Annotated in this window: 58 protein-coding genes (1 of these 58 running past the window's edge); 22 read left to right on the plus strand and 36 right to left on the minus strand. The window is 60.0% G+C overall.

The annotated features are described in order from the left end of the window. The first annotated feature begins 94 nt into the window (after nt 1–94). Nucleotides 95–846 (plus strand): IS1 family transposase gene (locus CKO42_RS08650; RefSeq protein ID WP_420844281.1). Its coding sequence is split into 2 segments (ribosomal slippage): nt 95–341 and nt 341–846, totalling 753 coding nucleotides; the frame shifts between segments, so codons are not numbered across the junction. Here CKO42_RS08650 and CKO42_RS08655 read toward each other — a convergent pair. The 8 genes from CKO42_RS08655 to fur form a co-directional block, all read right to left on the minus strand. Beyond that, complete coding sequence (locus tag CKO42_RS08655) at nt 812–1333, minus strand: MTAP family purine nucleoside phosphorylase (RefSeq protein WP_200242196.1); 522 nt, start codon at nt 1331–1333, stop codon at nt 812–814. The genes CKO42_RS08650 and CKO42_RS08655 overlap by 35 nt on opposite strands. A gap of 213 nt (nt 1334–1546) precedes the next feature. Then, nucleotides 1547–1990, minus strand: a complete 444-nt coding sequence (locus CKO42_RS08660; RefSeq protein ID WP_200242198.1) for a hemerythrin domain-containing protein — start codon at nt 1988–1990, stop codon at nt 1547–1549. 130 nt (nt 1991–2120) lie between these two features. Continuing rightward, nucleotides 2121–2681, minus strand: a complete 561-nt coding sequence (locus CKO42_RS08665) for a hypoxanthine-guanine phosphoribosyltransferase (RefSeq protein ID WP_200242202.1) — start codon at nt 2679–2681, stop codon at nt 2121–2123. Nucleotides 2682–2848: 167 nt separating this feature from the next. Continuing rightward, nucleotides 2849–3898, minus strand: coding sequence for a beta-N-acetylhexosaminidase (gene nagZ / locus CKO42_RS08670; protein WP_200242205.1), 1050 nt, complete (start codon nt 3896–3898; stop codon nt 2849–2851). 369 nt (nt 3899–4267) lie between these two features. Next, nucleotides 4268–5065, minus strand: coding sequence for an ABC transporter permease (locus CKO42_RS08675; protein WP_200242208.1), 798 nt, complete (start codon nt 5063–5065; stop codon nt 4268–4270). Between the two features lie 3 nt (nt 5066–5068). Further along, on the minus strand, nt 5069–5989 hold the full coding sequence (nikB, locus tag CKO42_RS08680) for a nickel ABC transporter permease (protein ID WP_200242212.1): 921 nt from the start codon (nt 5987–5989) through the stop codon (nt 5069–5071). 18 nt (nt 5990–6007) lie between these two features. Next, complete coding sequence (locus CKO42_RS08685) at nt 6008–6469, minus strand: L,D-transpeptidase family protein (protein ID WP_420844282.1); 462 nt, start codon at nt 6467–6469, stop codon at nt 6008–6010. 12 nt (nt 6470–6481) lie between these two features. Further along, nucleotides 6482–6928 (minus strand): ferric iron uptake transcriptional regulator, encoded by a 447-nt coding sequence (gene fur / locus CKO42_RS08690; protein ID WP_200242508.1) that lies wholly within the window; start codon nt 6926–6928, stop codon nt 6482–6484. Nucleotides 6929–7151: 223 nt separating this feature from the next. Here fur and CKO42_RS08695 point away from each other — a divergent pair, with 223 nt between their 5' ends. After that, the gene (locus CKO42_RS08695) at nt 7152–7547 is read left to right on the plus strand and encodes an outer membrane protein assembly factor BamE (protein WP_200242215.1); all 396 of its coding nucleotides are present in this window, start codon (nt 7152–7154) and stop codon (nt 7545–7547) included. A gap of 203 nt (nt 7548–7750) precedes the next feature. On the opposite strand, the gene CKO42_RS08700 is transcribed toward CKO42_RS08695, so the two are convergent. The 11 genes from CKO42_RS08700 to CKO42_RS08750 form a co-directional block, all read right to left on the minus strand. Beyond that, nucleotides 7751–8095, minus strand: coding sequence for an RnfH family protein (locus CKO42_RS08700; protein ID WP_200242217.1), 345 nt, complete (start codon nt 8093–8095; stop codon nt 7751–7753). Further along, nucleotides 8085–8519 (minus strand): SRPBCC family protein, encoded by a 435-nt coding sequence (locus tag CKO42_RS08705; protein ID WP_200242221.1) that lies wholly within the window; start codon nt 8517–8519, stop codon nt 8085–8087. The genes CKO42_RS08700 and CKO42_RS08705 overlap by 11 nt, the downstream gene beginning before the upstream one ends. A gap of 1 nt (nt 8520) precedes the next feature. Then, nucleotides 8521–9888, minus strand: a complete 1368-nt coding sequence (locus tag CKO42_RS08710) for a sodium-dependent transporter (RefSeq protein ID WP_200242223.1) — start codon at nt 9886–9888, stop codon at nt 8521–8523. A gap of 5 nt (nt 9889–9893) precedes the next feature. Next, nucleotides 9894–11234, minus strand: a complete 1341-nt coding sequence (gene glmM / locus CKO42_RS08715) for a phosphoglucosamine mutase (protein ID WP_200242226.1) — start codon at nt 11232–11234, stop codon at nt 9894–9896. Nucleotides 11235–11348: 114 nt separating this feature from the next. Then, entirely contained in the window at nt 11349–12146 is a 798-nt protein-coding gene (gene folP / locus CKO42_RS08720; protein WP_242479239.1) for a dihydropteroate synthase, read from the minus strand. An 88-nt stretch (nt 12147–12234) separates the two neighbouring features. Next, nucleotides 12235–14157: an ATP-dependent zinc metalloprotease FtsH gene (gene ftsH / locus CKO42_RS08725; RefSeq protein ID WP_200242232.1), complete on the minus strand. Its 1923-nt coding sequence runs from the start codon at nt 14155–14157 to the stop codon at nt 12235–12237. 89 nt (nt 14158–14246) lie between these two features. Further along, complete coding sequence (rlmE, locus tag CKO42_RS08730) at nt 14247–14870, minus strand: 23S rRNA (uridine(2552)-2'-O)-methyltransferase RlmE (RefSeq protein ID WP_200242243.1); 624 nt, start codon at nt 14868–14870, stop codon at nt 14247–14249. A gap of 45 nt (nt 14871–14915) precedes the next feature. Beyond that, nucleotides 14916–15692: a hypothetical protein gene (locus CKO42_RS08735; protein ID WP_200242245.1), complete on the minus strand. Its 777-nt coding sequence runs from the start codon at nt 15690–15692 to the stop codon at nt 14916–14918. 351 nt (nt 15693–16043) lie between these two features. Beyond that, the gene (locus tag CKO42_RS08740) at nt 16044–16400 is read right to left on the minus strand and encodes a high-potential iron-sulfur protein (RefSeq protein WP_200242247.1); all 357 of its coding nucleotides are present in this window, start codon (nt 16398–16400) and stop codon (nt 16044–16046) included. A 386-nt stretch (nt 16401–16786) separates the two neighbouring features. Next, nucleotides 16787–17287, minus strand: a complete 501-nt coding sequence (locus tag CKO42_RS08745) for a C40 family peptidase (protein WP_242479240.1) — start codon at nt 17285–17287, stop codon at nt 16787–16789. Between the two features lie 276 nt (nt 17288–17563). Continuing rightward, nucleotides 17564–19033: an ABC transporter substrate-binding protein gene (locus CKO42_RS08750; RefSeq protein WP_200242253.1), complete on the minus strand. Its 1470-nt coding sequence runs from the start codon at nt 19031–19033 to the stop codon at nt 17564–17566. Between CKO42_RS08750 and CKO42_RS27935 the strand changes: the two genes are divergently transcribed. Continuing rightward, nucleotides 19026–19151, plus strand: a complete 126-nt coding sequence (locus CKO42_RS27935; protein WP_274608899.1) for a hypothetical protein — start codon at nt 19026–19028, stop codon at nt 19149–19151. The two genes, CKO42_RS08750 and CKO42_RS27935, sit on opposite strands and share 8 nt — an antisense overlap. Nucleotides 19152–19354: 203 nt before the next feature. On the opposite strand, the gene CKO42_RS08755 is transcribed toward CKO42_RS27935, so the two are convergent. The 5 genes from CKO42_RS08755 to lptG form a co-directional block, all read right to left on the minus strand. Continuing rightward, nucleotides 19355–19822 (minus strand): CYTH domain-containing protein, encoded by a 468-nt coding sequence (locus tag CKO42_RS08755; RefSeq protein ID WP_200242256.1) that lies wholly within the window; start codon nt 19820–19822, stop codon nt 19355–19357. Between the two features lie 193 nt (nt 19823–20015). Beyond that, complete coding sequence (gene rlmD / locus CKO42_RS08760) at nt 20016–21464, minus strand: 23S rRNA (uracil(1939)-C(5))-methyltransferase RlmD (protein ID WP_200242258.1); 1449 nt, start codon at nt 21462–21464, stop codon at nt 20016–20018. A gap of 34 nt (nt 21465–21498) precedes the next feature. After that, nucleotides 21499–21981, minus strand: coding sequence for a coiled-coil domain-containing protein (locus tag CKO42_RS08765; protein ID WP_200242261.1), 483 nt, complete (start codon nt 21979–21981; stop codon nt 21499–21501). Between the two features lie 102 nt (nt 21982–22083). After that, nucleotides 22084–22977: a cysteine synthase CysM gene (gene cysM / locus CKO42_RS08770; protein WP_200242264.1), complete on the minus strand. Its 894-nt coding sequence runs from the start codon at nt 22975–22977 to the stop codon at nt 22084–22086. Between the two features lie 209 nt (nt 22978–23186). Next, on the minus strand, nt 23187–24248 hold the full coding sequence (gene lptG, locus CKO42_RS08775) for an LPS export ABC transporter permease LptG (protein WP_200242266.1): 1062 nt from the start codon (nt 24246–24248) through the stop codon (nt 23187–23189). A 406-nt stretch (nt 24249–24654) separates the two neighbouring features. On the opposite strand from lptG, the gene CKO42_RS08780 reads away from it, so the two are divergent. Next, nucleotides 24655–26154 (plus strand): leucyl aminopeptidase, encoded by a 1500-nt coding sequence (locus CKO42_RS08780; RefSeq protein WP_200242268.1) that lies wholly within the window; start codon nt 24655–24657, stop codon nt 26152–26154. Nucleotides 26155–26281: 127 nt separating this feature from the next. Beyond that, nucleotides 26282–26734 (plus strand): DNA polymerase III subunit chi, encoded by a 453-nt coding sequence (locus tag CKO42_RS08785; protein ID WP_200242270.1) that lies wholly within the window; start codon nt 26282–26284, stop codon nt 26732–26734. A gap of 48 nt (nt 26735–26782) precedes the next feature. On the opposite strand, the gene CKO42_RS08790 is transcribed toward CKO42_RS08785, so the two are convergent. Together CKO42_RS08790 and CKO42_RS08795 are read right to left on the minus strand one after the other, a co-directional pair. After that, nucleotides 26783–27520, minus strand: a complete 738-nt coding sequence (locus tag CKO42_RS08790) for a competence/damage-inducible protein A (protein WP_200242511.1) — start codon at nt 27518–27520, stop codon at nt 26783–26785. Between the two features lie 471 nt (nt 27521–27991). Beyond that, nucleotides 27992–28855 (minus strand): amidohydrolase family protein, encoded by an 864-nt coding sequence (locus CKO42_RS08795; RefSeq protein ID WP_200242272.1) that lies wholly within the window; start codon nt 28853–28855, stop codon nt 27992–27994. Nucleotides 28856–29150: 295 nt separating this feature from the next. Between CKO42_RS08795 and manA the strand changes: the two genes are divergently transcribed. Continuing rightward, entirely contained in the window at nt 29151–30542 is a 1392-nt protein-coding gene (gene manA, locus CKO42_RS08800; RefSeq protein WP_200242274.1) for a mannose-6-phosphate isomerase, class I, read from the plus strand. A 79-nt stretch (nt 30543–30621) separates the two neighbouring features. Here manA and CKO42_RS08805 read toward each other — a convergent pair whose 3' ends face one another. Further along, nucleotides 30622–33060 (minus strand): penicillin-binding protein 1A, encoded by a 2439-nt coding sequence (locus CKO42_RS08805; RefSeq protein WP_338034881.1) that lies wholly within the window; start codon nt 33058–33060, stop codon nt 30622–30624. A 404-nt stretch (nt 33061–33464) separates the two neighbouring features. On the opposite strand from CKO42_RS08805, the gene CKO42_RS08810 reads away from it, so the two are divergent. The 4 genes from CKO42_RS08810 (at nt 33465) to CKO42_RS08825 (ending at nt 35877) form a co-directional block, all read left to right on the plus strand. Then, entirely contained in the window at nt 33465–34157 is a 693-nt protein-coding gene (locus CKO42_RS08810) for a TetR/AcrR family transcriptional regulator (protein WP_200242276.1), read from the plus strand. Between the two features lie 381 nt (nt 34158–34538). After that, entirely contained in the window at nt 34539–35018 is a 480-nt protein-coding gene (locus tag CKO42_RS08815) for an Hsp20 family protein (RefSeq protein WP_200242278.1), read from the plus strand. Between the two features lie 210 nt (nt 35019–35228). Next, complete coding sequence (locus CKO42_RS08820; protein WP_200242281.1) at nt 35229–35450, plus strand: hypothetical protein; 222 nt, start codon at nt 35229–35231, stop codon at nt 35448–35450. Then, a complete protein-coding gene (locus CKO42_RS08825) occupies nt 35440–35877 on the plus strand; it encodes a PIN domain-containing protein (RefSeq protein WP_200242284.1) in 438 nt (145 codons plus the stop codon). The genes CKO42_RS08820 and CKO42_RS08825 overlap by 11 nt, the downstream gene beginning before the upstream one ends. A gap of 158 nt (nt 35878–36035) precedes the next feature. Here CKO42_RS08825 and hemW read toward each other — a convergent pair whose 3' ends face one another. Genes hemW through uvrD form a run of 3 tightly spaced genes read right to left on the minus strand, consistent with a single transcriptional unit; the run spans nt 36036 to nt 40740 of the window. Beyond that, nucleotides 36036–37325 (minus strand): radical SAM family heme chaperone HemW, encoded by a 1290-nt coding sequence (gene hemW, locus CKO42_RS08830; protein WP_200242295.1) that lies wholly within the window; start codon nt 37323–37325, stop codon nt 36036–36038. Nucleotides 37326–37363: 38 nt separating this feature from the next. After that, complete coding sequence (locus tag CKO42_RS08835) at nt 37364–38446, minus strand: TRAP transporter substrate-binding protein (protein WP_200242300.1); 1083 nt, start codon at nt 38444–38446, stop codon at nt 37364–37366. Between the two features lie 44 nt (nt 38447–38490). Then, the gene (gene uvrD, locus CKO42_RS08840) at nt 38491–40740 is read right to left on the minus strand and encodes a DNA helicase II (protein WP_200242311.1); all 2250 of its coding nucleotides are present in this window, start codon (nt 40738–40740) and stop codon (nt 38491–38493) included. Between the two features lie 175 nt (nt 40741–40915). On the opposite strand from uvrD, the gene hemE reads away from it, so the two are divergent. The 3 genes from hemE (at nt 40916) to CKO42_RS08855 (ending at nt 43545) form a co-directional block, all read left to right on the plus strand. Further along, nucleotides 40916–41983: a uroporphyrinogen decarboxylase gene (hemE, locus tag CKO42_RS08845; RefSeq protein WP_200242312.1), complete on the plus strand. Its 1068-nt coding sequence runs from the start codon at nt 40916–40918 to the stop codon at nt 41981–41983. 431 nt (nt 41984–42414) lie between these two features. Next, a complete protein-coding gene (locus CKO42_RS08850; RefSeq protein WP_200242328.1) occupies nt 42415–42648 on the plus strand; it encodes a phage major tail tube protein in 234 nt (77 codons plus the stop codon). Between the two features lie 399 nt (nt 42649–43047). Next, complete coding sequence (locus tag CKO42_RS08855; protein WP_200242333.1) at nt 43048–43545, plus strand: DUF2442 domain-containing protein; 498 nt, start codon at nt 43048–43050, stop codon at nt 43543–43545. Between the two features lie 29 nt (nt 43546–43574). Here the strand turns inward: CKO42_RS08855 and CKO42_RS08860 are convergent, their stop codons facing one another. The 4 genes from CKO42_RS08860 to CKO42_RS08875 form a co-directional block, all read right to left on the minus strand. After that, on the minus strand, nt 43575–43859 hold the full coding sequence (locus tag CKO42_RS08860; protein WP_200242339.1) for a cupin domain-containing protein: 285 nt from the start codon (nt 43857–43859) through the stop codon (nt 43575–43577). A 173-nt stretch (nt 43860–44032) separates the two neighbouring features. Beyond that, nucleotides 44033–44140: a ribbon-helix-helix domain-containing protein gene (locus CKO42_RS27250; protein ID WP_242479241.1), complete on the minus strand. Its 108-nt coding sequence runs from the start codon at nt 44138–44140 to the stop codon at nt 44033–44035. A 40-nt stretch (nt 44141–44180) separates the two neighbouring features. Further along, complete coding sequence (locus tag CKO42_RS08870; RefSeq protein ID WP_200242341.1) at nt 44181–44453, minus strand: hypothetical protein; 273 nt, start codon at nt 44451–44453, stop codon at nt 44181–44183. Nucleotides 44454–44498: 45 nt separating this feature from the next. Continuing rightward, complete coding sequence (locus CKO42_RS08875) at nt 44499–44783, minus strand: hypothetical protein (RefSeq protein WP_200242345.1); 285 nt, start codon at nt 44781–44783, stop codon at nt 44499–44501. Between the two features lie 341 nt (nt 44784–45124). On the opposite strand from CKO42_RS08875, the gene CKO42_RS08880 reads away from it, so the two are divergent. Continuing rightward, the gene (locus CKO42_RS08880) at nt 45125–46294 is read left to right on the plus strand and encodes a hypothetical protein (RefSeq protein ID WP_200242348.1); all 1170 of its coding nucleotides are present in this window, start codon (nt 45125–45127) and stop codon (nt 46292–46294) included. Nucleotides 46295–46332: 38 nt separating this feature from the next. Here the strand turns inward: CKO42_RS08880 and CKO42_RS08885 are convergent, their stop codons facing one another. After that, the gene (locus CKO42_RS08885; protein ID WP_200242351.1) at nt 46333–47433 is read right to left on the minus strand and encodes a glycosyltransferase; all 1101 of its coding nucleotides are present in this window, start codon (nt 47431–47433) and stop codon (nt 46333–46335) included. A 101-nt stretch (nt 47434–47534) separates the two neighbouring features. After that, nucleotides 47535–48518, minus strand: coding sequence for a hypothetical protein (locus tag CKO42_RS08890; RefSeq protein WP_200242354.1), 984 nt, complete (start codon nt 48516–48518; stop codon nt 47535–47537). A 405-nt stretch (nt 48519–48923) separates the two neighbouring features. Between CKO42_RS08890 and CKO42_RS08895 the strand changes: the two genes are divergently transcribed. The 8 genes from CKO42_RS08895 to CKO42_RS08930 form a co-directional block, all read left to right on the plus strand. Then, on the plus strand, nt 48924–50519 hold the full coding sequence (locus CKO42_RS08895; protein ID WP_200242357.1) for a glycosyltransferase family 2 protein: 1596 nt from the start codon (nt 48924–48926) through the stop codon (nt 50517–50519). Next, entirely contained in the window at nt 50510–51982 is a 1473-nt protein-coding gene (locus CKO42_RS08900; protein WP_200242360.1) for a sulfotransferase, read from the plus strand. Before CKO42_RS08895 ends, CKO42_RS08900 begins: the two co-directional genes overlap by 10 nt. Nucleotides 51983–52035: 53 nt before the next feature. After that, the gene (locus tag CKO42_RS08905) at nt 52036–52806 is read left to right on the plus strand and encodes an ABC transporter permease (protein WP_200242362.1); all 771 of its coding nucleotides are present in this window, start codon (nt 52036–52038) and stop codon (nt 52804–52806) included. A gap of 5 nt (nt 52807–52811) precedes the next feature. Further along, the gene (locus CKO42_RS08910) at nt 52812–53522 is read left to right on the plus strand and encodes an ABC transporter ATP-binding protein (RefSeq protein WP_200242364.1); all 711 of its coding nucleotides are present in this window, start codon (nt 52812–52814) and stop codon (nt 53520–53522) included. A gap of 108 nt (nt 53523–53630) precedes the next feature. After that, the gene (locus tag CKO42_RS08915; protein ID WP_207148691.1) at nt 53631–54506 is read left to right on the plus strand and encodes a hypothetical protein; all 876 of its coding nucleotides are present in this window, start codon (nt 53631–53633) and stop codon (nt 54504–54506) included. 56 nt (nt 54507–54562) lie between these two features. After that, nucleotides 54563–55750: a class I SAM-dependent methyltransferase gene (locus CKO42_RS08920; RefSeq protein WP_200242368.1), complete on the plus strand. Its 1188-nt coding sequence runs from the start codon at nt 54563–54565 to the stop codon at nt 55748–55750. Beyond that, a complete protein-coding gene (locus CKO42_RS08925) occupies nt 55747–56727 on the plus strand; it encodes a sulfotransferase (protein ID WP_242479242.1) in 981 nt (326 codons plus the stop codon). Before CKO42_RS08920 ends, CKO42_RS08925 begins: the two co-directional genes overlap by 4 nt. A gap of 283 nt (nt 56728–57010) precedes the next feature. Then, a protein-coding gene (locus CKO42_RS08930) for a glycosyltransferase (protein WP_200242370.1) crosses the window boundary here: on the plus strand, nt 57011–57284 show its start. 644 nt of this gene lie beyond the right edge of the window; 274 of the gene's 918 nt are visible here — the first part of the coding sequence; it begins with the start codon at nt 57011–57013; its stop codon lies beyond the right edge, outside the window.

Genomic DNA, 57284 nt, shown 5'->3' on the forward strand with positions numbered 1-57284 from the left:
GGTAGTGTTCTTGATCTGTACCGGTGATATTTTTTGATCAAAGAAAATTATATACTATTCTACTGTTAACGGTAAACTTTCGGGATCTTTAGTTATGGTACTTGAACCTGTTTGCTGCCCCCATTGCGATACTGATGATGTGAGTAAACATGGAGAAAGCAAGGAGGGGAAAAAGCGTTACTTCTGTAATAATGATGACTGCCCCCATAAAACATTTATTAGTAATTATACATATCAAGGATGCAAGCCTGAAACGAAACGAAAAATTACCGACATGGCGCTCAATGGAAGCGGCATTCGCGATACAGCTCGGGTTTTGAAAATTAGCCCTTCCACAGTTATAGAAAATTTAAAAAAAAAGAACCCCAGCTTCAATCAGTTAACCAAAATTATCTTAAAAACATAAAAAATCCACATGAAATACAAGTGGTTGTAAAGCGGTGCGATGAAGCTGAACTCGATGAAATGTGGAGTTTTGTGCGCATCAAGTCTAACCAAAGGTGGCTTTGGCACGCGATTGATCACAATACAGGAGAAGTGCTAGCCTATGTCTTTGGAAAACGCCAAGATGTTGTGTTTCAGCAGCTCGAGGATCTTCTAAAGCCATTCGGAATTAGACGCTACTACACAGACGACTGGGGTGCTTACGAACGACACCTTGATGAGCACGAGCATCATGTCGGCAAGCGCAACACACAGAAAATCGAACGAAAGCATTTAACTCTTAGGACACGAATCAAACGATTGGCAAGAAAGACAATCTGTTTCTCTAAACTTGAAAAGATGCATGACATTGTCATCGGCCTATTCATCAATCGCTACGAGTTTGGGCTAATAATTCAGTAGGCAGCAGGTACATATCTATAACACTACCACGCAGCGCAATCCCAGCGGCGGCAGCCGCGGCTAGAAGCCGCTGCCGCAGTACTTGGCTATAGGGCTCGGTAAAATCGACGTGGCGAACGCCATCGGCTTCATCGTCGAAGAAGCTGTGCGCCCGGCCATAGGTGTAATCGACAAGCTGGTCTGGCACGCAAAGCGTCCCAGGAGAGCAGGCCGGATGGATACCGCCGACAGCGCCCAACGCCACCACCGACGAACAGCCGGCATCGGCAAGCGCCTGGATGTTCGCCCGATAATTGATGCGATGAGGTGGCAGCCGATGCTCCGAACCATGGCGCGCCAGGAAGCAAACAGGCTGCCCGCCAATGCGCCCGTGGACCAGCGGTGCCGAGGTCGTCCCATAAGGGGTTTTGATCGGCTGGCGATCGCGCACCTCAAGGCCCGGAAAGGCGCTGAAGCCAGAACCACCAATAATCGCCAACACAGACATGAATGCCACTCCTAGAACATAGGAGGGACATTGTACTGGACCAGGGCAATGCTTGAACACTTGCGCCACAGGCTGCGGCGACTAAAGCGGCGATCTTCAGAGTCGCCCCAACAGACCAAACCGGCAGATGGAAACAGGTCTTGGCGATTGCCGAAGCGTTTCACACAGACCTGTCTCGGCTTCTCCTTCCCTTAGGCAGATCAGATAGGCAGATCAGACCCGCCGCTCAGCAAAGATCCCGATCTCAAGTAATTTCGGAAATAGCACCTGCTCCTCCCGGTCGATTCGGTAAGCGAGCATATCGAAGATCTCGTGCGTCTCTTGCAAGAACTCGTCGCTAAAGTTGAAGTCGCAGTTCTTCAGCCAACGCTTGTAATATTCGTCGAAGGAACGACGCAGTGGCTTCTCACCGCTGATAAATCCCCAAGCGATCGACTTGACCTTAGGATCTTCGTGGATCAGCAGGTTGGGATAGAGCTGCTTGTCTTCCTCAGCGAGGTGAAGTTTGACCTTCTTTGCAAGATCGCAGAGCAGCTGATAAGCGGTCTTGGCGTTGGGCCTGATCTTAAGCTGCTCGGGCGCTGTGAGCTGCCTGAGATCATCGATCATCTGGCGCAGCTCAGAATGACTGCTTCGGTAGCCGTCGAGTGTTTGCATCACCATCCTCCTGTTATTGAACGCTTCAGGATGGGTTTAGCGCATCGACGGACAATTGTCAAAAAGCCCTTAATTATATTAGCTTTTTATAGACTTCACTAAAGTAGTTCGACAGCACCCACGGCCGTACTCAGATGTCCGTAGGGTCGGCCGCCAGGATGCGATCCGCATTACGAAAATAGCTCTTGTAGTCGAGTCCAAAGCCCATCACGTACCGATCCGGCACCTGCAGACCGACAATGTCAGGCCGATAGTCACAGTCCCGCACCCGCTCCTTCTCGACCAGCACCGCACTGATCACAGACGCCGCGCCATCTTCATGGCAGGCCTTGACGATCGTTTCCATCGTCAGTCCTTCATCAAAGATGTCGTCGATCACCAGGACATGCTCGCCGCGCACCGCATCCACAGGTCGATGGCGCCACTCGATCTCGCCGCCCCGAGTACCGCCGCGATAACGCGTTGCATGCACATAGTCGAGCCGCAGCGCAAAATCGAGCCGCGGCAGCAGCAAGCCGGTTGCGACGATGCCACCGGTCATCACCGCGAGCACCACAGGATCTTTGTCACCGAGCCTGGAGTCAATGGCATCGCACATCCGCTGCAGCGCCGCATCAACATCCGTTGGTGATACCAAACACTCAGCGCGGCCGGCGATCGCCTGATATTGCTCAGCCGTCATCTTGTTCATCGCTTATCTCCTGTACGGGAGGGGTAATTGTCTCATCGAGGCCCGCCCGATGATTCTGCGGCGGGATGATCGGTGTCGCATCGGCACCAGCTCAGTGGCTGTCGATTGCTATTGCGAGTTCCCGATGATCCTAGAAATCGCAGTTGCACAGCGTTTGGGCGCATGACTCAGACCGGCAATTGGTCGATGGCCGTTAACGCAGCCTGCCGGCGTTCTGCGTTGTGCAGATCGAAACCGGATCGGGCTCGCAAGCGCTGCAAACGCGCCGCTGACTCCGGCATCCAGCAGTCCGCCAGAGCCTCGACCACGGCGATCGCGCCCTCACGATTGTTACAGATCAAGGCCAGATCACAGCCGGCCTGCAGTGCCGCGAGCGCCCGCGCCGCGGGGCTCCCGGCAACACCTGCCCCAGCCATGTTGAGATCATCGCTGATAATCGCGCCATCGAAGCGCAGACGGATACGAAGCAGCTCACGGAGCCAGAACGCCGAAAAGCCTGCCGGCTCTGGGTCGATGGCGGCATAACGCACATGCGCCGGCATCACCGCCTCGAGCCCTTGTGCAATCAGCCGACGAAACGGTAACAGATCAGCCTGTTCAAGCGCACTGAGCGGCCGATGATCCTCGGGCAGTTCGAGGTGCGAATCCGCGACGACGCCGCCGTGACCAGGGTAATGCTTGCCACAGCCAGCCATGCCCGCACTGTGGACGCCATCCAGCCAAGCCGATGCCAGCATCGCGACCGCCTCCGGCGTCGTGGCAAAGGCGCGGTCGCCAATCACCCGGCTGACACCTTGCTCGACGTCGAGCACCGGGGCGAAGCTAAAATCGACACCCAACTGACGCAGCTCGACCGCCATCAGCCAGCCAACCGCACGGACCGCCTCGAGTGCGGAACGCGCATCACGCTCATAAAGGTCGCCGAACCGCGACGCCGCTGGTAAGCGGGTGAGTCCATCACAGAATCGTTGAACCCGCCCGCCCTCTTGATCAACTGCGATCAGCAGACGTCGCTCGTCGGCCTCGAGGATGGCCTTGGTCAGCACTGCAAGCTGTTCGGGGCTGACAAAATTGCGCCTAAACAGGATCACACCACCAACCGCCGGATGGCGCAGCAACTCACGCTCCTCGGCACTCAGCTCAGTGCCTTCGAGATCGAGCATCACCGGCCCGAGGGGCCGCGGGCCAGGCCGCTGCCGTAGGTCTTCACTCAGCATGAACCGACTCCGCATCTCCGCACTGGCGTTTCATCATTAACCCACAAACTGAAGATGACGTTGACAGACACCGATTAAATCCTGTCGAAACACAGCCTTACCGAAAAAGGCTTGCTGAAAAAGGCTCGCCAAAAAACCTTGCCAAAACAGAGCCTAGGCGATACCAGCAAGTGTACCGACCAGCCAAGGCGGGGATTGCTCGACGCATCACCAAACCTCTGCGCTCACCTATGACATCCGCGGTTCAACAACGCTGTTGGGAATTCATCAGCGAATCATACCGCTAGCACTCACTCTTTGTTGCCCTAGCAACAAAACATCCCTCACCACTCACCACTCACTACTCACCACTCGCCACTCACCACTTCCTCAGCTCCGCGAAGCACGCACATCGAGCCAATCACGAAGGCCATCACCGGCGAGGTTGACCGCAAGCACGACCAGCAGCAAGGCGAGGCCCGGCGCGAGAACCAGGTGCGGAGAGACCAGCATGTAGGCGACGCCATCGCGGATCATGCTACCCCAGGACGCCGCCGGCGGCTGGATACCGAGGCCGAGGAACGATAGCCCAGCCTCGGCGACCACCACCGAGGCGATACCGAAGGTCGCCTCGACGACCAAGGGTGCGGCCGCTAGCGGCAGCAGATGGCGGATGAGGATACGGTGCGGCGGCACGGCCAGCGCGCGCGCCGCGAGCACATGATCGCGGCCACGTAACGACAGGATCTGCGCCCGCGTCAGACGCGCGAAACCGACCCAGCCGACGGCTGACAAGGCGATGATCAGGTTGCCAAGCCCTGGCCCCAGCACCGCCGCGAGCGCAATCGCCAGCAGGATACCGGGAAAGGCGAGGAAGACATCGATCAGCCGAACCGTCACCATATCCAGCCAACCGCCCGCATAGCCGGCGATGCCGCCGACAGCCACCCCAAGCACCAGCGACAACGCTACGACACCAGTCGCGACCAGGAACGAGGTCCGCGAGCCGACGATCAGACGATCGAGCACCGGGCGCCCGAGATCATCGGTTCCCAACGGCTGCAGCAACGTCGGGCCTTCGAGGATCTGCGGCAGATCGATCTGATTCGGTGCCAACGGCAGCGAAGGGCCAAGCAGCGCCGCGACGGCCCAGACCACGAGGATACCGATCGGTAGGATCAGACGCATCGCTCAGCGGAGACTCACCCGCGGATCGATTGCGGCGTAGGCGAGATCCGTCGCCGTATTCACTAGCACATAGAGCGCGGCGATCAGCAACACCGTACCTTGGACCACCGGGAAGTCGCGCGCCTGGATGGCCTCGACCATCAGGCTCCCGACGCCCGGCCAGGCGAACACGGTTTCGGTAATCACCGCACCCGAGAGGAGCGCGCCGAGCTGCAGTCCAACCAGGGTCAGCACCGGCAGCCAGGCGTTACGCAAGGCGTGACGGCGCACCACGGCGCCCTCGGACAAGCCCTTGGCGCGCGCGGTGCGAATATAATCATCGCCCAAGACCTCGAGCACGCTATTGCGCACCATCCGCGCCAAGACGGCGGCCAGCGAGGTGCCAAGCGTGATGGCTGGCAGGATCAGGCTCGTGGGCTGCTGCATGCCGCTGACCGGGGTCCAGCCGAGCCAGAGCGAAAAGACCAGGATCAGCAGCGGCCCGAGCCAGAAGTTCGGCACCGCCACGCCAAGCAGCGAAAAGCCCATCGCCAATCGGTCGAGCAGCCGATGCTGATGCCGCGCTGCAAGCACACCGAGCGGGATCGCAATCGTCAGCGCCAGCATCAATGAGGCAGCCGCAAGCAGTAAGGTCGGCGGCAAGCGCTCGGCGAGGATGCTCGCCACCGGGCGCTGCTCGCGCAGCGAGTCGCCGAGGTCGAGCTGCGTCAGACCACCCAGGTAGTCAAGATACTGCTGCCAGAGCGGCGCATCGAGCCCCATGGCGGCACGCAGTGCCGCTCGATCCGCGGCACGAGCGGTCTCGCCGAGCATGGCGTCGACCGGATCACCGGGCACCAGGTGGATCAACAGGAAGACCAGGGTGCAGGCGCCGAGCATCACCAACAGCATCGCACTCAGGCGAACAGCGACAAGACGCAGCATCAGAGCATCCCAGCGCGGTCAGTCGATCAATACCGGGCAACCCACCGGCACGCAGTCGCAGAGTCTGATCACGTCGGCATTGCGCATGCGAATACAGCCGTGCGAGCGCGGCACGCCCATCGGCTCGCTATCGGGGCAGCCGTGGATGTAGATATAGCGACTAAGCGTGTCAACCATCCCACCGCGATTTAGCCCAGGCTCACAGCCGGTGAGCCAGAGGATACGACTGAGAATCCAGTCTCGCTCCGGCGCAGCGGCACCCAGCGCTGCAGAGTAGACCTCACCGGTCCAACGACGCCCGCGAAACACCGCGCCCGTCGGACAGCCGACACCAATCTTGAGGCGAATCCGATGGCGGCCACGCGGCGTACAGCCGCTCCCGTTCAGCTCACCAGGACCCTGCAGCGCGGTGGAGACAGCGACGGACTCGACCGCCTCATGACCGCGATAGAGCACCAACTGTTGCTGCGCAATGCTGATATGAATCTTCAGTCACGAGCCCCGTTTGAGCGCCGCTCGCCGCGGGCAGTCTTCGCCCTGCAGGCAATCGCCATAGATGACCAGCGCATGCTCAACGATCTTAAACCCATTCTGCTCGGCGATCGCCCGCTGCCGGTCTTCGATCACTTCATCGAAGAACTCGACCACGGCCCCGCATTTGACGCAGACCAGATGATCGTGATGCCCCCCCCGATTCAGCTCGAACACCGACTGGCCACCTTCGAAATGATGGCGGACGACCAAACCGGCGCCCTCGAACTGGGTCAACACCCGGTAGACTGTCGCTAGCCCAATCTCCTCGTCAGCTGCAAGAAGCTCCTTGTAGACCTCCTCAGCGCTCAGATGACGCTGCTCGCTGGTCTCGAGGATGTGCAGGATCTTCAGCCGCGGCACGGTGACCTTGAGGCCTGCCTGCTTGATCTGGCGCTGGTTCTCCATTGGCTTGTTATCCATACGACCTACTTCGCGCTCAACGGCTGTTCGAGAAACTGATGTCGTTCGCTCATGTGCGGTACCATCTGCGTTTGCCCCACTCCACATTCTTTATACCAGATTGATGCGAAGGCTTGTCATTCTTAGCTCGATCCTGATCCTCGCGGCGACCCTCGCGACAAGCGGCTGTGCTCGCGGCAAGCGACAAGACGATCGACCGAGCGGCTCCATGCTGTCGAACCTGCCATTCGTCTACAAGATGACGGTGCAGCAAGGCAATATCATTACTGAACCGATGGTGAATCAGGTCCAGCTTGGTATGAATCGGGAACAGGTGCGCTACCTGCTCGGGACACCACTGCTAACCGACATGTTTCACACCAACCGCTGGGATTACATCTACACCATCCGACGCGGACATCAGCCGATGGAAAGCAAGCGGCTCACGCTCTGGTTCGAAGAGGACCAGCTTGTGAGCATCGAGGGCTTTGCACAACCAGATCCGGCCGCGGCACTCGCCGCACTCGAACAGGAGACGGTCGTGGTCGAGGTTCCGGATTGGCGCGATGACCGCGGCATTATTTCCCGAACGCTGAACGCCGTCGGCGTCGAGACCGCCGAATAAGCTCAAAACGCGTCAGACGCCGTTGAAATGCTCAGCACCCAATGTCGTAACCGACCAGCTTGAGTAGCGATCAACTCTCCCGACTTCTGTCCCTCCCTCCGCCAAACGTCGCGCCAGGCCCAGAGGCGGCGCGGTCGCTTAGCCTGAACCTTAACGTCAATCTCACGCGATTCATTGTCCGGGGTGGCGCCGCGCCATGATCGTTAGGCGCTCGCCGCAGAGACCTTAGCTTCCTCTGCTACGCCTTTGCCGTCGTCGGCTTTAGCGCCAGTCGCGCGCTGCTTGCGCGCTTGCTTTGGATCAGCGATCAGCGGCGGATAGATCTCCACCCGATCACCGCTCGCAAGCACCTGATCAAGCTTGGCGACCTTGCCGAAGATGCCAACCTTGTTGACATCCAGGTCGATCTCGGGAAAGCGCGCTAGGATGCCAGAGCGTTCAATGGCCTCCGCTAGGGTTATACCGGCCTGCCCCTTGACTGGTATCAGCGCCTGCGCGCGTTCGCGGGCATAAACCACTTCGACGTTAACGCTCTGCTCAGTCACCATAGACCTCATCTGCTCGTTTACAAAAGGCATCGACCATCGAATTCGCGATCTGACCGAACACACTGCCGAAGGCCTTGTCGATCAGGCGGCCGGAAAACTCGAAATCCAGCTGCAGCTCAACCTTACAGGCATCCTCACGCAGACGCGTAAAGGTCCAAACGCCACTCAGTTTACGGAATGGTCCATCCTTCAGCCGAAGGTACATGCGCTCAGGCGGCTCGAGCTTGTTGCAGGTGGAGAACACCTGCCGCACGCCAAGCCTGGCGACCTCGATGCGCCCACAGAGCTCATGCTCGTCGCGCGACAGCAAGGCCGCTGAGTGACACCACGGCAGAAAGCGCGGATAGCCCTCGACATCCGCCACCAAATCAAACATCTGTTGCGCCGAATGACGCACCAACGCACTTTTCTTTACCAGCGGCACGTCAAATCAATCCAACTGCGTTCAAGAAGACCAGGACGACGCAGACGGGCGCGAGCCAGCGAATCAGCCCGCGCCAGATGCGGTAAAGCACAGCGCCATTAGTCGCGCTGAGCTCATCCCGTGAGACCGTCTCATCGAGCACCCAGCCCGCGAAGATGGCGATAAAGATTCCACCGAGCGGCAACAGCACGTTCGCGGTGAGGTAATCGAAGAGGTCGAGGATACCTTTACCAAAGACGGTAAAGCCCGCCCATGCGTTCAACGAGAGTAGACAGGTGATACCCAGCAACCAGACCGCAACCCCAGCCAGCAGAGCGGCGCGCACCCGACTAAAGCCTTTGTTTTCGACCAGATAAGCAACCATCGGCTCGAGCAAGGAGATCGCCGAGGTCCAGGCCGCAAACGCGAGTAACAGGAAAAACAGCACGCCGAAGAAGGCCCCAAACGGCATCTGGCCGAAGGCGACCGGCAGGGTCTGGAAGATCAGGCCCGGCCCAGAGCTCGGCTCGAGTCCTTGCGCAAAGACGATCGGAAAGATCGCCAGCCCAGCAAGCAGGGCCACGAGGGTATCCATGCCGGCGATAATGGCCACGTTACCGCCAATCGAGGCATGGCTGCTGAGGTAAGAGCCGTAGATCATGATCGCGCCCATGCCAAGACTCAGGCTGAAGAAGGCTTGCCCCATCGCGCTCAAGATGGCGTCGCCGGCGTTGGCCCTGAGTTCGCCAAAATCAGGGGTGAATAGGTACGAGAGGCCAGCGGCGAAGTCTCCAGCCTGTGAGGCGTAGAGCACCATAACGACCAGCAACAGGAACAGGGTCGGCATCAGCACGCGCACGGCCATTTCCAGACCGCTGGCGACGCCACGCGCGACGACCATCACCACCAGCACCATAAAGACGGTATGCCAGGCCAAGAGCCGCTCAGGGTCGGCGACCAGCGCACTAAAGATCGCCTCCGAGGCCGCGCCGTCGATACCCTCGAATAGCCCGGCCCCAGCCCGAAACACATAGGCCAGGGTCCAGCCAGCAATCACGCTGTAGAACGAGAGGATCAGAAAGCCAGACAGGATACCCATCCAGCCAAGAAGCTGCCAGGCCCGGCTCGCGCCCGCTTGCTCAGCCAGCGCACGCATGCTGTTGATCGGACTCTGCCGCCCGCGTCGCCCCAGCATGATCTCGGCGATCATGATCGGCACGCCGATGGCAGCGACACAGAGCAGGTAGACGATGACAAAGGCACCGCCGCCGTATTCGCCTGCGGTGTAGGGAAAGCGCCAGATATTACCCAGCCCCACAGCGGAGCCGGTCGCCGCGAAGATGAACGCGAGGCGCGATGACCACATGCCATGCATCGAGGTCGTCTGCATCGACCTTAGGCCCCCAACTCCTCGCGCACCAATCCTGCAAGCTCCTCAGCAAGCGTCTGCACGCTGACAGCATCGAAACCTTCTACCATCACGCGCACCAGAGGCTCGGTACCGGAGTGGCGCAGCAGGATGCGTCCCTGGTCACCAAGGCTAGCCTCCGCCGCTCGCACTGCATCTTGGATGCGCGGGCGTGACATCACGTCGGTGCGCTGCTCCAAACGGACATTGATCAGGACTTGAGGATAGCGCTCGACCGGTCGCACGGCATCGGCCAAGCTGGTATCGGCATCGATCAATGCCTGCAGAACCTGCAGCGCCGCGATGATGCCGTCGCCAGTGGTGGTCCGATCCCGACAGATGATGTGTCCTGAAGGCTCGCCACCCAGCATGCCGCCATCGAGCTTGAGTCGCTCCATGATGTAGCGATCGCCGACCTGGGTGCGGGTGAAATCGATGCCCAGCCGGCGCAACGCCAGCTCGAGCCCAAGGTTGCTCATCAAGGTGCCCACCACAGCACCACGCAGCTCATTCGCAGCATGGCGCGAATTGGCGATCAGGTAGATCAAGGCGTCACCGTCGACCACCTGGCCAGCGGCATCGACCATCATCAGCCGATCGCCATCGCCGTCGAAGGCGATACCAAGCGCAGCGCCCTCAGCGACCACTGCCTCCGTCAAGGCCCCGGGTTTGGTTGAGCCGACCTCGCGATTGATGTTGAACCCATCCGGTCGCGTGCCGATCGTCACCACCTCGGCACCGAGTTCTTCGAAGACGAAGGGCGCGACGTTGTAGGTGGCGCCGTTGGCACAATCCACGACCAGTTTCAGCCCCTTCAACGAGGTCGACGCTGGGACACTGCTCTTGCAGAACTCGATATAACGCCCAGCCGCATCATCAACCCGTCGCACCTTGCCGAGATCGGCCGAGGCGACCGTGCGCAGGGGCTGATCAATGGCCGCTTCGATCGCGCATTCGACCTCATCAGGCAGCTTGTCACCGTCGCTCGAGAAGAACTTGATGCCGTTGTCGTCGTACGGGTTGTGCGACGCGGTGATGACGATGCCGGCGGCGGCGCGGAAGGTGCGCGTCAAATAAGCCACACCCGGGGTTGGCATTGGCCCCAGCAGACGGATATCGACGCCAGCAGCCACCAAGCCAGCCTCGAGGGCCGACTCGAACATATAGCCAGAAATACGCGTGTCCTTGCCGATCAGCACCGTACTGCCGTCGCCTTGACCAAGCACGCGACCAGCCGCCCAGCCGAGCTTGACCACGAAGTCAGGGCTGACGCTCGGATCACCGACGCGCCCCCGAATCCCATCGGTACCGAAATACTTGCGCTTCAACTGTTCACCTAACGTTCTTCGCGCGCCGCCACCCCGGACGATCAAGCGCTTGTTTCACGGCAATCTTCTGACTAAACGGTCGCCCGGTACCAAGAGACTGGCAGCGGCCGATGCCTAGCCTGACATCTCGCAATGCTCAACGGCTGCAACAGCAGTGTAGACGCGGATCGCATCGTAGGCAGCCGCAACATCATGGGTTCGGATGATGGCGACGCCTCGTGCAAGCGCCAGCGTGGTCGCAGCAACCCCGGCCGAGAGCCGCGCGTCGACCTTCCTCCCGGTCAGCGCACCGAGCATCGACTTGCGCGATAGACCAACCAGTAGCGGCAGCCCGAGCCCAGCGAACTGTTCCAGCCGCGCCAACAGGGTGAGATTATGCGCGAGCGTCTTACCAAAGCCAAAACCGGGATCGACCAGCAACCGATGGCGCGGGATACCAACCTGCTCGCAGGCATCGACGCGCGACTGCAGAAACGCGATCACATCAGCAACTACCTCCGCGTATTGCGGCTGCTGCTGCATCGTACGCGGCTCTCCCTGCATGTGCATCAAACAGACGGGCAAGCCGGTCTCAGCCGCTGCTGCAAGCGCCTGCGGCGCCCTTAGGGCAAACACATCGTTGATCAACCCGGCGCCAACACGAGCCGCGGCGCGCATCACTCCAGGCTTCCAGGTATCAATCGAGATCGGCACCTCGAGCCGCGACGCTAACGCCTCGATCACCGGCACAACGCGCTCAATCTCAAGCGCTTCGGACACCGGCTCAGCGCCTGGCCGCGTCGACTCGCCGCCGACGTCAATGATCGCCGCACCCTCGGCAACCATCTGCTCGGCGCGCTCGAGCGCGCGGGTAACGGAAACGAAATCACCCCCGTCCGAGAAGGAGTCAGGGGTGACGTTTAAGATGCCCATCACGCGGGGCTCGGTCAAATCAATCGACCGCGCCCCGCACTGCAGTATCGTCATCGCCAAGGACTAAGGTTTAGCCGGACCCAACCCATCAATGCTCGCCGGCAGGACCACCAATCGGGCCCGACGCGGGTCGCCCATCCGCCGATGGCGTGACCGGCGCATCCGCACCGCCACCCGGGCGCTTGGTCTCGTCATTACTCCAGTCCTTAGGTGGCCGAGGCTCCCGACCTTCCATGATGTCATTGATTTGCTGAGCATCAATGGTCTCGTACTTCATCAAGGCCGCGGCCATTGCATGGAGTTGCTCCATGTGCTCGACGAGGATGGTCTTCGCCCGCTGATAGTTACGATCGATGAAGCTGCGCACCTCCTTGTCGATCAGATGCGTGGTCTCATCCGACACCGACTTGTGCTGTGTCACCGAATGGCCGAGGAAGACCTCTTGCTCATCCTCGCTATAGGTCAATGGGCCGAGCTTATCCGACAGCCCCCACTTGGTGACCATGTTGTGCGCGATGTCGGTCGCACGCTGGATGTCGTTCGAGGCCCCCGTAGTGACCATCTCCGGGCCGAAGATCAGCTCTTCCGCCAATCGACCGCCAAATAGGCTGGAGATCTGACTCTCGAGACGCTGCTTGCTGTAGCTGAAGCGGTCATCCTCCGGCAGGAACAGGGTCACGCCCAGGGCCCGTCCGCGCGGGATGATGCTGACCTTATGCACCGGGTCGTGCTGCGGCACCAGACGACCAACGATGGCATGGCCGGACTCATGGTAGGCGGTGAGTTTCTTCTCGTCCTCTGACATCACCATCGACCGGCGCTCGGCACCCATCATGATCTTGTCTTTGGCCTTCTCGAGGTCCTCCATGTCGACCAGACGCTTGTTAGCACGCGCAGCAAACAGTGCGGCCTCGTTGACCAGATTCGCCAAGTCCGCGCCGGAGAAACCTGGTGTGCCGCGCGCGATCAACGACGGCGTCACATCCTCGGCAGTCGGGATCTTGCGCATGTGCACCTTGAGCACCTGCTCGCGGCCACGCACATCCGGCAGCGGCACCACCACCTGGCGGTCGAAGCGACCTGGGCGCAGCAAGGCTGGATCGAGCACGTCGGGGCGGTTGGTCGCGGCGATCACGATCACACCCTCGTTACCCTCGAAGCCATCCATCTCGACCAACAATTGGTTGAGCGTCTGCTCACGCTCGTCATGCCCACCGCCAAGGCCTGCACCACGGTGGCGACCCACCGCATCGATCTCATCAATGAAGATGATGCAAGGCGCGTGCTTCTTTGCCTGCTCGAACATATCGCGAACACGCGAGGCGCCAACGCCGACGAACATCTCGACGAAGTCCGAGCCCGAGATGGTAAAGAACGGCACCTTGGCCTCACCGGCGATGGCGCGGGCGAGCAGCGTCTTACCAGTGCCGGGAGGGCCGACCATCAGCACGCCCTTCGGAATCTTGCCGCCCAGTTTCTGGAACTTGGACGGGTCCCTGAGGAAATCGACAACCTCGACCACCTCGTCCTTCGCTTCCTCAGCACCGGCCATGTCGGCGAAGGTGACCTTGACCTGATCCTCGCTCAGCATCCGCGCTTTGCTCTTGCCGAACGACATGGCGCCACGGCCACCGCCGCCGCCCTGCATCTGCCGCATGAAGAAGATCCACAGACCGATCAGGATGAACAGCGGGAACCAGTTGATCAGGATCTGCATCAGCACGGAGGGCTTTTCAGGCGGTGCGGCCCGGATCTCGACATTATTGTTGAGCAGATCGCCGACCAGGCCGTCATCACCCGGGCTAAAGGTCGTAAAGCGCTGACCGTTCTGGTTGACGCCATCGATGGTACGCCCTTGCACCGTCACCTCTTTCACCTGCCCTTGCTGGACCTGTGCGATGAAATCGGAGTAGGCCAGTGTCTGCGGGCTCGACTGCGTGGCCGTGAAGTTGTTGAACACGGACATCAGCACGATCGCGATGACCACCCAGAGAATCAGATTTTTCGCCATGTCGCTCACGGCATCAGCCTCTTTAGCATTGCAACACTTGAGCGGAGCGGCCCAAGGATCGCGAAAGTTGATACGGGTTTAGTTGGACGTTACCGGACTTGGCGCCCTTTCGCCACCAGGTAGACCTCTCGGCTTGCCGCCCGAGATGCGTCCGGCTTTCGGATTTTGACCTGCTGATAGCGCTGCCTGAGTTCTTTCAGTACAACATCGAACCCTTCACCCTGGAAGGCTTTGACTACCAGGCTACTGCCCGGTTTCGACTGCTGCATCGCGAAATCTAAGGCCAATTCGACCAGATACATCATCCGCGGCTGATCGACCGCCGTCATGCCAGAAACGTTTGGGGCCATATCGGAAAGCACAAGATCGACACCGCTGTCGCCAATCCGTTCGATCAGCCGCGCTAAATCCTCTGCTTCACGAAAGTCACCCCGGATGATCTCAACGCCAGCAATGGGCTCCATCTCGAGCAGATCGATCGCCACCACCGTGCCTTTCGGCCCGATGCGCTTTGCTAGCACCTGAGACCAGCCGCCAGGCGCTGCACCGAGGTCAACCACGCACTGAGCGGGACGCAAGAAACGGTCACGCTGATCCAGCTCGATCAGTTTGTAAGCCGCCCGCGAGCGATAACCCTCACGCTGCGCCCGTTGCACATACGGATCATTGAGATGCCGCTGCATCCAGCGGCGATCGCCCTTACGAGCTGCCATCAAGACGCACCGCAACAAGACAGGGCCAGGCTCGCTCAGGTGCAATCACAGATCATCAACCCAGGCAAAATCAAACAGCTCTAGCATTGCACCGGTCACACTACCGGCAGCCATACCTGCCGCCACCGCAAGCGGCAAGGCCGCCGAGGTGCCCTCGACCACATCAAGGAAGAACCCTGGCCGGTCATAGCCAGACAGCATGCTCGCGAAGGCCCAAAAGCTACCACCAACGATGATCGCGACGACCCCGATCACGAGCCCCTCAGCTACCGGACACCAGCGCCGCGGCAGGCCGCCAGCAGTCGTCGCGACCCTGCGCACCGAGGCGACATAGATGACGCCATTCACCGAGACCAGAAAGGCAACCGCCACCACAGGGGACAGACCAAAACCGAGCGCCGCCGCCAGCGTGAGCATGGCACCTGACAGCGTTCCGCTCAATGCACCAACCAGGGCCTTCGCGGGCACGTTCGCCGTACAACGGCTTGGGAACTCGATCAGCAGCCCCGTTGCCAGGCCCAGCGTCCCACAGAGCAGCGCAGCGTGCCAGAACGCCGCCTGCTCATAAAACACGATCAACACGAACAATGTCGACACAACGCCAACCAGACTCGCCGCCAAGGCCGCTTGCCGCGCACTGTAGTAGGAGGCACCAATGGCACCAGCACCAGTGGCTGCTGCCACAAAGGACAGCGACCCAAGATAGGGCTCGAGCAGCGCTTCGAGCACAATAAACAGCGGCGCATAGATGGCGCCAATCAGCGCCCAGAGCAGCATGCGAATCAGCAGTTGGCGGGTGACTGGCAGCAGCGCGAGACTCATGACTCAGATCCAAGCGAAGACAAAGCAGAAGGAAGCCGCGCGCGAGCAGACAAGACGGCGCTGCGCACAGGAATGAAGCTCGGATGTTGTCACTGCAGGCTTAACAGCTCAACATCAGAAACGCTAGGGGGAAACGATCGGAAGCGAGGTGCGCTGACTGCGGAAACCGACATCCAGGGCAGAAGCTGAGGTCGCGAAGCACGCTGTAAGTCGACGCTTGAGGAAGACTAGCTGGGCAGGGAACGTCTGGGAGATACCCTTAGCGTAAGTTAAAGACAGTGCTTAGCTAAGGGAAGCGGGGCGCTAGGCGCCCCACGCCGGGCTTGGAAGCCGCGGCAGGACGATCAAGCCTTAACCGGCCTTCAGGGTCCAAGATGCACACCAGCCCGTCTCATGCACGGCCTTACCCGGGAACAGGCTGCAGGGGCGCCACTCGCCGGAATCAGCCAGCACGAACTGGCAGTTGTTGCAGAACTGCTCTTCCGGTGGCTTGCCCGGACGAGCCGCAGCGGCACGGTCAGCCTGAGTAGCATCTTCCGAGTACTTCAGCGCCTGTGCGGTCGGATCGGTTCCCGGATCAACGTGCGGCAGATCTTGGGCTTGAGCGGCCGCGATACCGACCAGGTTGACCAGCGGCACCGAAGCGAGACCACCAAGCATCATCTTGACGGCGTCACGACGGCTCTTGTTCATTGGCTTATCGGACATTCTGACGTCTCCTACAGAGCGTGGACTGAGATTGCTCGAACGGCCCGGTGTCACCACGCAGGCCCGGACCGCCGGCCATTTTGCACGAACGATCTGGAAAAGGCGAGAACGACGGCCAATTAAATCGTCGACGGCTCAGGTCTCACCTCGTCCGGTCTACTAGACAACCAACCCTCAAGCGTGTTCCTAGCCGGCGCCAATCCGATCGCCCGCTAGCGCTGAATCCTTGCCCTGAAGCAATCGTAATCGCTCCAAGTTCACCAATCGCTTGTAGATCACCAATCGCTTGTAGATCACAAATCGCCTCATGCCTCGGAGTGACGAGGCGCCCTGAACGTTACCCTACAACAGTGCTCCATCGTCCGCGGCGGCAATGCCCCTAAACGCTAGAGGTAGCTGCCTGCGCCGAGGTACCGCTCCCGCCAGTAGTTGCTGCCAAGATTGGCGAGTCGGACATGGCGCTTTGAGGTTGATGCATGCACAAAGCGCTGCTCGTCGACCATGATGCCGACGTGGTACTGGCTCGGGCCGGTCTTGAAGAAGACCAGATCACCCGGCTTGGGATGGCCGCGCAGCGGGGTTGCCGCAGCCTGTTGCTGCGTCGAGACGCGCGGAATGCTCATGCCTGCCGCCTGATGGGCAACCAAGGTCAAACCACTGCAATCGAGCGCCCGATGCGGCGTAGCCCCGCCATAGACATAGGGGGTGCCAATCTGCGCTAGCGCCGCCTTGACGACGTCTGCTCGTGTCGGCTCGAGACTGCTGAGATCGAAGGTCTCGCCGGCAACCTGGACGCTGCGATTCGGAGAGGACGGAGTACTAGCACAGCCAAGCAGAACCAGGGCTGATCCCAGAAAGGCCCCTAAAAGCAGCGGCCTGTACAGCAAACGGGCTGGGCTGGCGGAACAGGATGGCACGATCGCTATTGACATTTTACCCGATAAACACTTTATAACCCCATGTAAAAACGAAGTTTAGTCTCCCACGAGTTATTGTCAAGCAAGGCCGTCGTCCCGCCTATCCGAACAGACGGGCCGGACCAACCAGCAAGGGCTCAGCTGTGAACTGTGAGATGCACCCATGCACAATCGCTGCTGCCAACAGGCGCGAAAGCCCGACGTCGCAAGACGCGCTAGTGCGGCACGCCAGCTACGGCACAGGAGCTAGCGCGGGCTAGTCCGCTCAATCTCGGCCAACCCGTCATAGTTCCCGTCCGGCGCCAACCGATAGCCCGTTAGCCCTTCGCGCAGCACCGCAATCTGATCCTCGTACCAGAGCGGCACAGACGGCAGATCCTGATGCAGCAAAGACTGAAGCGCCTGATAGAGGCTGGCCTGACGCTCCAAATCAGGCTCGCGGCGGGCGGCGTCGATCAGCCGATCCGCCTCCGAGCTGAGGTAGCGGCCGCGGTTGGCCCCACTCGGCGGCGTCGAGGCGCTATGAAATGCGTAGCGAAAGATGTCGGGCAATCGAATCCCAACCCAGGTGAGACCAAACAGCTGAAAGCGCCCGGCCTTGATGTCACCAAAGAAGGTGCCCCAATCGTAGCTCTCGATCTTGAGATCGATACCGACCTCGGCCAGCTGTGCCTGCAGCACGCTGGCTAGTCGCAAGCGAAACGGATCGCTCGATGTCTTGTACGAGAGCCGCAGACGCTCGCCACCGGCATAACCCGCCTCGCCTAACAGCCGCCTTGCCAGCGCTTGATCCTGGGCATAGGCCGACAGCCCAATCGCCCCAGCCCAGTGTTCCGGCGGCAGTAGGGCCTCAGCGGTTCGCCCTTGATCCCGAAACAGCCAGCGCAGGATCGCCTCACGATCGATAGCGTGCGCGATCGCCCGCCGCACCCGCGGGTCACCAGTCACCGGATCAGCCAGGTTGAAGCCCAGATAAGAGAAGTTGATCCCAGGCGACGTCAGTACCTGAACGCCCGGGCGTTCGCGCAAGAGGCCGATCAGCTCCGGCGGCAGATCGTTCTGCAGCAGATCGACCTCGCCGCGCAGCAGCTTCATCACGCGCACGTTGGGATCTTTGACGCGGGTCAAGATCAACAACTGCCCGTCGCGACGACGCTCGAGCAGGAGCCGATCAGCGCTCGGCCAAGCCGCGAAGCGCAGTGCGCCGCTGCCAATCGGTTGGCGCTGAAAGGCGTGCCCAGCGGCAATCTGCTCAGCCGGCAGGATGCCAAGGCTGAGGTAGGCCGGAAACAACGGATCGGGCTCAGACAGGTGGAAGTCGAGTCGACGCTCATCGAGCACCTCGATGCGCTCAATCAGCGCCAGCGGCGCCCGGTGCGGTGACGCAAGCCCCTCGTCCAGGATCGATCGGTAGGTCGCGGCGACGTCCGCAGTGCGAAGCGGTTGGCCATCGCTAAAAGGCAGGCGATCAGCCTGGAGCTCGAAGCGGTAATGTAGCTGCGCCAGCTGCTCCCAGCGCGCGATGCCAGGCGTTGGCCGCCCGGCATCATCCAGCTCGACCAGACGCGCGTACAACAGCCGATTGACCCGCTCAGAGGTGGCATCGGTTGCCAGACGCGGGTCAAGATTCGCCGGGGCCTGGGAGACGGCAAGCACGATGGCATCGGCATCGTCGCGCTCAGCACAACCAGCAACCATGAGCGCAGCGATGAACATCACCGAAAGCGCCACCAGGCGCAAAAACGCAGGCGTAAACGGCGACGGCGACGGCGACGGCGACGGAATCAAGCTCAGCGCAGTGGTGGCTGCCCCATGCAATCGAAGACACTCATGATCCTTCAAACTGCAGAGGCGCAGGCGGACGCAGATAAAAACCTTATAAAAAATGTCTCGCCGAGAATCGCAAGTCTCAAGGTCACCCAAAAGGTGAAGCAGAAATTGTCCGGAGTGGCTTAAAATATTTACGTTTATCTGCAAAATCCGAGGTTCAACTGCTCTGTTGGGACGATGCCACCTGTCGTCAGCAGCACCATCACCTCACCAGTCCTTGAACGGATGACGCGCCAGGTTGGCGTTGTAATAGCGCGGATCATCGCTGACCTCGGCACCGAGCCAGGCCGGCCGCTCGAAGGACTCATTCTCGGCGCCCAGCTCGATCTCGGCCAACACCAAGCCCGCATTGTCACCGGCGAACCGATCCACCTCCCAAACATGCTCGCCGCAGCGCACGCGATGGCGAATTTTATCGATGATCGCGGTCTCGGCCAGCTCGCCCAGCATGGCCTGAGCGTCCTCAGCGGGGATCGGATACTCGTATTCGCTGCGACTGATCCCTCGCGTCGCGCCCTTGATCGTCAGTCGGCCCTGTCCGCCGTCGAGTCGGACCCGCACCGTCAAAGCCGCTGTCGAGGCCAGATAGCCCTGCATCAGATGCGTCTCAGACAGCACCTGCTCGCGCCAATCGTCGTTGCAAACCAGGAATTTGCGCTCGATCTCCATCGCCATTCGTCATGCCTCTGTCTACTGTAGGCCCCCAATGAAGGCTCCTAACGAAGGACCCTAACTCTCATGGCGCCGCGCCACTCCGGCAAATGAATCGCGCGAAATTCCCGTTAACGCATATAGCGCGTCGCCACCCTAGAAGATAAAGCGCCAGCTTCAACACCAGCTGTCGCCAGGACAAATCGCGAGTCTATCGCTAGCGCCGTTCGAACAGCGCCATCGCCTCCAGATGCGCGGTGTGCGGAAACATGTCCATCGCGCCAGCGGCCTCAAGGCGAAAACCGAGTTCACCGACCAGCTTGGCGGCATCGCGCGCCAGTGTCGCTGGATAGCAGGATACATAGAGGATGCGTTGAACGCCCGAACTGGCGAGCCAGTCGAGCACCTCGAGCGCGCCGCTTCGCGGCGGGTCCAGCAGTGCCTTATCGAACGGATGATCGAGCCAGGGCATTGCCGTCAAGGGCAGCGATGATGGGTGCGGCCCAGCCTGTGCGCCCGTTTGGACACCTGCTTGATGGACCGTTCGCGCACCCGAGTGAGCACCCGCTGCAGCACCCGTCTGCGGCAAAGCCTGAGCGTAGAGATCCGCAGTATAGAAGCGCACATTCTCGATCCCATTGCGCACCGCATTGGCCTGCGCACGCGCCACCAGACCCGCATCCCCCTCGACACCCACCAGCTCGCGCGCCTGGCGAGCGAGCGGCAGCGTGAAATTGCCGAGCCCGCAGAACAGATCGAGCAGACGCTCATCGGGCTGTGGATCGAGCAGCGCCAGCGCCTGATCGATCATCTGCCGATTCAGCTCTAGGTTCACCTGTGTAAAGTCGTTCGGCTCAAAGGCGAGCGTCAGCCCTTGATTCGGCAGGCGATAGCTGAGTTCGATCTCCTGGCCCGGTAGCGGGCGAACCGTCTCGACACCGCCCTCCTGCAGATACACATGAAATCCGCTCTGAGCAGCGAAGCTCAACAGCCGATCGCAATCGGCCGCCGATGGCGGGTCGAGCACACGGAACACCAGCACCACCGGCCCATCGCCCTGGGCCACCTCGATCTGTGGCAGGCGCTCGCGGATGCTCAACCCCTCGATCAACCGCGCCAACGCCTCGAGGTGCTCGCCGACGGCCGGGTGCAGCACCTCACAGCGCTGCACGTCGGCAATGAAGCTCGAGCCGCGCTCGCGAAAGCCGACCAGCACGCGGCCCTTCTTCGGTACCCAGCGCACCCCGAGCCGCGCCTTGCGCCGATAGCCCCAATGCGCCTCAGCATCCGCAGCGGCCAGCGGCGGCAGCCAGCGCGCCGGCGCCAGCCCGCCGATCCGTTGCAGCACATCGGCCAGGATCGCCTGCTTGTTCTCGATCTGCGCCGCCGGGTCCATATGCTGCAGCGCACAGCCGCCACAGACGCCAAAGTGCGCACAACGCGGCTCGACCCGCTGCGCCGAGGGCTCCAGCACCTCAGTCACCACCGCCTCGTCATGGCGCCGCAACCGCCGCGTCAGCCGAAACCGCACCCGTTCTCCGGTTAAGGCACCGTGCACGAACACGGTCTTGCCCTCGACCCGTGCGATCCCGCGCCCATCATGGGCGAGCGATTCGATCACGGCCTCGATGGGCTCACTCGGCAGGGGTTTACGTTTCTTGCTCATCGCATGCCACACAGCGGGTTTGAAGCGACGCAAATCACAGCAGCTTCACCAGTGCCGCGATCGCGATCACCTGTCCTACCATCACCGGCAACAGCCACTTCAACAGCTCAAACTTGACCCGCTCGACCTCGGTGCGCAGTTTCTCGATATCGCGCGTTAGATCGGTGCGTAGTTGCTCAATATCGAGTGATAGCTCGGCACGTAGCTTCTCGGTATCGCTCGTTAGATCGGCACGTAGCTTCTCGGTATCGCCAGTTAGATCGGCACGTAGCTTCTCGATATCGCGTGTCAGGTCTGCACGCACCTGCTCGATCTCGCGCGCCAAATCCACGCGCAGCTGCTCGATCTCGTGCCGCAGTCTTAACTCGCTCTCACGCACATCAGCCTGGGTCGCCAGATCCGGCAACTGCGGATAGCGCTCTTCAAGCCGCTCGAACGCCTCAGCAATCAGCCGCGCGCGCGACCGCTCATCTGAGGCGTTGGTGAGGGCTTCGTAGAGGGCAACACTTGAAGTCATGTCAGACAATGTGCCAGCTGAGGGTTGTTACAGCAAGGTGAATTGAGCATTGCGCCCTGCCCTTGACGGCCTTAAGGGCCAAGGCCGATGCCAAAGCGCTGATCAACCGCTCGGATAAACACCAGTGGAAAGATACCGATCACCGCGATCGCAGATGATGGCGACGATGACCGCATCCTGAACCTCATGCGCAAGCCTGAGCGCCGCGGCAATCGAGCCACCGGAGGAGACACCGGCGAAGATACCCTCACGGGTGGCCAGCGCGCGCATCGTCTCCTCGGCCTCGGCCTGCGAGACGTCGATGATGCGGTCGACGCGCGAGGCGTCATAGATCTTCGGCAGATAGGCTTGGGGCCAACGCCTGATGCCGGGAATGCTCGAGCCCTGCTCGGGCTGCACGCCGACAATCTGCACGGCCGAATTCTGCGCCTTCAGATACTGGCTGGTGCCCATGATGGTGCCGGTGGTGCCCATGGCACTGACGAAGTGCGTCACAGTACCCTCGGTATCACGCCAGATCTCGGGGCCGGTGCCCTCGTAATGGGCCAGCGGATTGTCCTGATTCGAAAACTGATCGAGACGCACACCAACGCCCTGCGCCTCGAGCTCGGCCGCGAGATCGATCGCCGCCTCCATGCTGCCTTGCTTGGGCGTGAGCCGGATCTCGGCCCCGAACGCTGCCATCGCCTGACGACGCTCCACGCTCATGTTCTCGGGCATGATCAGCAGCATCCGGTAACCCTTGATCGCCGCCGCCATCGCCAACGCGATGCCAGTGTTGCCACTGGTCGCCTCGATCAGGGTATCGCCAGGCTGGATCAGGCCGCGCTGCTCAGCGTGACAAATCATGCTCAGCGCAGCGCGGTCTTTGACCGAGCCGGCCGGATTGTTGCCCTCGAGCTTGGCCAGGATGAGATTACTGGTCTCACCTGGCAACCGCTGCAGCCGCACCAGCGGGGTGTTGCCGACTTGACCTTCGATGGTCGGATAGCGCATGGCGTGACCTCAAACCGATTCGGTGCGTTGCAAGACTTTAGCGACCGCATTGCCGCATTGTGCCGCAGCTGATCGCGCACATCGAGTGCTCAGCGACGGCGGTGTCGCCTAGGGGCTCGCGCCGTCCACGTTCGCGTCTTTGCGCGCTATACGCGCTTTGCGCGACAGATTGGGCAGACCTGTAGACGCAGCACGCGAGCAAGCGGCTCTCAGCCAACTCGCCGCAGCAGCATGACGGCACCGAACGTCAATAATGCCAGCGGCACAAAGGCCGCAAGGGCCGGGTTCAGACCATACAGCAGCGCCAAGTAGGTGAAGGTGCGACTGACCAGATAGAACAGGATGCCGAGTGCAATGCCGATGAACAACTTGATCCCCGTTCCAGTGCTGCGTGCAGAGCCCAGCAAAACCGGGATCGCAACAAAGATCATTACCAGGATCAACAACGGCTGCACCACCTTCGACCAAAACACCACCTCATGCGCGCCAGCGTCCTGCTCAGTCTCCTGCATGTAGCGCAGATAGCGATACAGCCCCCAGATCGGGAGTGCGTGCGGCTCGACGACGATCACCTCGAGCAAGCGCGGATTGAGCAGAGAATCCCAACGCGCCTGATCGAGCCGCTCGACATCGACTCGATCGAGACCGATTTGGCTGCGCTCGATATCGGATAACACCCAATGCCCGTCGCGATAACGCGCCTCGCGCGCATGCGTCGCAGAGGTCAGGCGATGATCCTCGATCACGAAGATATCGATGTCGGACAGCTTGGCCCCGGGCTCGATCTGGCGCACATTGATGAAGGCATTGCCATCCCGCGCCCAAAAGCCGCTGCCACTGATCTTCACCGCATCGCCGCTGGTCGCGGTTGCTCGCACTGCCAATGCACGCTGTTCCGCGGCTGGCGCGACCACCTCGCCAACACTGGTCGCCAGCAGTGCCAGCAGGAGACCGCCGAGCATCGCCCCCTGCACAATCCGCGCAATGGATAACCCCGCCGCGCGCATCGCCACCAATTCAGAGCGCGCGGCGAGCTGCCCCAAGCCGATCAGCGCGCCGATCAGCGTCGCGATCGGGAACACCTGGTACAGATAACGCGGCATCGTCAGCGTCACGAACAGGAGCGCGTCGGTCAGCTCATAGCCATCCGAGCCAACCCGCCCCATCTCATCGGTCAGCACGAAGACTGCTAGCAAGGGCAGCAGCACCGCTAGGGTCAACAGCGTACCGCCAATCACGGCGCCAGCGAGATATCGGTCGAGGATGCGCAACGGATTTCTGGCTTTCCTGGTTCCGAGTTTCGAGTTTCGAGTTTCGAGTTTCGAGTTTCGAGCAAATGATCCCAATCAGCGGCGCTCACGGGTCGTCGCCAAGGCTGAAAGCGACCCTATGACAGCGCTCCCTGACAGCGACTCCTGCAACCGCAGCCACTGCGGCAGCTGCAGCGATTCCTGTAGACTGCGCGCACCAGACACACCGATCGCGTCTTCGCCATCGTTCACAGCGAGCCGCCGCCCTGACGAAGAAACGTCTGCCTCAGGGTTGTGAGGACCAAGACGCTGGCGACGATAGGCCCATTGCGACGCGCCTAGTGACACGCACAGTAATGCGCCTAATAACGCGCCTAGTCATGTGCATAGTAACGCAAGCCCTCGGCAAACAGCTCCAGGAGCACCGATGCAATCCAAGATCATCCATGGCGACCTCAGCCAGCTCGCGACCCCTTGCCTCATCCTCGGCGTCTTCAGCGAGCGCCAGCTCTCAGAAGCGGCGAAGACCATCGATAGCGCCAGCAACGGAGCACTCACCGCCGTGCTCGAGAAGGGTGATCTCGACGGCAAGACCGGCAGCACACTGATGCTCTACGGCGTCAACAACGTCAGCGCCGAGCGCCTGCTGCTGGTGAACTGCGGCAAGCACGAGGAGTTTGATCGTAGCGCCTACGAAAAGGCGATGAAGGCGGCACTGGCGCGGCTCGATAGCGCTCGGCTCGACAGTGCGCTCTGCGCCCTGACCGCGCTCGAGCCGAACGGCATGGACAGCTACCAATGCGTGCGCCATACGCTGCTGCTCGCTGCCCAGAGCGCCTATCGCTATACCCAGACCAAGAAACCAGCGACGGAAGCCCCTGCGCCGCTCGCCACGCTCGACTGCTGGATCGAGGATGCCAGCCAAACCGAACTTGCCGAGCGTGGTGTCGCGCACGGCCTAGCCATCGCCGCGGGCGTCGCACTGGCGCGCGATCTCGGCAATCTGCCTGGCAACATCTGCACGCCCAGCTATTTGGCCGATCAGGCCGTCGCCGTCGGCGAGCAGTCCGACAAGCTCAAGGTCGAGGTGTTGGATGAAGACGCCATGGCCGAGATCGGCATGGGCGCCCTGCTCTCGGTCAGCCACGGCAGCCGACAGCCAGCCAAGCTCATCGTTATGCACTACCGCGGTGGCAGCGATGAGGACAAGCCGATCGTCCTGGTCGGCAAAGGGCTCACCTTCGACGCCGGCGGCATCTCGATCAAGCCCTCCGAGGCGATGGACGAGATGAAATACGACATGTGCGGCGGCGCTAGCGTCATCGGCACCCTCCGGGCACTCTGCGCACTCGACCTGCCGATCAACGTCATCGGCGTGGTACCGGCCTCTGAGAACCTACCTGACGGCGCCGCCAACAAGCCCGGCGACATCGTCACTAGCCTCTCCGGGCAGACCATCGAGATCCTCAACACCGACGCCGAGGGGCGGCTGATCCTCTGTGACGCCCTGACCTACGTCGAGCGGTTCGAACCGGCCCTGGTGGTCGACATGGCAACCCTGACTGGCGCCTGTATCGTCGGGCTCGGACGACATCCCTCCGGGCTGTTCTCGAACGACGACGGGCTCGCCGACGCCCTGACGCAAGCCGGCGAGGCCAGCGCCGATCGCGTCTGGCGCATGCCGCTCTGGGACGACTACCAGCAACAGCTCGACAGCAACTTCGCCGACATGGCCAACATCGGCGGCCGCGACGGTGGCGCCATCACTGCCGCCTGCTTCCTCTCGCGCTACACCAAGGCCTACACCTGGGCGCATCTGGACATCGCCGGTACTGCCTGGCTCACCGGCAAGGAGAAGGGCGCCACCGGACGGCCGGTGCCACTGTTGAGCCAATTCCTGCTCGATCGTGCTGATCGCGGGACTTAAGCATCCGTTGGCGGGGCTGTTCAACAGCCAAGCGCGGGGTCGCCGCTGATGACCAGGATTGACTTCTACGTGCTCAAGGACGGCAGTCGCGGCGACTGGCGTCCGCTTGGCAGCTGAGTGAGAGGTCATGACGCGCATCGATTTCTATGTACTGAAAGACGGTAGCCGCAGCGACCGCTTTGGGCTCAGCTGCCGCTTAGTCGAGCGCGTATACCAGAGCGCACCTCCCGGCGAACAGCCGCCGCGGATCTTGATCTATTGCCCGGAACCTCAGCAGGCACGCCATCTCGACCGCCTGCTCTGGAGCTTCCGCGAAGACAGCTTCTTGCCGCATGGGCTGATCGGCGAGACCGATCTAGCACTGACCCCAATCCTGATCAGCACCGACGGACAACCGGAGGCCGAAGACCAGGTCCTGATCAACCTCAGCCCGAACCCCGAGGCGCCGCGCTTTTTCAGCCGCTTCGAGCGCCTGTGCGAGCCGCTCGATCATGAGCCCGAGATCCGCCAAGCGGGCCGCAAGCGCTACCTCTATTATCGCGGCTGCGGTTATCCGCTGGAACATCACAACGTCAACTGAGCCAAGCCGCCTGAGCGTCATCGCTGTAAGCCGCGCAAGTCGTCAACGTCAGGCGCGCGGGTGGTACTCAACTTGTTGGGCATCGAGGCCTGCGCGCAAGGCCGCCATCGCCGCGTCGAGGTCGCCGCGACCACGAAAGCCGAGCAGGATGTAGCGGTCGGCCTCGGTCTCACCGAGGTGCGGCAGGCTGAAGAGCTTCAGCGCCGGAAATTGCGGCCCAAGCGCCTCCATCAACGGAATCAAGCGGCTCTCAGGCGCGCCGCGTACCTCCAAGGTGGCCTCACGCAATGGCTCGGCGCGGCCATAATGCCGATCCAGCACCCATTCTGCCATCGGCCAAGCCATCTGCGGAAAGCCCGGCAGGAACCAATGCTGATTGAGCCCGAACCCAGGCACTTGGTTGACGGGATTGGGGATCAGCGAGGCGCCCGCAGGAAGCTCGGCCATCCGAATGCGTTGTGGATGGGCATCGGCACCAAAGCGTCCTTCGATCAGCTTCACCGCCTCTGCATGCTGCTCCAGCGCGACCCCAGCGGCGGCCGCGACACAGGCGCGGGTATGATCATCCGGGGTTGCGCCGATCCCGCCACAGCAAAAGACAGGACTGCCCTCGGCCATCGAGGCCCGAAGCTGCCGCACCAAGCGCTCAGGCTCGTCAGGCAAGATCCAGCACCAGCCGAGCTGATGCCCACGCGCGCTGATCATGCCCTTGAAAGCGGCAAGATGCCGATCTTGCCGATTGCCGTTCAAGATCTCATCGCCGATGACGATGAGGCCGAAGGCCATTGGCATATCACTGCCAACCTGATGGTTGTTGGACTGGTCGGATTCCAGCCCGGGATCGCGAGAAATCATCAGCAGCAAACTCTCCTCTGCACTGCAATCAGGACCTAAGGCGATTGCCGGAAAAGCGCGTACCGAATTGCGCAGGATTTTCGTTTGCCTTCAAGGAGCTTCGTCGGGAGCATAGCCGGACTATATGATTGACGACGCAACGCAGAAGACGAGCGAAAAGACCAGCAAGGCGGTATGAGCTTAGACAGAAATCGCCTCAGTCACGATGTAATCGTTACCTGCACAAGTAGGGTTGAACAAGCGCAGCGTTTCGGCTAATCGCGCCAACCACCTATTCTGGTTGTTCAACCACCTATTCTGGTTGTTTTGAACCGCTTCTAATATTCGTGGCACGCATACATAGCGCATATTCATGGCGCGTCGCCACCCCCCCGAACATGGAGCACCTGTCTCGTGGACACCCTACTCCGAGCTAGCAAGGCCAAACAGCCGCGCCGCGTTGCCGTAGGCCAAGCGCGCCGCCACCTCCGGTGGCAACTGATCCAGCCAGCCCCGGATGCGAGCCGTGACCTCTGAGAATCGGCGCCAACGCGGCGTCCAAAAGGTGTCGACGCCGACCAGCACCTGCGCTTGATGGGCGATGAAGAACTTGCGCCACTGCGCCCAAAGTCGCCCCTGGTCATCGACGAAACGCTCATCGCGGACCGAGGTATCGACGAACAGGCGCGGATAGCGCGCCAACAGCGGTGCTAACACCTGAGGCCGCGGATCAGTACCCAGGTGCGCCCAGAGCACCGTCACCTCCGGTGCCTGGGCAAAAATCTCCTCGATCACCGCCGCATCGCCGTGAACCTGGAGCATCAGATCCTGCTCTGCAGCGATAGCAACCAGCGCCGCGAGCACCGGACTCTGACGATCCTCAGCAAAGAGGTGGATCTCGCCAATGCCGCGGTAGATGCCGCTGCGCAGCGCTTCAGCCACCCGTCTCGGCAGATCCGGGTCATGCATCCAACCGGACTTATCGGCCGGTCCGCGGTACACACTCAAGAATGGCAGGATGCGATCTGGCGCCGCACGATACAACGCCTCCACGGCCCATTGCGGCTGTCCGGAGACCACGGCAGCCTGGATACGCTTGCGATCGAAGAGCGCGATGACCTGCGCTGGCGGCAGCTCAGCAGCATCAACACCGCTGTAATGCAGATGAGCATCGACCAACGGCTGTGCCGCTGCCGCCAAAGGCCAGGGATTTAACCCCATGGCCAGCATGAGCACGAGCCCTACAAGGCGAACATCAACCAAGAGACCGCCTGATCTCAACATCATCGTTTCCCCCGAGCCACGCCGTCAACCTAAGCGCTTAACCTGACGGCAAAGCATCGTCTCCGCAACACGCAATCAGTTTGAACATTAAGCAGCGCTGCATCGCCGAGGTCGCGACGCGCGCTCCTGTCGGTTACCGATGACCGAAACAGTCGCTTCATCTCCCAGGGTGGCGAAGCGCCTTATCCGTCAGACCAGCCATCTCAATGGCGATCGGATACTGGAACCACATCCTGGAACCCGCTATCTTCGGTCCCAACCTGTGAGGACAAGCCCTGCCGCTTGGAGTGCCGTTGCGATGAGCCCTGTCCAAACGGACAGCCCGGTCGGAAACCGCGCTTTTATCCCGTCTGTACCGGCGGCGGAGGAGATTCAGGCCGCCATCAGCGCCTTCGAGGCAGCGCCACAGCCACTGGTCCTGCACTGCGGTGTTCAGCACTACAGCTGGGGTGATCCGGACTTCATCCCAGCGCTCATGGAGATCCACAACCCGCGCCGGCTGCCCTTCGCCGAACTCTGGATCGGCGCCCATCCTGACCTGCTCTCGACGGTTCAGCTCAACGGCTGGCGGTTATCGCTCGCCGAGCTCATCAGCGCCGCCCCAACGACCATGCTCGGCGCCGAGTCGGCCGCCCGCTTCGACCATCAATTGCCGTTCTTGCTCAAGGTCATCGCAGCGCGCGAGCCCTTGTCGATCCAGGCCCATCCGACGCGCGAGCAGGCCATCGCAGGCTATCAGCGAGAAGACGCGATCGGGCTACGGTTGACCGATCCGCGCCGCAGCTACCGAGATCGCAACCACAAACCGGAGCTGCTGGTTGCGCTAACCGACTTCTACGCACTGCGCGGCTTCCGGCCGCTTACGGAGGTAAGCGCAGAGCTGGCCGCGGCCCCCGAACTCGGCGCGCTGAAAACGCAGTTCGAGCCCAGTGTCAGCGGGCTGTTCGAGCTGTACCAATGGATCATGCAGCTTGAGCAGCCGCAGGTTGACGCCCTGCTTTCGCCGCTGATCAAGCGCCTGCAACAAGAGCGGGCTGGCATCGAGTTCGACCCCACGGATCGCCACGCTTGGCTGCTCGAAGCCGATCGGCTGTTTTCCAGCAACGGCCACCGCGACCGCGGCCTGTTTTCCTTGCTGTTGCTGAACCTCATCGCGTTGCATCCCGGTGAAGCCCTTTTCCTGCCCGCGGGCGAACTGCATGCCTACCTGCGCGGCGCCGCAATCGAGCTGATGGCCAATTCAAACAACGTACTGCGCGGGGGACTGACGCAGAAGCATATCGACGTGCCGGCCTTGCTGAACACTCTCAGCGTCGATCCGGCACCCGGCGCGGTGCGCCAGATCCAGCCGCCGGCTGGGCCTGCGCTGCCAGAGACCTGGCCAACCCCAGCGACCGAATTCCTGCTCGAACGGCACAGTCTCAGTGCCGGCGAGCGCCGCCTGATCGGCCATTGCACTGGGGCTGGAAGCATCCAAGACAGCTGCGCGATCGGTAGCGCGGTCGATAGCGCGGTCAATGGGCCCAGGCTACGTCTCGGGCTGGTGATGGATGGACAACTGAGCTTGCACAGTCCAGGGCAGGCGCCGCTCAGGCTAAAGCCTGGCGCAGCCATCGTGATTCCTGCCGCCTGCACCGTAGAACTGCACAGCGAGCAACACTCGGTGCTGTTCACGGCGCGGGCGCCTTAAGCAGGTCGAACGTCTCCAGCACTCACCTAACGCGCATCGCGTCGAACCACCCCAGCAGATGAATCGCCCGAGCTTCAGGTTAAAACAGCTCATCCAGCATCCGGGGTGCCGTCCGCCTTGGCGCCGTCTTGCGCGCCACCGGCGCCGCGTATTTGACCGGGTCCGGCCCCAAGGTCATGAGCTGATACTCATCCCGAATGAACTCGATCCGGCTATCGCTCTTCGAGTTCGTCTTTTCGCCACTGCGCAGACTGATGCGGACCGGCACCATGCCCTCCGGCTGCTTGATCGTCGCCACCGGAATGTCCGCGAGCGCCTCTTCCATAAAGTCCATCCAGATGCCGAGCGCCGCCGTTCCGCCCCACTCACCACGGCCGAGCGGCTTGTTATCGTCGCGTCCGACCCAGACCACGGTCACCAGCCTTGGCTGATATCCGGCAAACCAGGAATCCCTCGACTCATTGGTGGTCCCGGTCTTGCCGGCAATATCATCACGCTGCAAGCGTTTCGCGCGCGTCGCCGTGCCGCTCTCGATCACATCCTTGAGCATCGAGTCCATGTTGAAGGCGATCCGCGGATCGATCGCCCGCGGCGCCGGCGGATCATCGGAGGCACCGACTGGCAGCACCCTTGCCTCTTCCTCCTCGGTCTCGATCCAGCAATCCATGCATGCGCGCGGCGGCTGCTCGTCGAACAGCAGGTTACCCTGCGCATCTTCAATGCGGTCGATCAGGTAGGGCAACACGCGATAGCCGCCATTGGCAAAGACCGCGAAGCCACGCGCCAGCTCGATCGGAACCACCGAGCCCGAGCCCAGCGCCATCGACATATCCGGTGGCATGCTGTCGAGCGCAAAGCCGAAATTCTGAATGTATTCGCGCGCGTAATCGACGCTCATGCGATTGATGAGATTCACGATCGCAAGGTTACGCGACTTCGACAACGCAACGCGGATACGGATCGGGCCCATGAACTTGCCATCGGCATTCTTCGGCCGCCACATGCCGTTGGCCGATGGCATCTCAAAGCGCTCATCCTTGACTAGGCTGGCCGGTGTGTAGCCCTTGCTGAGGGCGGCCGCAAAGACGAATGGCTTAAAGGTCGAGCCCGGCTGCCGCTTCGCATCCACGGCGCGGTTGAATTTGCTCCATTCGAAGGCGTAGCCGCCGGAGAGGGCACGGATAGCGCCATCCTCGGGCGCGAGCGCGACCAAGGCCCCGCTGACCTTAGGAACCTGAGCCAAGACCCACTCGCCAGCCTTGGCCTCCCGCAGCCGAATCACATCACCGACCGCCACCGCATCAGTCACTCGACGCGGCGCCTCACCGCGCCAATTCTCGGTCTTGAAGCGTCGCGCCCATTTGACCTGTGACAGGCCCAGGGTGCGCACCTCGCCATCACCCAAATAGACCTCGGCGCTCGAACTCGTGGCACTGGTCACGACCCCGACCGGCAAGCCCGGCACGCGAGGACGCGCGGCAAGGATCGCATCCAGGGCGTCGACGTCTTTGGCAGCGATGTCCTCAACCGTCGCCTCGGGGCCGTGGTAGCCATGGCGCTGGTTGTAGTCCATGAGTCCTTTGCGCAGTGCGGCATCCGCCTCGAGCTGGAGCCGCTCATCGACCGTGGTGTAGACCCTCAGGCCAAGCCGATAGGCATCCTCCTCGCCATAGCGCTGAACGATCTCCTGACGCGCCATCTCGGCCAGATAATCAGCGCGGAGCTCGATGGTTGGAACATAACGCCGAGCGCTCAGAGGCGCGGTGCTCGCAAGCAAGAAATCGGTATCGTCGATATAGCCAAAGCCATGCATGCGCTCGAGGATAAAGTTTCGTCGCTCGAGCGCGCGCTCGGGATTGGAGAGCGGATTGTTCGCCGAGGGTGCCTTTGGCAATCCGGCAAGCATCGCCATCTCGGCCACGGTCAGGTCATTGAGCGTCTTCTGATAATAGAACTCGGCCGCGGCGGCCACGCCATAGGAGCGATGCCCGAAAAAGATCTTGTTCAGATAGAGGCTGAGGATGTCTTCCTTGCTGAGCCGAGCCTCGAGCTGCCAAGCCAGCAGGATCTCCGTCAGCTTGCGCTTGATCGTCTTATCCGGACTGAGGAAAAAGTTGCGCGCCACCTGCATCGTGATCGTGCTACCGCCTTGGGTTGCCTCACCGCTCTTGGCAACGCTGACCGCAGCGCGAGCCAAACCAATCATATCGATCCCAGAATGCTCGAAATAGCGGCTATCCTCAACCGAAACGAAGGCATTGATCAGTAATGGTGGAATCTCTTCAAACGCCACTGCGCGCCGACGTTGTACGCCGAATTCCGCCATTAACGCGCCATGAGCGGTAAAGATACGCAACGGCTCCTCAAACTCGATCTCGGCCAGCGCGTCAACCTGCGGCAGATCGGCCTCGATCGCGCTCAGCACCACAGCAGCACCAAAAGCGCCGATCAGCGCCAAGTCGAACGGAATCGCGAGGCCCTCTGAAACCAGCCGAGCCAGCCAGCCCAGGACGCCCACAAACGGCCGGCTTGAACGCGAAGCCGATCGCCGCCGCGAGCCCGGCGGCTGCTCTGCTTCACTTGAAGCCTTGCCCGAGGAATCAGCGGGACTCCCCGAGTCCCGCTGCTCTTGCGCGCGAGTGTCGTTCTCCAACCGGCTCAACCTCCTGAAAGTGGGCCAATCGATTCGCGGAGGTTGGGCGGCCACCGCCAGCGATCGCGAACTAAAGTTATGGGCACAGAAGTTATAGGCACAGAAGTTATGGGCACAGAAAGTCTACACGAAGCGTCAGTCGGCAATTAAGGCTGTCGACAGCCCAAGCAACAGCATTGATCTACAATGAGCGGGTCAGCAACCTAGCCGGTCAGCAACCTAGCCGGTCAGCAACTTGGCGGGTCAGCAACCACTACAGGAGCAACGTCTTGCCGGACCAGGGGCACAACATCAGTACTCGTGAACGCCTGCTGCAGGCGGCCCTCGAGGTCTTTGCCGAGCACGGTTATCGCGCCGCCACCATTCGCGAGATCTGCCGCCGCGCAGACGCGAACGTCGCCGCCGTACATTACCATTTCGGTGATAAGAGCAAATTGTACGAGGCCATCTATGGCCATCTGTTCGAGACCCTGCACGAGCGGCGTACCGCCTTCTTGCCACCCGATGCCAACCCCGAAGTGCGCTTGCGCGTGCACATTAGAACCCTCTTCGAGGAGATCTTCTGCTGCGAAGGCAACAGCGAACGACAGGTGCAGCTCAGCAGGCTCTATCTCAACGAGATGGTGCGCCCGACCGAGGCACTTGACCGCATCGTCACCGAGCACTTCGAGCCGGACGCCCGCATGCTCTACGAGATCGTTGCCGCGCTCCTTGAAACTACGCCCACCGATCCGCTCACCATTGATTGTGCCGCGAGCGTGATCGGGCAGATCCTTTACTACCATCATGCGATGCCGATCCTCTCCCGGCTGCATCCGGATCGGCCCGCGGTCGCCGAGCGGCTCGACGCGATCATCGAGCAGGTGTGGCTGTTCTCTCTAGGCGGCATCGAGCGCGCCAAGCAGTCACGCGAGATGCTCGGTCAGCCACCGCTGGACGATGCCGCCGACCAGGGTTGCTAGTCAGCCGCTCTGCGCGGCATGCCTGACGCATCACGTTGACTTGCTGGAGCGACCGGGATGGCGTGATCCATCGCGTGATCCATCGCGTGATCCATCGCATCCTCCATCGCGTCCTCCGCAAGTCAACAATCAAGGCTGATCTCGCTATCCTGCGCCGCCAGCATGCCGCTGCCAGACGAAAGCCACAACATAAGACCTTCTAAGAGAGTGACTTAGTCGAGGTCAGCACGAAAACATGACACTTTGTCCATGTTGGCTTGCAAACCGTTTTCCCATGCACTACTTTACATAACGCAGACGGCCAACACGGCGTTTGCGATCAACCGGCGGTTCCTCTGGAACGCCAAACCAACCCATATAGCTCATTTTGAGGATATGCAGATGACAACCATCGACTTCTCACCCCTGTTCCGCTCCATGATCGGCTTCGACCGGATGGCGCCCTCGCTCGAGAATGCCTATCGCACCGAGGCCGGCGGCTATCCGCCCTATAACGTCGAGGTCGAGGACGAGAACAAGTACCGCATCACCATGGCGGTCGCGGGCTTCGCCGAGAGCGATCTCGGTCTCGAGACCAAAGAGAACCTGCTCACGGTCACCGGCTCGCGCCAGCAGGACGACGCAGAAGACGCCCGGCGCTACCTCTATCGAGGCATCGCGACCCGCAGCTTCGAGCGTCGCTTCCAGCTCGCCGACTATGTGAAGGTGGTCGACGCAAGGCTCGAGAACGGGCTCTTGCACATCGACCTGGTGCGTGAGGTGCCAGAGGCCATGAAGCCGCGCAAGATCGAGATCCGCGGCGACAATGGGCGCTACATCGAAGGCACCAGCAACCAAGAGGAGGTGCGCGCTGCTGCCTAAGGGTGAGCAGCCCCTCCCTGCCCTCTTTCTTGTGGGCTAGCCACTGCGGCTAGCCACCAAGAGGGGCACATCCAGCGGTGACACAGACAAGGCCGGGCAATTCAATTGCCCGGCCTTTTTCGTTGGAAGAGCTAAAGCAAGCCCCCTCAGCATCGCCGCACACGAATCTCGTGTACACTACGCACGCAAGATCGCAACTAGGAACACCAAGTGAAGAACATCACCTTCAGCGCCGATGAGCACTTGATCGAGGCAGCACGGGCGCGCGCGCAGACTGAACGTACAACGCTCAACGATCAATTTCGAGCTTGGCTCAGGGAGTATGCGCAGCACACTGAACGACTCACCGACTACGACAGGCTGATGCAGGATCTACGGGGTAAGATGCGCGTAGGACGCAAGCTTAGCCGGGACGAGATGAATGAGCGCTGAGGTCTTTCTCGACACCAACATCTTCATTTACGACCTAGACAACTCGGACAAGATAAAACAAGGGATCGCAACGCAGATCATACGCTCCGCGCTCGAATCCGGAACCGCCTGCATTAGCTATCAAGTGGTGCAGGAATGCCTGAATGTAGCGCTGCGGAAGGCTGAAGTCCGTCTCGACGCGCGCGAGGCAGACGCCTACCTGACCAGGGTACTTACGCCGATGTGGCGCATCATGCCCAGTGAAAAGCTCTACCGTCGCGCAATCACAATTCAAGAGCGCACCCGCTATGCGTTCTATGACTCATTGATCATCGCTGCCGCTCTCGAATCAGGATGCTCTCGGCTTTACAGCGAAGACCTGCAACACGGCCATGAGATCGAGACGTTAAGAATCAAAAATCCGTTTCTCTCAGCCGCTCAACCCTGAGCGATCCTGGTCAACCCGTAACCTGATTAGCAAACTTCTCCAGCCAGCAAAAAATCCGAGGCTTCGGCAATGCCCTACGGAAGCAGCGGCGACGCGGATTGGGCACAAGATATTTGCTCCTTTGCGCGAACCAAATTTGGCCAAGCTGAGGAAGCTTGCTAATCAGGACCCGCAAAGCAGGCGACCAGATCATTCAAGAACGCGAGACCGCGCGCGGTTGGGCGAATCAGGATCTGGTTTCCGGTATCCATTCGCGATGATACCAGCTCGAGTTCAGACGCGGCGCGCAGTCCGGGCTCAAGGGCCGTTGCACGAAGACCGGCCCCAAGCTCAAAATCCGCGCTGGTAAAGCCATCCACCATCCGAAAGGCATTCAACGCAAACTCCTCGATGAGATCCTGCTCTGAGAGGGTCCGCACCGAGCTCGTCGGGTCATTGGCTCCCAGATCGATAGCCTGGCTCGTCGGCGCATTGGCGCTCTGATAAGCGTCCAGATAGGCGCTCCAAGAGACGCCCAAAGCGACGTTCTGACAGGCATTGAGATAGGCATCAGGATGACGGTGCTTTGTCCGACGCTCGACTGTGCCTGGATTCGCAGCGCTCAACTTCCCGTGCGCCCCGGCACCAATCCCAAGATAATCACCAAAGCGCCAATAGTTGAGGTTATGGCGACAGCGATAGCCTGGCTGCGCAAAGGCCGAGATCTCATAACGCTCGAATCCGGCCGCCGCCAGCAGCGCAAACCCCTGCTGCTGGATCGCATCCGCCAGATCCAGATCAGGCAACGTCGGCGGCTGCTGATAGAACGCCGTGTTCGGCTCCAGGGTCAGCTCGTAATACGAGAGATGCGTTGGCTCGAGCGCGATCAGCCGCTCCAGATCATCGCGCGCAGCGGCCAAATCTTGGCCCGGCAGTGCGAACATCAGGTCCAGGTTGATGTTGGTGATCCCGGCCGCGCGCGCCGCTGCAACTGCTCGCCGCGCAGCATCCGGCGTATGGATGCGCCCGAGCCGCTCAAGCGCATCGGCCGAAAGCGACTGCACCCCGATCGACAGCCGGTTAACACCTGCCTCGACATAACCGGCAAAGTGCGCCTGATCGACCGTGCCTGGGTTCGCCTCTAGCGTGATCTCGGCATCAGGCGCGAGCACGAACCGCGCCCTCACGCCATCCAGCAGCCGGCGAATCGCCAATCCCGAAAACAGGCTGGGCGTACCGCCGCCGATGAAGATCGAGATCAGCGGCCTTATTGGTCCAGCCGCGAGCCGTCGGCATTCAGCATCGAGGTCGCTCAACAAGGCATCGATATAGGCAGCCTCGGGGATCTCGCCCTGAACCGCATGCGAGTTGAAGTCGCAGTAAGGGCATTTGCGCACACACCAGGGCATGTGCACATAGAGCGCTAATGGCGGTGGCGCATCAAAGGCACATCCTGAGTCCCGGCTCATCAGACAGGCTGCTGGATCGACCGAATAGCAATAGGCCGTTACCCGGTCAGCTGATCGCGCGCCTGTAGATAGGCCAGCTCTGAAACCGCGCTCCACTCCTTCGAGCTGCTGAGGAACTTCTGATAAGACGCATAGGTCTTGCGCGAGAACGCATCCTTCTCGGCGATCTCGGCGACCACCTCATTCGAGAGCTTGCGCAGCGCCAACAGCACATCGTCCGGGAACTTGCGCAGCTCCACACCGTACTCGCTCAGCAGTGTCTGCAACGCCGTTGGATTGCGCGCGGTGTACTCAGCCAGCACGTCCTGATTGGCAACCTTACAGGCATTCAGCACGATAGCCTGCAGATCACCCGGCAAATCATCGAAGACCTCCTTGTTGATGAAGGCCTCCAACGTCGTGCCCGGCTCGTGCCAACCCGGGTAGTAATAGTATTTGGCAGCCTTGTAGAGCCCGAAGGCCAAGTCGTTATACGGGCCGACCCATTCCGTCGCATCGATATTACCGGACTGCAGCGATGTAAAGATCTCACCACCGGGCAAGCTCACCGGAGTACCACCAGCGCGCCGTAGCACCTCGCCACCCAGCCCTGGGATGCGCATCTTCAGGCCTTTGAGATCCTCAACCGAGTTGATCTCCTTATTGAACCAGCCGCCCATCTGCACGCCGGTGTTCGCCGCCGCGGCTGGCACCAGGTTAAAGCCAGCGTAGAGCTCCTCCCACAGCGCCATGCCACCGCCGTAGTAAAGCCAGCTATTCATCTCCTGCGCCGTCAGCCCAAAGGGTACGCTGGCAAAGAACTGTGCCGCCTCGCTCTTGCCCTTCCAGTAGTAGGCCGCGCCGTGGCCCATCTCGGCGGTACCGCGCGAGACCGCATCGAAGATCTCAAACGCCGGCACCAACTCGCCGGCACCATAGACCTTGACCTCGATGCGGCCACCGCTCATCTGCCCAATCAGCTCGGCAAGCTTGTTGGCGCCGGTGCCCATGCCGGGGAAGTTCTTCGGCCAGGTGGTGACCATCTTCCATCGATGCTCGGCCTTGGCCGCAGCGGGTCTTACGCCAGCGCCCAAGGCGACCGTGGCGGCTCCAGCGCTCGTTAGGAAGGCTCTGCGTTGCATTTTGAACTCCTCAATAAGCGTCGATTTCTTGAGTGCGCTGCTATTCACTCACCATTGCCTTGGTAAGCGTCAGCCGGCTCGAGCCGCGCGTACTCGAGCACCAGCCACTTGGCGCCAGCCGACTCGAAATTGATCTGGATACGGGCGCCGCTGCCGTGGCCTTCGGCGTTCAAGACCACGCCGGGCCCGAACTTCGGATGCCGTACCCGCTGCCCGAGCTGAAAGCCGCCGCCGGCATCGACAGTGGCAGCACCGGCCTTAGACCCTGTTCCTGAGCGCCTAGCCCCAAAGCCCATAGCGCCAAAGCCCGATGCAGCCCGACCTCCATGCGGCCGCGAGACCCCGCCGCCGCGCACCTCTTCGATCAGCTCTGCCGGCACCTCGCGCAGAAAACGCGACGGCATCGCGTAATCCTCGCGCCCGTGCAAGCGGCGACTCTCGGCATGGGTCAGATAGAGCAGCCGTTTGGCGCGCGTCATGCCGACATAGCAGAGCCGCCGCTCCTCCTCGAGCCGATTCGGATCAGTCGCCGACATGCTGTGCGGGAACAACCCCTCCTCGACCCCAGTGATGAACACCAACGGAAACTCGAGCCCCTTGGCGCTGTGCAGCGTCATCAGCTGCACGCTGTCCTCAAACCCATCGGCTTGGGCATCACCGGCCTCGAGCGCCGCATGGGCGAGAAAGCTGCCGAGGATATCGCCCTCGTCGTTCGGAACCTCGGCAGCAAAACGCCGCGTTGCCTCGACCAACTGCTCCAGGTTCTCCAACCGCTCGATCCCACGCCCGTCTTTGTTCTTCTCGAAGTGCGCCGGCAGTCCGCTGGCCTCCAACACCTCGGCCACCAAGTCCGGCAACTCCTGCTCGGCCTCAGCGCTCGCCGCAAGCCCCTCGATCAGCTCGAGAAAGCCGCGTAGCGCGCCGGTTGCCCGCGCGGGCAGCAGCGGCTGGCTCACCGCAACCCGTGCAGCCTCCCAAAGCGTGCTGCCATCAGCCCGCGCCTGGGTGCGCAGCAGGTCAAGGGTGCGCGGGCCGATCGCGCGTGGCGGTAGGTTGACGATGCGCTCAAACGCCGTCTCATCGCTCGGGTTCGCGACCAGGCGCAGATAGGCCAAGGCATCCTTGATCTCGGCGCGCTCGAAGAAGCGCTGACCGCCATAGACGCGATACGGGAGTCCAGCCTGAATCAGCGCCTCCTCGAAGAGCCGCGACTGCGCCGTGGTGCGATAGAGAATGGCGCAGTCGCTGCGCGCCATGCCCTCATCCTGGCTCGCACGTCGAATGCGCTCGACCACGAAACGCGCCTCATCGATCTCATTGAAGGCCGCGTAGCGCCGGATCGGCTCGCCGGCGCTGTCCTCGGTCCAAAGGTTCTTGCCGAGTCGGCTCGGGTTGTTCGCGATCAGCGCATTGGCCGCGCCGAGGATGTTGCTGGTCGAGCGATAGTTCTGCTCGAGGCGAACAATCTGAGTGTTCGGATAGTCGCGCTGGAAGCTCTGGATATTCTCGACCCGCGCGCCGCGCCAGCCGTAGATCGATTGATCATCATCGCCGACCAGAAACAGATTGTCCCGATCGCCGGCGAGCAACCGCAGCCAGGCATACTGGATGGCGTTTGTGTCTTGAAACTCATCGACCAGGATGTGCGCGAAGCGCTCGCGATAGTGATGCAGGATGTCGGGTCGGTCGCGCAGCAGTTCATGCGCACGCAGTAGCAGTTCCGCGAAGTCGATACTGCCGGCCTTCTCGCAGGCCTCTTGATAGGCCCGATAGATCCGCAGCTGCTGCTCGAGGAAGAAATCACCAGCCGCGTCGATATGCGGTGGTCGCCGGCCCTCATCCTTATGGCTGTTGATGAAACCCTGCGCCTGACGCGGTGGCCAACGCGATTCATCCAGCTCCAGCGCCTTCAAGATGCGCTTGATCAGCCGGAACTGATCATCGGAATCCAGGATCTGGAAATGCTGCGGCAGCCCGGCATCCTGCCAATGCGCACGCAGGAAGCGATGCGCCAGGCCGTGGAAGGTACCGACCCACATGCCTCCGATCGGCTCGTCGAGCATCTCCTCGATGCGGCCCTTCATCTCGCGCGCCGCCTTGTTGGTAAAGGTGACCGCCAAGACATGCCAGGGCCGCACATCTTGGACTTGCAACAGCCAGGCGATGCGATGCACCAGCACCCGAGTCTTGCCGGAGCCGGCGCCGGCTAGCACCAGACGGTTGCCAGTATCAGCGGTCACGGCCTCGCGTTGGGCCGGGTTCAGGGGATCGAGAATATGCGAGATGTCTTCCATCGCGCGATTGTAACCGCAGCCCCCATGGTTTTCGCAGCCAATCGCCGTTCGGGGACAAAACAGCCAGCGAACCGCTTAGCTCATCTGCCACTTACACCCCTGACAGCATCCGAACCGGCGTAGTATCCTGCCCCGGACAAAAACACCCACTCACCACCGCTGCCGGGACCTGCCTGTGACCGAGCTCAAGAACGATACCTTCCTGCGCGCGCTGATGCGCGAGCCCGTCGACTACACCCCCGTTTGGATGATGCGCCAGGCCGGCCGTTACCTCCCCGAATACCGCGAGACCCGCGCCAAGGCCGGCAGCTTCATGGACCTGTGCCGAGCACCGGATCTAGCCTGCGAGGTCACCATCCAGCCGCTCGAGCGCTTCCCCTTGGACGCCGCGATCCTCTTCTCGGATATTCTCACGATCCCAGACGCGATGGGCTTGGGCCTCTCGTTCGCCGAGGGTGAAGGCCCACAATTCGCGCGTCCCGTGCGCACCGCCGCCGACATCGAGGCCATCGCCGTACCCGATCCGGAAGACGAGCTGCGCTATGTGATGGACGCGGTCGCACTGATCCGCAAAGAGCTCGATGGCCGGGTACCCCTGATCGGCTTCTCGGGCGCACCCTGGACCCTGGCCACCTACATGATCGAAGGCGCCAGCGCGAAGAACTTCGCCCACAGCAAGGCGCTGATGTTCGATCAACCCAACCTGATGCACAAGCTGCTCGGCAAGGTCGCCGAATCGGTCACCAGCTACCTCAACGCCCAGATCGCCCGCGGCGCCCAGGCGGTGATGATCTTCGACACCTGGGGCGGCGTGCTCACGCCATCGGATTTCCGTGAATTCTCGCTACGCTACATGGAGCGCATCGTCGAGGGCCTAACCCGCGAGGCCGATGGTCGCCGCGTGCCGGTGGTGCTGTTCGCCAAGGGCGCCGGCCAATGGCTCGACCGCATGGCCGAGACCGGCTGCGACGCGCTCGGCGTCGACTGGACCATGGACCTTGCCGACGCACGCAAGCTGGTCCGCGACAAGGTCGCCCTGCAAGGCAACCTCGACCCCTGCACCCTCTACGCCTCGCCCGAGCGCATCGAGCGCGAGGTCGGGCGCGTACTCGCCAGCTACGGGCGCGGCACCGGGCATGTCTTCAACCTTGGTCACGGCATCCATCCGGACATCAACCCGGACCACGCTGCGGCGATGGTCAAGGCCGTGCATGAGCAGAGCCGGCCGTATCACGCGGGCTAAAAGACGATCCATCCTTCCTCAGCCAGGCGGCGCACATTCGATCTGTGGTCTTCAATAGCAGGGCAAGCCAATTGATCGCGATCACGCGATCAATGACGGTTAAGGCGGCGCGGTAGTGCTCTACACGCCAGGGATCATCCAAGGCGCACCGGCAATGACTTGCTTCGCCGCGACGACCTTGTCATGGATTAAACGTCGGACACTTTGGGCGCAGATCCCGAGCCGTTGTGCGGCACCCTCGAGCGTGAGCAGATCATCCCGGCGTACGCGGGGATCTGGTGGTCGTTGCGGAAGCTTCTGACACGATCTCTCGTCCAGTTGTTGCCTTTGCCGGTTGGGATCTTCAAGCGATTCAGCAGCGGGGCGATCGTCTGATCCGGCAATTGCGCAGACAGTTGCCGAAGGAGATCCTCCGTCGAGGCCTCGGTACCATGGCGATGCTCCCCCGTGCGGTTCTTCTTCACCCTCAAGCGCGTGTGCACACCGCCTGTCCAATGAATATCCAGAAGCACCAGGGCGTGCTCATCATCGACATGGTGGCGGTGAAGTACTACAAGCTCTCGATCAACGGCAATGAGCTGATCGAGGTCAATGCGGTCAACCTGGTGCGTAAGGTGGGTGGGACCGATCAGCTGGCGGCGATTCGTGCGGCGATTGGACTGTGAGCGAACGCCCGTCCTGGGGCGGTGTTTCATGCGGCAGCGACCTGCTACACTGAATGAAAGCCAAGCAAGACAACGGCTTATTTTCATGTCCTCACGCCATATCTTGTTCTGGCGTGAAGCCGAAACCACAACATATAGTGATGTCTTTTCTGAGGAAGCGAAGCATGACTCGACACATCAAGCAATTTTTGCGCGGTGTCGGCAGCATTATTGATATCGCGCCCGTTTGCGCGCCGATGCCGAGCGCGTAGGTCTTGACATGATGCGCGTCTATGAGCGCCGCCGCCCCGATGTCAAAAACGCCAACCAGACGCGGCGATAACCGCCCTCAAGCGCATCGCTCTCAGAGCAGCCCGATCATTCAACAGCATGCCGGCAAACCTTCGAGGACCTGCAACGATGAGCAAAGAGCACTTCCGCCTGAGGGCACTTGAGGCCTTGCCCGCGTCCCGGTTGCGACTCACCTACGCCGATGACCAGACCCTAGAGGTCGATCTGAGCGACTGGATCGAGACCACCCGGGCGCTGGCGCCGCTGAAGGACAAGACGCTCTTCGCCCAGGCCAAGGTCGGCTTCTTTGGCCACAGCGTCGACTGGATCGAGGATGAGCTCGACTTGGGCTCGTCCAACCTGCGCAACCTCGCCATCGAGCAAGCCGGCGGCATCGGTCACGAGCGCATCTGGACCTGGCTGCACGAGACCGGGCTGACGCTCGAGCAAGCGGCCGAGGCCTTGGGGATTTCCCGGCGCATGCTGATCTACTACCGCGACGGGGAAAAACCCATCCCGCGTGCCATCTGGTTGGCCTGCCTGGGCTGGGAAGCCGTGCGCCCACAAGGTCAGGCGTTGCCCATGCGCGTTGCATCGGTTCGAGAGGTCGCCGCCGGACACGGCTGAGGGTTGACCGAATCGCCGAATGACAGGACTCATGCCCCACCTCCCCAGCACCGCGCGGCGTAGGTGGGACGGGCAGCCGCCAGGCCTGAGCCTGACTTCGCCAGCTGGCGCCACGGACCCGCGCCGAGGCACTTGGATTCCCACAGCGCCGGATAGCTCAGCCAATCCGGCCCCGCCCTCAGCACGCCATCGACATGGCCTTGCAGGCGCCCGTCCAAGACCGAAAAGCCGAACTGTTGCCCATCATGCGCCTCGGTCTCGAGGACAAAGCCGGCCGCTCGCAGCTCACCCCCAGGCGCTCGGAGACAGTTCATCCCTGCTTCGCCAGAACACGCCGACCAATGCTCTTGATGTGCGCGCGCAGCGAGGAAACATCTTGAAAGTCCGTGTAGCGCCCCGCCTCGATATCGGCGATGCCCACCGCCACCGCCTCGCGCAAGGCCGCGAGTTTGGCCGCTTGCTCCGCCTCACGGGTCTGTACCAGGCGCTAGCCCTCACGCAGGACTTCGCTGGCGTTTTGGTACTGGCCGCTGGCCACCATCTGCTCGACGAACTTCGCTTGAACATCCGTCAGCACGACATTACGGGTGGGCATGGGTTGACTCCTTGGCTACATGACTGGCACATCCTGCTAATCAGCCTTGAATAGTGCAAGCCACCTCGCATATCCTCCGCCGCTTTTTGCCGATCGGAGGCATCACGATGCCCTGGTGGATACCCCTGCTGGCCTTTGCCAGTGGGGTGATTTTGACCATTACAGTCCAGCGTTCCGACAGGGTATTGAGCTGATCCAGGTCCGCTTGGGTCATGGGCTCGAACAGTAGATGCTCGAAGCGCTCTAGCTCCGCCAACAGCTTGGCGTGGGGCTCAGGTGGGATCGCATTGTCATCGTTGGGCTTGGTACTCATGGCTCGAGTCTAGCAACCGCGAGCGCGCCTGGTCACCAGACAGCATCAGTTGTCTGCGCGTAATGCCTCGACACGCTCGCGCTGTGCCCAGCTTTCCAGGTTCTCGGCTAACATGGCCTTGTCCTCGACTAATGAGTTGATCTGTTTCAGGTCGATATCCGCGCCCAGCCGGCGCAGGTGACGCTTGAGCCAGCGGGTGATGAGCCGGTCCAGCCTGGCCTTGTTGGGGTCGGCCTGGACCAGGCGCAGCGGCATGGTGGGGTCGACGCGGGATTGGAATTCGATCAGCAGGTAGAGGAACAATCGCTCGGTGACGCCTTGCCAGTGCACCTGTACCGACCAGACGACGTCCTCGAACAGCGGCGTGTGTAATTCCCGCTGTGGTTCTTCAGCGTGCTAAAGTCCATCAGTGCCGCGATCTCCGCCGGAGCAAAGCCTTCGATCAGCTGCTGGACGAACTCGGGGTGGCTGAACAAGTGTGAAACCTGGTTAGGCGGGATCAGGACTAACCGCACCCATCGCAACGCCAGGGCCGCTACCAAGCAAGCAATCCAGCAAGAAGCACCATGGCCGGAAGACCAATCGCCTCAGACAGAGGAGCAAACCGCTCCCCCCGTCCGACCATGGGGATCATCGGTCTTCTGGTCGTCTTGTTGGTCAGCAGTATGGCCTTGTTCGAACGTTTGGCAGAAGTCGTCTGCCCACTCCTCGAGATACCAACCACCGCCGGTATTTGGCTGCTTTTTCTAGCCTATCTTGGCTATCTGATGGCCCTAACGCATCTTCTCCGTCGCTGGGCGCCGCGGACTCGCAAATGGCCGGCAAAGACCGTCTTCCTCGGCCTGTGGCTCTCGCTCACACTCATCTTCCTTGCGGTTTATCCGCTCGCTGATTCTGGGGTTCTCGGATTCGAAAGCGACCGCGAAGAAGCGCTCGACGTCGGTGTCAAGGCGCTATGGAACGGCACCTTCCCGTATCAGTGTCGCGCCGTATCCGGCATCCACGAGGGATGCCCCCAGAGCGGAAACCCAATCGCGCCAATGCCCGGCGGTCTGATCCTAGCAGCGCCCGTCGTGCTCATTTTGGGCAGTGCAGCAGCCCTGTCGCTCCTCAGCCTCTGGGTCCTGTTCCTCGGACTTGGTGTCTACTGGGGGAGTAATCGTCGATCCCTGCTGCATGTCATGTTTCTTCTAGCGGCAGCGCCTGTCCTCTTAGCCGAAGTACTGACGGGAGGCGACCACCTCGCTAACACGGTACTGGTTTGCATCCCGCTGCTCTTGCTAACTCAGAATGCTGCGCGCCCCCATGCCAAAGCGCTTGCGCTGCTGTTCGGGTGCGCCTTGGCCTGGCGAGGCCTGTTCTGGCTCGTCTCGGTACCGATCCTGTCTTACTGCATACACACGAGGCAATGGCAACCCCTAGCGTTGATCGGCGGCTACGCACTCGCTGGGTTTGCAGCGGTCATGCTCCCTTTCGCCCTCTGGGACCCAACTGGATTCGCGCCTTGGTCGGTCCAGCAGAGGTTCCAGCTCTACGAGCACATCCTTCCCCACGCAGCGCTCGCGGTCCCCGCCTGCGTGGTTGCACTCGGCGCCTGTTTCGGTTGGCTCGCAAAAGACCAAGACGGCCTGCTCAACGCCTGCGGGTGGACATTGCTGCTTCCGGTCATCGCAGGAGCGGTACTCCAATCCATCACTGTCGGCCAGCCAACCGTGCTGTTCTACGGCTGGTACAGCCTCACGAGCATCATCCTGTTCTCTGCAACGGCCTTTCGCGGAAGAAAATCCGCTCTGGACACCACACAGAACCCAGCCTACAGCCGCCGCAATGAGCGGCGCTAGCTCCGTCGGTTTAGAGGCTGCAAGCCCCCCTGCTGGCATCAACAGGCCGCCAGAATCTCCTTCATCTGCAAGACGAACCGCTCCTTGGAAAAGAGGCTCGCCCTTGCCTCGCAGGCCGCACGCATCCTCGTCGGACCCAACGCCTCAAGCTGCTCTATCGCGTCGCACAACCCTTCAACCGACAGCGCCCCTTCAACCAGTAACCCGGTTTCTCCGTGGACAATCGTCTCGAGCAAGCCACCCTCCGCGACCCCGATCACCGGCTTACCAGCGGCCATCGCCTCCACCGGCGACATACCAAAATCCTCATCCATCGGCACATAGACCGCCGCGCGGGCATGGCCAACCAACTCGCACAAGGCTTCCTCAGAGACCCAGCCGGTAAACTGAATGTTGCTGCATCCGGCAGCAAGGCGTTTCAGCGGCTCGAGCTCCGATCCACCAGACGTCACAATCAGTCTTCGCTCTGGCATCGCCCGGAAGGCCTGCACCACCACATTCACACGCTTAAAATCCTCAAGCCGCGCCAATGAGAGGTAATAATCACCGTCGCTCAGCCAGCGAAAACGCTCGGTATCGACAGGCGGATGCACAACAACAGCCTCTTGACTAAAGTACCGGTGCAATCGCTGGCGGACATTCTCCGAGTTGGCTATCACGATGTCCATTTGCCGCAGCGCCCGCTTGTACTTACGCTTTACGACCGCTATGAGCAATGCCAGCACTGGCCGCGCGAACCATGGGATTTGGCGCATGTAATGCTCGCGCAAGTCGAAGCAGAAGCGAGGAGGCGTATGGCAGTATAGGAGGTTCTTTTTCCTGCCTGCTCGTCGCCGTACGGCGAATGGGGCGTAGACACCACTAAATAGACACCAGTCGTAATCCTCAAGTGTGACCTGGGGGTGCTCAAACGCCCACATCACTTTAAGGATACGCCACAATGGAATATTGGACTCCGCTCCCAGATCAAAGCATCGCCTGACTGAACACTGGAGGGCAGCAGCCACATCATCATTAATGAACGCAGCGCAAAAATCAGCGTTAGGAAAATGCGCGAGCAACGTGTATGTCAATTTCTCCGCACCGCCTTGTACGGCGACAAAATCGTAAAGCACTAAACCCTTTTCCACTTTATGCATTCTCCTCATACATCGTCGTCCCACAGACACTGATTACACGCAACGAGCCCGCAGGTGACGTAAGCAAAAAGAGTGATTCTTTACGAAAAGCAGGGCAGCGGTCAATTTCTCCACGGCTGCTCGACAGGGTAGTCATCGAAGTTGCATGAAAACAGGGGCCTATCACGCCCTGGGAACGCTTGACAGGCCAGCTTTTCGTTGCAATCGCGAAACTGGTTAAAAAAAGCCTCTGCCTCCCATCTTGAAACAGGATAGTTTTTTCCGTTATAGAGCTTGCTGAGTACGTTTACCAAGGCATCTCGCACCGGGTTTCGGCTTCCTTCGATGGCTTGAGGCCAATGCTTGTTTAGCCTTCGAAACACCTCAACGCCGCGCTCGCTGAGCGACTCATTTGCTCGCCCCTGTCGGAGCTGCCCGGTAAGTCTTAAGTTCGCCTTGTCGCAAAAGTCCTTAATCAGATCGCCCTGAATAAACTCACTACGCTCAAACAGCCCGGCTCGCATTACGGAAGCACCGAATACTTCAGCCCAATTTTCATAGATTGCACTGTAATTATAATAGTAAGGCAGCTGATTGGTATTGAAGGCGTGAAGAATGGCCGGGTTAGTGTAGCCAGTTTTCAAAGCGGTCGAATATTTGCTGATAGCGACGCGATCCTGCCTTCGGAAATAAACAATAATCTGATATTCCCGCACCCAATTATCGAGCAGGTCTTTCAACTTTAAAATCATTGCCCGCGTCACAAGACGGCTGTGGAAGTGTTCGCAGGAAATCAACAGAGTTTGGCCTTTTCGGAAACGTCTGACCTCTTCGTCAATTCCTGATTTGAACCTCTCGGCAAAACGAGTTCTCACATGTTCACTGTGTATACCCAGCCGGGCGCCAATCCCTGTACGCCAGACATCATCCGCAACCGCAGCAACAAATCCCCACTGACTACCTTGCCGCGCTCCCGTGTATCTGGGATAAAGCACGCCCTCGGCAGCCAGCTTCCGGCGATTGGCAGCCAGGAATTGTTGAATGCTGCTAGTACCGGTCTTTTCAGTGCCGATGTGGATGACGCAGCGTTGTAGCCTCCTAGGCAAGCCCGACCCCTATGAAACTCTCATTGGCATTCGCTCCCGAGATTTTTACCCTCGACTACTTGAACTCAGGAGAGAATGCGGTCTAGAATGCGATCGTTATACTTATAGGGCATAATACAGCGCCAAAGCAAACCGATCCTTTTCTTAGTCACCATGACAGAGCATTCTGATGAAGTCGCCCGGCTTGCAGACATAGCGAGAAGGCTTCAGAAACTCACGGACGCTCTATTCCGGGACGTCGATGACGTTTACGGCTCTTTCTCTTGGCGGCTTGGGAATACGTTCGTGGCAACCGCGATGCGGCTGCTAGGCATGCCGCGCGGCACAGTCTCCGCAGATCATGTGGAGCGCCTGCGGCGAGACTATGGGGATTTGCAAAGACACTTGCAGAGATCTCTAGCCTTGATGCCGAGGTCCGAGTCCAGCTGGCATAGCCGAGAAGACTATACACGCTGGCGCTGCGCCCAGCCAAACTTTTCGGACTACCAACTCAAGAAGAAATACCAAATCATACTGTTATGGCAGGCTGAGTTTGGCAACCCAGAGCCAGTGGTGGGAGACTGCCTGGAGGAGGCACTTGGTTACGCAATCGCCCAAGTATGCTACCCAGGCACTGCTCCGATAATCGATACTCGGTGTAAGTGGCTGATTTTAGTTGACCGCCCCACGCGTCTAGCGCCGGACATACTGCCAGCGCTGGAAGATTGGCTCGACGACAATACAGACGCAATGTTGTGTTACCCGGATGAAGACCAACTCGACCCGGACGGCAACCGCACTGCACCCCAGCTGAAACCAGACTGGAGTCCAGACCTGTTTTACGAGCGCCACTATCCCGGATGCGTTATCGCCCTGCGCGCGGACCAGTGGCCGCACTTCGCAAGCTCTGCTCAAGGTCCTAACCCGATCTTCAACCTATTCCTTGCCTACCTGAAGAGATATCCAGACATTCGGCCTGGCCATGTTCCGCGCGTGTTACATCATCGTCTGCGCGCCGCAGAGCCGCCCGAGTCGGCGCCTGCCCAGCGACAAGCGCTAGAAAAATATCTACAATGTGCATACCCTGGCGCGCAGGTCCTCGCCCGGCAAGGAGGTCGTCTAAGGCCAAGATTCCCGCTACCTGAGAAACAGCCGCTCGTCAGCGTGATCATCCCGATGCGTGATCGCGCTCAGATGACCCGGGATTTAGTGGCAGATTTACAGAAAAAGACGGACTGGAATGCACTGGATATACTAATTCTTGATAATGGGAGCAAAGAACGAGAAAGCCAACGTTGGCTGAAAACAGTTGCTGAGACCCCGAACATCCGTGTGCTTGCGCTCCCGGGTCCCTTCAACTTTTCTAGAATTAACAACAAGGGAGCATGCTTGGCCAAGGGCGATCTCCTGCTCTTCCTCAACAACGACCTAAGAGTCATTCACGCGGACTGGTTAGCAGAAATGGTGCGACACGCGTTGCGGAGCGAGGTCGCTGCGGTTGGCGCAAAGCTTTACTACCCAGACAACCGCGTTCAGCACGCAGGGGTGGTATTAGGTCTCGGAAGCCTGGCAGGACATGTGTTTCGCCTCGCTGATCCCAGCGACCCAGGATACATGCAGCGGTTGGTGACCACCTGTAACTATAGCGCGGTCACTGCGGCGTGCATGATGATCCGCCGCTCGGTTTTTCAGCGGCTAGGCGGCTTCGACGAAAAACTGGCTGTAGCATGTAATGATGTCGACCTGTGTCTGCGGGCCGTTGAAGCCGGTAGTATCAACGTCTGGACCCCGGACGCAGAACTATACCATCTCGAGTCCGCCAGCCGCGGTGGCGACGCCACGATTGGAAGATTTATTCGCCTGCAAAAGGAGTTCAAGCGCATGCGCCGCCGCTGGGGGCACATGATCAATCAAGACCCCATGTACCACCCCGGACTAAGCCGTGCTTTTGAAGACTACAGTCTGCGCGTTGACTCTTCCATCGATGACCAGACGCTAGAAAGGCTCGATCTATGCAATTAATTCTTCTGGGCATGCACCGCTCTGGCGCGGCTGCCGTGACTCGCATCATTAATCTGATGGGGGCTAGACTTGGGACATCATCAGACATGATCGCTGCGTCTAGCTGTAACTCAAAGGGCTATTGGCAGAGAGCAGATATCACCCGCCTTAATGAAGCGATTCTAAACAGTCACGATGCGAGTGCGGACAATACCCATTCACTTTGCTCCGCTGAACTGCTCCCCTCTCGGTGCGAGCGCGAGGTAGCGGAAATGGCTGACGTGATTAGCGCTTTAGATATCGAGCGGCCTTGGATCCTTCGAGATCCACGTCTCTGCCTCACGCTACCGGTCTTACTACCATTACTCGAAGCGCCTGTTTTCGTCCTAATCCACCGGGAGCCATTAGCGATCGCGCGCTCGCTTCGCAACTGCCAGGCCAGTCGCACTAACGCGATGCAGCTCTTGCCTTCAGAGACCGCGCTAAACAGTATCGCAGATCAATCGGCAAATGAGCCCGACACAGCGTATTACCTCGCCCTCTGGGAAAAATATATGACCGATGCGCTTAAACACAGCGCCGGGCAAGCACGACGACTGATTGTGAGCTACGACCAGCTTATCGCAGACCCCATGCGCACGGTCAACAGACTCCACACCGAGCTCTTTCGCCTGGGCACCAGCGGCCTACGCAAACTCTCTCTCGACGAGATAACCGCCTGTATCGATCCATCCCTGCGGCATCATCACGTCTACCCTAGCCAGCAGCACGACTATTTAAACCCCCGACAGCAGTACCTCGCCAAAGGACTTTCGGATCGAACCGTACTCAGCGGTGCCCCCCCCGAGTTATCGCCTGATGCTCATGACGTCCTGCAGCGCTATGCGGAAAACCGGATTTCCGACCAAGCGGACTCAGCGCTACAGATCAGCACGGCAAAAAAGGAACTAGATCGCTGCCAGCGGGATCTGGAACAGGTCAACGAACGCAGCCGCCAAATATTTTGGCTTTTTGAAAGCCTAGAAAAGGAAGTAACAGCTGTTTTTGAATCCATGACGTGGAAAGCGGGCTCAATATTCAGAAAAGGCGTTCTCGTGGCAACATTTTGCCGTGAAAGTCGTATCACAAAAGATGATATCGAAGAAATCTTCGCGACGGCACGTCAACTGTCTCCGGATTGGAGCTGGTCATCATCGCCATCGGCGTTCGGCCACTTCGATCAAAGATCGGCCATAGCGCCGACAGAGCGTCTTGCCCAATGCCAGCGTAGTCTGCAAGTCGCGATTAGCCAAAATAATCAGCAGCTCGCTCTCCTCGGCAGCTTGGAAGATCAGGTGTCGGCGGTTTTCAACTCAATGACATGGAAGGTCGGCACTTTTTTTCGAAGGTTTATCCTGGCAGTCACATTTCGTCGGGAAGAACGCATTACGCGTGACGATATCGAAGAGCTCTTTGCGAGGTCGAAGCATCTTTCATTTGACTAGCCCAAGTGACCACCCGCCCGAAAGCCGGTGCTATAAAGCGATAAGGAAGAGCGGTGAAGTTTTCAACTCTCAATGATGCCTTCTGGCTTAAACTTTGGTTCAGCCTGAAGTCAGAGGCTGCGAAGAATTACTTGAACTATGTGTGGTGGCTCTTGGAGCCTGCCCTGCATGTGGCGGTGTTTTACTTTGTCTTTGGACTGATTTTTCAACGGGGCGGGGAAGGCTTTATCGCCTTTCTGTTATGTGGGCAGATACCCTATCTGTGGTTCTCACGGACTGTCAACAACGCAGCTGGCTCAATCCTGGGCGGCCGCGGTCTCATACAACAGATGGCAATTCCGACAGCATTTTTCCCGGCAGTGGTAGTTGGAAAAGACGCATTAAAACAAACGGTGGTTTTTGCGGTATTACTGTTATTCCTTGCCACCCAGGGTGCTCAACCTAGCTGGATGTGGCTGACGCTACCTGCCGTTGTCTTCACGCAGCTCTTGCTCGTCACTGGAGGGGCGCTGTTAGTCGCAGCAGTGACACCCTTCGTTCCCGACGTTCGCTTCCTTATTCAGGCGGGAATGATGATGCTACTTTTTGCATCTGGCATCTTTTACGACTACAGTGAGCTCTTAAGCGAGCAGCAACAATCCTTTTTCCTGATGAACCCGGTGGCAAATCTCATCGTATCCTATCGCAACGTCTTGCTACACGGAGATTGGCCGAACTGGCCAGGGCTATTCTGGATATCGATGCTAAGCGGTGCCTGCATTATGGGCATGCTCATCTTCTACAGACGCGCAGCGCCAGTATACGCTCGACTCGTCGTTGAGTAGGAATGATGACTGACATGCCTACCACTGCTCTAGAGCTCCGTGATGTTACCCTTGAGTATCGGATGAGGCGCTCTTTCTTTAGACATAGTTTCCGTCGTGCCCTCGACGGAGTGAGCTTCGATGTCGAAAAAGGTGAAACGGTCGGTATCATCGGCGGAAATGGGAGTGGAAAATCAACGTTGCTGCGCGTACTCGGCGGTATCTATCGGCCCAATAGCGGACACATCGCCTGTTGGTGTGAAAATATCATGATGTTGTCGCTTGGCCTTGGTTTCGATCCCGAGTTGTCAGGTCGGGATAACGCACTGATAGGCGGTGTATTGCTCGGCGGCAGACGCCGAGAGGTCAAGCAAAGAGTCGATCAAATGATTGCGTTCGCTGAACTTGAGGAGCAGTCAAAAGATCCGGTCAAAACCTATTCGTCTGGAATGAAGGCTCGCTTAGGTTTTTCTGTGGCATTGACCATGGAGGCAGATCTCCTATTAATTGATGAGGTGCTAGGTGTTGGAGACCAAGCGTTCCAGCAGAAAGCAAAGGCTGCGATGTTGTCGCGAATCAACTCGGAGCAAACGGTAGTCTTTGTGTCACATTCGCTTGCAATGGTGACTCAGCTGTGTAACCGCGTTGTTTGGCTAGAACGGGGCAGGGTTCGACAGCAGGGTAGCGCAGTTGATATTGTGGAGGCATATAAGATTGAACAACAAAACAAGACGTAGCCGCGATAGTCGCCGTTCAACGAGTTATTTGGTAAGCACGGTGGAGCAACTTGCATGGAGATAATTGTATGCGCGTTCCCTCCCGGCCGGTGGAAGACGCTTTCGCCAATGATGCGCGATCTGACTGGAGCGGATGTCGCGCTGCGTCAGATGGACACCCTCGCAGAATCAGTGAGGCGCGCGCCTGGTAGCATTGTTCTTCTCTTTTTCACGCGTGCGGCGACTGCACTGGCAGACGGGCTACATCTTAGCGCGGAGCCAGAGCAGTTTATGCTGGACTGGCAGACAGAAATCAAGGCAATGCTGGCCTTCTATCGTCGCCATCGCAGCCAGACGCTTTTGCTTGATGCCGAGCGAGCTTGCGCGAGCCCTGACATCGTGGCAGCTGGTCTAAAGCGTCTCGGGTACGACCATGCGAGCGCAAACCAGGCCACCCCCTGCCTGAAAGAACAGATATCGATCCTAGAACACTGGCTCGCGAGACGCTTACTAGAAGGAGACGTCACAACGCGCCTCGTCGAAAGTGAGCTGGAAGCTTGTGCGCTTCCCTTGCCGGCGGGAGAGAAGATCGATCTAGATGATCCAAAGACACTGTGGGCGAGATATCGGGTCGATCGACGGGCGGCGTCAAAGTCCGTCGAGACATTAAAGAGCACTGCGGATACGTCTAGCAGCAAGCCTCCTCAGCAGGTTGTGACCGCGGAGGCGACGGAGACTCCAGCAAAAGACAAACAGATAGAAGCGCTAACTGCGGAGAAGATTGACCTCACTGAAGAAAACGAACTGCTGCTCCTGCAATTACATCAAGTCCAAGAGGAGCTCGAAGCTCTATTTCTTCAGAACCAAGAGCTACAAGCAAAGGCAAACTTAAGCTCTGAGCCGATGGCGAAACAGGAAGGTAAGAGCGCTGCCAAATCGAGCAGTAATCCGCTGATTCGTTATCTCCGGCATGGCCGAAAAGAAGGGCACCGCTCCAAGCGGTAGGCCACCGAAGTGCTGTCTGGGCGATCAAGCCTTCAACCAAAATTGCCGGTTTTTATATGACTACCATCGATACTCTCATTCATCTTGGCGCAGGGTCTGGCCAAGATCTCCAAGAGCACCTGGCGCTTCAACCGCGACAAGTCATCCTGGTTGAGGCCGATCCAGAATTGGCGCAGCAGCTGCAAATGAAGGCTCAGGGCCTGGAACAGGTCAGCGTTCGAAACCTGGCTGCAGCTGCCACGCCGGGCCCTGTCACGTTCTTTCGCTATAATCTACCGGGGGCAGGCGCTATCCATCCTGCGGCCGCCCTAAACGACTTATTTCCAGGTATTAGGGAGCGCGACGCGATACAGCTCTCGGCTATCGGCATCTGCGAACTGATCGCGTCACTTGGCCTCTCAGCAGATGCTGATCATGCGCTCGTGTTAGAACTCGCCGGCGAGGAATTGGCCAGCCTAAAAGCGTTGCTCAACTGCGACCTGTTACACGTTTTCGGATCGGTTTCGGTCTTCTGCGGGAGGCAGCCGCTTTACGAGAACGGAGCCAGTGGGCAAATGATCAGCGATTGGCTGGAGGACCAGGGCTTCGCGCTTGTTGAGCGGGACGAGACAGAAGACCCGGACCGGCCTAGGTGGTCGTACAAGCGCAATCCTTTAAAGATTGAGTGCAGGGCGTTAGAAGCTCAACTCGAGCAATCCAAACGCAATAAGGATGATATTGCCACCGATCGAGACCAGCAAGCCAAACTCGCCGCCGAACGCCAAGCCCGCATCGAAGAGCTCACAACTGCACTCAATGCCGCGAAAGCAGAAACGCAAAAGCAGTCGCAGCGAGCCTCCGATCGAGACCAGCAAGCCAAACTCGCCGCCGAACGCCAAGCCCGCATCGAAGAGCTGTCCGACTCTCTCTCTGCTCTCCAACGCGACAACGCAATGCTGCTTCGCATGCAAGCACTGCGCGACGCCGACCTCAAAGACCTACAAGGTCGGTACGCGGAAGTCGTCGATCAAAAAGACCGACAAACCAAGCTCATCACGCAGCTCACTGAACGGCTAACCGTCGCCTCCAGCTACCTCCAACAGCTAAACCTCGACCAACTGGAAGCCGCACAAACCGACCTGAGCTCACAGGAGGGCACAACCACAGAGAGCCAGTCCAAATCGCCCGCTCACAAAGAGTCACCCGAGGCCCTGAAGGGAGCGCGTCCCACATCGAAACGCACCAATCGCAACCGCACCCAATGACCATGGAACAGCTTCCAAAAGTCCATAGGCGGGAAGTGAGTGAAAGCGCGGCCCAATTTCGTGCGGCCATCGACAGCGCGCTCGAACTGGTCCAGGACTATACGGGCAACCCCGTATCCGAGCATAGAGATCTTTCCCAGCCCCTCCCCAGCTTGCTCCAGCAATGCCAAAACCTGCTAGCAGAGGCCCAGGTCGAAGCTCCCCTGCCCGTTCGCACGCTCCACCATCTTGCGTGCAGTGGAGGCACCCTGATCAGCCGCTGTATCGCCGCCCAACCAAACACCCAGGTGCTTAGCGAAGTCGACCCCCTCAGTCCTTTTGTCCCCAGCGGTTTTCTGCCCACAGACCTGATTGGACTCAGTCGCTTTAGCTCTCGTCCTGCGAACGCAGACACCCAGATCGAAATGTTCCTCGCGGGGCTACGGGTGCTGTATGGAACAGCCACGCAACATGGGCAGCATCTAATCCTTCGTGACCACAGTCATGGCCATTTCAGCTTCGGCGCAGCTGTCACTGACCGGCCCACGCTGCATGAGATCGTCAGCCGTGCCTTTCCCGTCAAGAGTATTGTCAGCGTGCGTCATCCGTTGGATGCTTACCTGAGCCTTCTAGACAGCGGGTGGGTGCAACACTTCAGTCCAGCCACCCTAGATGAATATGCCCGTCGCTCGCATGCCTTCCTTGACGCCTACCAGAACGTCGAACTGATCCGTTACGAAGACTTCGTCGAAGACCCGCCAACAGTCATGCAGACAATCTGCGCAACCCTGTCGTTGGACTACAACCCGGACTTCACAGAGACGTTCGCTGCCATCACGCTTTCTGGAGACTCGGGCCGTCGCGGGGACTTCATCAGCCCGCGTCCGCGGCGCCCGCATCCTCCTGCCATTGATCAGGAAGCCGAAGACTCAGAAGCCTTCCAGACCTTGCTCAGCCGCCTTGATTACCACCGCAAGGCAACGGCAAAATCTGAATGAGCAGTTTTAGTTGTTTCCGCGCCTAAAACGGCACAGCAGCGCTCAACCTTACAGTCTGCTGGCTTGCCATGAAGCGCTTTCCAGCAATAGTGGCCGACATGTGCTCAGCCTGGCACGCGCACTCCATGCGACTGGTCTCAACGTTCAAATTGCAGCGCCAACGTGCACAGCCACGGAACGTCAAGAAGCGCACCCGCTGCTCCTCACGAGCTTCACCGATCGTATTGCTCCAAGAACAGCTCAAGCGCCGGCGCTAATCCATCTCTGGACCCCGCGAGAGCGCATGCGGCTGTTCTATGTCGAGCTCTGTCGACGTCATCGCTCGCGCATTCCCTATATCGTTCATCTCGAGGACAACGAACGACTCGTCACCCAGAACCGTCTTGGCCTCAGCCAGATTGACTACCAAACAATCGCCGATGGACGGCATAAATTGGACAACGTGGGCGCCGCTGTCATGCACCCACGAAAAGGCACCGAGTTTCTGCGTGGAGCTGTCGGAATCACCGCCCTAATCGATAACCTGCTCGAAACCCTTCCAGTGTCATGCCCAAGCC

This window comes from Lamprobacter modestohalophilus, assembly GCF_016583905.1.
GTDB lineage: Bacteria > Pseudomonadota > Gammaproteobacteria > Chromatiales > Chromatiaceae > Lamprobacter > Lamprobacter modestohalophilus.

Coding starts and splice junctions, on each gene's coding strand:
- CKO42_RS08925 (WP_242479242.1), top strand. CDS start 55,747: ATGACCATGGAACAGCTTCCAAAAGTCCATAGGCGGGAAGTGAGTGAA.
- CKO42_RS08795 (WP_200242272.1), bottom strand. CDS start 28,855: ATGATGTTGAGATCAGGCGGTCTCTTGGTTGATGTTCGCCTTGTAGGG.
- nikB (WP_200242212.1), bottom strand. CDS start 5,989: ATGCTGCGTCTTGTCGCTGTTCGCCTGAGTGCGATGCTGTTGGTGATG.
- nagZ (WP_200242205.1), bottom strand. CDS start 3,898: ATGCTGAGTGAAGACCTACGGCAGCGGCCTGGCCCGCGGCCCCTCGGG.
- CKO42_RS08665 (WP_200242202.1), bottom strand. CDS start 2,681: ATGAACAAGATGACGGCTGAGCAATATCAGGCGATCGCCGGCCGCGCT.
- folP (WP_242479239.1), bottom strand. CDS start 12,146: ATGGGCATCTTAAACGTCACCCCTGACTCCTTCTCGGACGGGGGTGAT.
- CKO42_RS08785 (WP_200242270.1), top strand. CDS start 26,282: ATGACGCGCATCGATTTCTATGTACTGAAAGACGGTAGCCGCAGCGAC.
- CKO42_RS08915 (WP_207148691.1), top strand. CDS start 53,631: ATGATGCGCGATCTGACTGGAGCGGATGTCGCGCTGCGTCAGATGGAC.
- CKO42_RS08860 (WP_200242339.1), bottom strand. CDS start 43,859: ATGAACTGTCTCCGAGCGCCTGGGGGTGAGCTGCGAGCGGCCGGCTTT.
- CKO42_RS27250 (WP_242479241.1), bottom strand. CDS start 44,140: ATGCCCACCCGTAATGTCGTGCTGACGGATGTTCAAGCGAAGTTCGTC.
- CKO42_RS08660 (WP_200242198.1), bottom strand. CDS start 1,990: ATGCAAACACTCGACGGCTACCGAAGCAGTCATTCTGAGCTGCGCCAG.
- CKO42_RS08910 (WP_200242364.1), top strand. CDS start 52,812: ATGACTGACATGCCTACCACTGCTCTAGAGCTCCGTGATGTTACCCTT.
- CKO42_RS08780 (WP_200242268.1), top strand. CDS start 24,655: ATGCAATCCAAGATCATCCATGGCGACCTCAGCCAGCTCGCGACCCCT.
- CKO42_RS08850 (WP_200242328.1), top strand. CDS start 42,415: ATGGCGATGCTCCCCCGTGCGGTTCTTCTTCACCCTCAAGCGCGTGTG.
- CKO42_RS08920 (WP_200242368.1), top strand. CDS start 54,563: ATGACTACCATCGATACTCTCATTCATCTTGGCGCAGGGTCTGGCCAA.
- CKO42_RS08900 (WP_200242360.1), top strand. CDS start 50,510: ATGCAATTAATTCTTCTGGGCATGCACCGCTCTGGCGCGGCTGCCGTG.
- ftsH (WP_200242232.1), bottom strand. CDS start 14,157: ATGGCGAAAAATCTGATTCTCTGGGTGGTCATCGCGATCGTGCTGATG.
- cysM (WP_200242264.1), bottom strand. CDS start 22,977: ATGCGCTATCCGACCATCGAAGGTCAAGTCGGCAACACCCCGCTGGTG.
- CKO42_RS08825 (WP_200242284.1), top strand. CDS start 35,440: ATGAGCGCTGAGGTCTTTCTCGACACCAACATCTTCATTTACGACCTA.
- CKO42_RS08765 (WP_200242261.1), bottom strand. CDS start 21,981: ATGACTTCAAGTGTTGCCCTCTACGAAGCCCTCACCAACGCCTCAGAT.
- CKO42_RS27935 (WP_274608899.1), top strand. CDS start 19,026: ATGAACATCACCGAAAGCGCCACCAGGCGCAAAAACGCAGGCGTAAAC.
- fur (WP_200242508.1), bottom strand. CDS start 6,928: ATGGAGAACCAGCGCCAGATCAAGCAGGCAGGCCTCAAGGTCACCGTG.
- CKO42_RS08895 (WP_200242357.1), top strand. CDS start 48,924: ATGCCGAGGTCCGAGTCCAGCTGGCATAGCCGAGAAGACTATACACGC.
- CKO42_RS08740 (WP_200242247.1), bottom strand. CDS start 16,400: ATGTCCGATAAGCCAATGAACAAGAGCCGTCGTGACGCCGTCAAGATG.
- CKO42_RS08855 (WP_200242333.1), top strand. CDS start 43,048: ATGAGCAAAGAGCACTTCCGCCTGAGGGCACTTGAGGCCTTGCCCGCG.
- manA (WP_200242274.1), top strand. CDS start 29,151: ATGAGCCCTGTCCAAACGGACAGCCCGGTCGGAAACCGCGCTTTTATC.
- CKO42_RS08885 (WP_200242351.1), bottom strand. CDS start 47,433: ATGCATAAAGTGGAAAAGGGTTTAGTGCTTTACGATTTTGTCGCCGTA.
- CKO42_RS08835 (WP_200242300.1), bottom strand. CDS start 38,446: ATGCAACGCAGAGCCTTCCTAACGAGCGCTGGAGCCGCCACGGTCGCC.
- CKO42_RS08710 (WP_200242223.1), bottom strand. CDS start 9,888: ATGCAGACGACCTCGATGCATGGCATGTGGTCATCGCGCCTCGCGTTC.
- CKO42_RS08675 (WP_200242208.1), bottom strand. CDS start 5,065: ATGCGTCTGATCCTACCGATCGGTATCCTCGTGGTCTGGGCCGTCGCG.
- CKO42_RS08700 (WP_200242217.1), bottom strand. CDS start 8,095: ATGGTGACTGAGCAGAGCGTTAACGTCGAAGTGGTTTATGCCCGCGAA.
- CKO42_RS08695 (WP_200242215.1), top strand. CDS start 7,152: ATGCTGTCGAACCTGCCATTCGTCTACAAGATGACGGTGCAGCAAGGC.
- CKO42_RS08790 (WP_200242511.1), bottom strand. CDS start 27,520: ATGGCCTTCGGCCTCATCGTCATCGGCGATGAGATCTTGAACGGCAAT.
- uvrD (WP_200242311.1), bottom strand. CDS start 40,740: ATGGAAGACATCTCGCATATTCTCGATCCCCTGAACCCGGCCCAACGC.
- CKO42_RS08655 (WP_200242196.1), bottom strand. CDS start 1,333: ATGTCTGTGTTGGCGATTATTGGTGGTTCTGGCTTCAGCGCCTTTCCG.
- rlmD (WP_200242258.1), bottom strand. CDS start 21,464: ATGAGCAAGAAACGTAAACCCCTGCCGAGTGAGCCCATCGAGGCCGTG.
- hemW (WP_200242295.1), bottom strand. CDS start 37,325: ATGAGCCGGGACTCAGGATGTGCCTTTGATGCGCCACCGCCATTAGCG.
- CKO42_RS08870 (WP_200242341.1), bottom strand. CDS start 44,453: ATGAGTACCAAGCCCAACGATGACAATGCGATCCCACCTGAGCCCCAC.
- CKO42_RS08735 (WP_200242245.1), bottom strand. CDS start 15,692: ATGAGTCTCGCGCTGCTGCCAGTCACCCGCCAACTGCTGATTCGCATG.
- CKO42_RS08750 (WP_200242253.1), bottom strand. CDS start 19,033: ATGTTCATCGCTGCGCTCATGGTTGCTGGTTGTGCTGAGCGCGACGAT.
- rlmE (WP_200242243.1), bottom strand. CDS start 14,870: ATGGCAGCTCGTAAGGGCGATCGCCGCTGGATGCAGCGGCATCTCAAT.
- CKO42_RS08755 (WP_200242256.1), bottom strand. CDS start 19,822: ATGGCGATGGAGATCGAGCGCAAATTCCTGGTTTGCAACGACGATTGG.
- CKO42_RS08815 (WP_200242278.1), top strand. CDS start 34,539: ATGACAACCATCGACTTCTCACCCCTGTTCCGCTCCATGATCGGCTTC.